This window comes from Sabulicella glaciei (assembly GCF_026183895.1).
Taxonomy (GTDB): Bacteria; Pseudomonadota; Alphaproteobacteria; order Acetobacterales; family Acetobacteraceae; genus Roseococcus; species Roseococcus glaciei.
In genome coordinates, this window is the sequence record NZ_JAPFQI010000005.1 from 108,680 (window position 1) to 163,537 (window position 54,858).

Sequence of the window (54,858 nt, forward strand, 5' to 3'; positions counted from 1 at the left end):
GGGCAAGGTCCTCGCCGGCCCCGGCAAGAAGCGGCACAACCTGTCCGCCCGCTCGCAGAAGGCCAAGCGGCAGAACCGCGGCTCCCAGGTCCTTACGGACATGGACGCCAAGACGGTGAAGCAGTGGCTGCCCTACGGCCTGCCCCGGTAAGCGAGAGGAGATAGAGACATGGCTCGTGTGAAGCGGGGCGTCACTGCCCATGCCCGCCACAAGAAGGTCCTGAACCTCGCCAAGGGGTATGTGGGCCGTTCCTCCACCACCTACCGCGCCGCGCTGCAGCGCGTCGAGAAGGCGCTGCAATACGCCTATCGCGACCGCCGCAACAAGAAGCGCGAATTCCGCGGCCTGTGGATCCAGCGCATCAACGCCGCGGTGCGCGAGCACGGCATGACCTACTCCACCTTCATCGCCGGGCTGAAGGCCGCGGGCGTGGAGATGGACCGCAAGGTGCTGGCCGCGATCGCCTACGAGGACGCGGCCGCCTTTGCCGCGATCGTCGAGCAGGCCAAGGCCGCGAAGCCCGCCGTCGCCGCTTGACGCGGTAGGGACGAACGCAGACCAAGGGGCCGCGGCGCGCGAGCGTTCGCGGCCCTTTTTCGTGATGTGAGCCGATGATGACCGACGACCTCGATGCCCTGCTGGCCCGCACCGAATCCGACCTCGCCGCCGCTCCCGACCTGCGCGGGCTGGACGCGGTTCGCGTGGCGGCGCTGGGCAAGTCCGGCGCGCTGACCACGCTGCTCAAGGGCCTCGGCGCTGTGCCGGCCGAGCAGCGCAAGGAGCGCGGCGCGGCGCTGAACGCGCTGAAGGGGCGCCTGGAAGCCGCGATCGAATCCCGCCGCGCGGTGCTGGAAAGCGCAGCGCTCGACGCGCGCCTCCTCGCCGAGCGGGTGGACGTGACGCTGCCGGCGCGACCCGCGCCCAGCGGCGCCATCCACCCCATCTCCCGCACGATCGAGGAGCTGACGGCGATCTTCGGCGCCATGGGCTTCCGCGTGGTGGAAGGGCCGGACATCGAGGGCGACTGGTACAATTTCGCCGCGCTCAACATCCCCGACCACCATCCGGCGCGGCAGGACCAGGACACCTTCTACCTGCCCGGAACGATCGAGGGGCGGCGCACCGTTCTGCGCACCCAGACCAGCCCCTTGCAGATCCGCACCATGATCTCGCAGGAGCCGCCGATCCGCGTCATCGCGCCGGGCCGCACCTATCGCTCCGACCATGACGCCACGCATTCGCCCATGTTCCATCAGGTGGAGGGGCTGGTGATCGACCGTGGCATCACGCTGGGCCACCTCAAGGGCTGCCTGACGGATTTCCTGCGCGCCTTCTTCGGCATCTCCGACCTGCCGGTGCGGTTCCGCTCCTCCTACTTCCCCTTCACCGAGCCCTCGATGGAGGTGGATATCGGCTGGAACCGCAAGACCGGCGAACTCGGCGGCGGCGGCGACTGGTTGGAGATCCTGGGCAGCGGCATGGTGCATCCGCGCGTGCTGGCGAATTGCGGCCTGGACGCGCGCGAGTGGCAGGGCTTCGCCTTCGGCATGGGCATCGAGCGCATCACCATGCTGAAGCACGGCATGGCCGATCTGCGCCCCTTCTTCGAGGGCGACGTGCGCTGGCTGAAGCATTACGGCTCGAACCCGCTGGCCCCCGCCACCCTGCACGAGGGCGTGTGACTCCATGAAGTTTTCTTTGAGCTGGCTGCGCGAGTTCCTCGACACCAGCGCGACCCTCGACGAGATCACCACCACGCTCTCCGCCATCGGCATCGAGGTGGAGGGTGTCACGAATCCGGCCGAGGCGTTGGGCGAGTTCCGCATCGCCCGCGTGGTCGAGGCGGTGCAGCACCCCAACGCCGACCGGCTGCGCGCCCTGCGCGTGGACCTTGGCGACGGGCGCGAGCTGTCCGTGGTCTGCGGCGCGCCCAATGCGCGCACCGGAATGGTCGGCGTCGCCGCCATGCCCGGCGCCTTCATCCCCGGCACCGGCATCACGCTGAAGCCCGGCGAAATCCGCGGCGTCAAGAGCGAGGCGATGATGCTCTCCTCGCGCGAGATGGGGCTGGGCGACGACCATTCGGGCATCGTCGAGCTTCCCGAGGATGCGCCGGTCGGCACGCGCTACGTGGACTATGCCGGCCTCGATGATCCCATCATCGAGGTGAAGGTGACGCCCAATCGCGGCGACGCGCTGTCCGTGCGCGGCGTGGCGCGCGACCTCGCCGCCGCCGGGCTCGGCACGCTGAAGCCCTGGCGCGCCGAGCCGGTCGAGCCGCGCTTCGAGACGCCTTTACGGTGGGAGATTGCGGACCCGCAGGCCTGCCTTTGGGCGCTGGGCCGCACGGTGCGCGGCGTGCGCAACGGCCCCTCGCCGCAATGGCTGCAGGACCGGCTGACCGCCGCCGGGCTGCGCCCGATCTCGGCGCTGGTGGACGTGACCAACTGGTTCACCCTCGCCCTCGGCCGCCCGCTGCACGTCTTCGACGTGGCCAAGGTGAAGGGCGAGGTGCTGACGATGCGCTTCGCCCGGCCGGGCGAGGAGCTCGTGGCGCTGAACGGCAAGACCTACGCGCTTGGGGAGGAGGACGGCATCATCGCCGACGCGGCCGGGGCGGAATCCCTCGGCGGCATCATCGGCGGCGAGCATTCGGGCTGCGACGAGACCACCACCGAGGTCTTCATCGAGTGCGCGCTGTTCGACCCGGTGCGGATCGCGCTGTCCGGCCGGCGGCACGGCATCTTCACCGATGCGCGTTCCCGCAACGAGCGCGGCCTCGACCCCGCCCTGATGCGCGAGGCGCTGGAAGGCGCGACGCGCATGATCCAGGAGCTTTGCGGCGGCGAGGCGAGCACGGTGACCGAGGCGGGCGCCGAGCCGGCGTGGCGCCGCGCCGCCACGCTGCGCTTCGAGCGCGTCGCGGGGCTGGGCGGCCTCGACCTGCCGGCGGACGAGGCGGTGTCGCGGCTGGAGCGGCTGGGCTTCGGCGTGGCGTCGCGCGACGCGGCGTCGGTGACGGTCCAGGTCCCCTCCTGGCGCAATGACATCGCCGCGCCGATCGTGCTCGACCAGGACCCCCAGCTGGACCCGGCGCGCGCGCGCAAGGCCGCCGAGGGCTGCGCCGCGGTGGAGGCGGAGTGCGACCTCGTGGAGGAGGTGCTGCGCCTGGGCGGGCTCGACGCCGTGCCTTACGTGTCGCTGCCCGTGTCTTCCGTGGTGCCCGCGCCGTCGCTGGACGCGAAGCAGGCGCGCGCCACCCTGGCGCGGCGCGTGCTGGCGTCGCGCGGCCTGCTGGAATGCGTCACCTACGGTTTCACGGCGCGTGACGTGGCTGCTCGCTTCGGCGAGGCGCCGGACGCGCTGCGGCTGGAGAATCCCATCGCCTCCGACCTCGACCAGATGCGACCCACGCCGCTGGCGACGCTGGCCCTGGCGGCGGCGGCCAATGCGGCGCGCGGCTTCCCCGACGTGGCGCTGGGCGAGCTGGGTGGCGGCTACCGCGACACGGGCCCGGCCGGGCAGCTTGCGATGGCCTGCGGGCTGCGCACCGGCCGCACCCCGGCCAGCTGGGCCTCCCCCGCCCGCCCGGTGGACGCGCTGGACAGCAAAGGCGACGCGATGGCGGTGCTGGAGGCGCTGAACGTGCCCACGGCCGCCCTGCAGGTGACCGCCGACGCGCCGGGCCACTACCATCCCGGCCGCTCCGGCGTGGTGCGCCAGGGGCCGAAGACCGTGCTGGCGCAGTTCGGCCAGCTGCACCCGCGCCTCTGCGCCGCGCTGGACCTGCCGGAAGGCGCCGTCGCCTTCGAGGTGTTCCTGGACGCGGTGCCCGAGCCGAAGCGCCGCCGCAAGGCCGCGCCGGAGCTGTCCACCTTCCAACCGGTGCGGCGCGACTTCGCCTTCCTGGTGGACGCTTCCGTCCCGGCGGAGAAGCTGCTGCGCGCCGCCCAGAACGCCGACAAGGCGCTGATCGCCGAGGTGGCGCTGTTCGATCGCTATGCCGGCGACAAGCTGCCGGAGGGCAAGGTGAGCCTCGCCATCCAGGTCGTGCTGCAGCCACGCGAGCGCACCCTGACCGATGCCGAGATCGAGGCGGCCGGGCAGAAGGTGGTGGCGGCGGTCGGCAAGGCGACGGGCGCGCAGCTTCGGGCATAGGCGGCGCCGAACTCCGCGATCGCGCCAGTCCATTGGCGCGGCGCGGCGGCGGGGCCTAGCGTCCTTTCCAGCGAAAGGAAGCCGTCATGATCCCGCGCATCGCCCTGGCCACCGCCATCCTCGCAGCCGCCGCCAGCCTGCCCGGCGCCCCCGCCCTGGCGCGCGACGCCGCGGTCGAGGAGCGTGACTGCGTGGCGGCCGGGTGCTTCGGCATCGCCGGCATCACCGCCAAGCAAGGCACGAACCCCGCCTGGCACTACGAGGTGCAGGTGGAAAACCGCGACCCGGACGTGGCGCGCCCCTTCCGCATCTCTTTCCGCGCGCCCGGCGCCACCTCCACGGCCAACCCGCGGGGCTACCTGCTGCGGGGCGGGCAGAGCTATTCCTTCCCCCTGGGGCATTCGGCGCATCGCATCCCGGATGAGGTGCTGCGCGCCTCGACGCAGATCCGCTGCCTGGCCTGAGCGATGCCGGGCAAGGCGCGCAGTCTGGCACTGCTGCTGCTGGGCATCACCCTGTCCCTCGCCGTGTGGTTCGCGGGGACGGCGGCGGTGCCCGCCCTGCTCGCCGCCGGCGCGGTGACGCGGGGCGAGGCGGGCTGGCTGGTCGCCGCCGTGCAGGGCGGCTTCGTGGCGGGGACGCTGGTTTCCGCCGTTCTGGCGGCGGCGGATCGCTTTCCCGCGCGTGCCCTGTTTCTGGGCTCAGCGACGCTCGCCGGGCTGGCGACCATGATGCAGGCCCTGGTCGAGCCGGCGGGGACGGGGGCCTATGCGTTGCGCTTCCTGGCCGGGACCTGCGTGGCCGGCATCTACCCGGTGGGGATGAAGCTCGCCTCCGGCTGGGCACGGGGCGATATCGGGCTGCTGATCGGCCTGGTGGTGGGGGCGGTGACGCTGGGCTCCGCCGCGCCGCATGCCGTGCCGGCGCTGCTGGGCACGCCCGAGTGGCACGTGGTCTACCTCGCCGCCGGGGCGGCCTCGCTGCTGGGGGGACTGTGCATCCTGCCCTTCCGCGAGGGGCCGCTCGTGGTGCGCCGCCCGCCCTTCGACCCGCGCCAGGCGCTGGAGGCGTGGCGCGACCGGCGGCTGCGCCTCGCCAATCTCGGCTACCTGGGACACATGTGGGAACTCTACGCCATGTGGGCCTGGGTCGGGCTGTTCCTCCTCGCGCGCGGCGCGGGGGAGGAGGCCGGGCTGCTCACCGCGCTGGTGGTGGGCAGCGGCGCGCTGGGCTGCGTCGGGCTGGGGCTGCTGGCCGACCGCTTCAACCGCGCGCGGGTGGCCGCCGCCGCCATGCTCGTCTCGGGCGGCTGCGCCATCGCCATCGGCTTCGCGCCGGACTGGCTGGTCTGGCCGCTGGCAGCGGTGTGGGGCGTTTCGGTGGTGGCGGATTCCGCGCAGTTCAGCGCCTGCACCACGCTCTGCGCGCGGCCGGACCTCGTGGGAACCATGCTGACGGTGCAGACGGCGATGGGCTTCCTGCTCACTGTGCCGGCCATCCAGCTCATGGCCTGGGCGGTGCCGGCGCTGGGCTGGGGACCGTCCTTCGCGCTGCTGGGCGTTGGGCCACTGTTGGGCGCATGGGCCATGTGGCGCCTGGCGCCGCTCCTGCCGCGCGCGCTTTGACTTCGCGGCCCCATGCCCTATGTCCCCCGGCAACCCCTTCCCCTGCCGGGCTTCCATGACCTCCGAAACGCCGCTCGACCTCATCCGCAACTTTTCCATCGTGGCGCATATCGACCACGGCAAGTCCACGCTCGCCGACCGCCTGATCCAGAGCACGGGGACGGTGGCCGACCGCGACATGAAGGAACAGCTGCTCGACAACATGGAGCTCGAGCGCGAGCGCGGCATCACCATCAAGGCGCAGACCGTCCGCATCCGCTACAAGGCGAAGGACGGCCAGACCTACACGCTGAACCTGATGGACACGCCGGGCCACGTGGACTTCGCCTACGAGGTGTCGCGCTCGCTCGCCGCCTGCGAGGGGTCGCTGCTGGTGGTGGATGCGTCCCAGGGGGTCGAGGCGCAGACGCTGGCGAATGTCTACCAGGCGATCGACGCGGGGCACGAGATCGTGCCGGTGCTGAACAAGATCGACCTGCCCGCGGCGGAGCCGGAGCGGGTGAAGAGCCAGATCGAGGACGTGATCGGCCTCGACACCTCCGATGCGGTGGAGATCAGCGCCAAGACCGGGCTGAACATCGAGGGCGTGCTGGAGGCCATCGTTTCCCGCCTGCCTGCGCCGAAGGGCGACGGCAAGGGCCCCACCAAGGCGCTGCTGGTGGATAGCTGGTACGACAGCTACCTGGGCGTGGTGATCCTAGTACGGGTGAAGGACGGCCACCTGCGCAAGGGCCAGAAGATCCGCATGATGAGCAACGGCGCCACCTACACGGTGGACCAGGTGGGCGTGTTCACGCCCAAGATGGTGCCGGTGGACAGCCTGGGCCCGGGCGAGATGGGCTACCTCACCGCCGCGATGAAGACCGTGGCCGACACCAGCGTCGGCGACACCATCACCGACGACCGCAACCCCGCGCCCGAGGCGCTGCCGGGCTTCAAGCCTTCCATCCCCGTGGTGTGGTGCGGCCTCTACCCGGTGGATGCCGATGATTTCGACAAGCTGCGCGACGCGCTGGGCAAGCTGCGGCTGAACGACAGCTCCTTCCACTTCGAGCAGGAAACGTCGCTGGCGCTGGGGCTCGGCTATCGCTGCGGCTTCCTCGGCCTGCTGCACCTGGAGATCATCCAGGAGCGGCTGTCGCGCGAGTTCAACCTCGACCTGATCGCGACCGCGCCGTCGGTCGTCTACAAGCTCGAGATGAATGACGGCACCGTCGAGGAGCTGCACAACCCCGCCGACATGCCGGACCCGACCAAGTTCCGCACCATCCAGGAGCCCTGGATCAAGGCGACGATCTTCGTGCCCGACGAGCATCTCGGCCCCATCCTGACCCTTTGCAACGAGCGGCGCGGCCAGCAGGTGGAGCTGACCTATGTCGGCAATCGCGCCATGGCCGTCTACCGCCTGCCGCTGAACGAGGTGGTGTTCGACTTCTACGACCGGCTGAAGAGCGTCAGCCGCGGCTATGCCTCCTTCGACTACAGCATGGATGGCTATGCCGAGAGCGATCTCGTCCGCATCTCCATCCTCGTGAACAACGAGCCGGTGGACGCGCTGGCCTTCATGGCGCACCGCTCGGCGGCGGAGAAGCGCGGGCGGCAGATCTGCGAGAAGCTGAAGGACCTGATCCCCCGGCAGCTTTTCCGCATCCCCATCCAGGCCGCGATCGGCGGGCGCGTCATCGCGCGCGAGACGATCTCGGCGCTCTCCAAGGATGTCACGGCCAAGTGCTATGGCGGTGACATTTCCCGCAAGCGAAAGCTTCTGGAGAAGCAGAAGGAGGGCAAGAAGAAGATGCGCCAGTTCGGGAAGGTCGAGATCCCGCAAAGCGCCTTCATCGCCGCCCTCAAGATGGATAGCTGACGCGCGGCTTCATGGCTGGGGCGCAGGGGGCCGATGCCACCCCGGCGCGCCTCGGGCGTTCGAGTCGCCATGCCCGACGAAAACTGCCTCAACATCCGCCTGAGCGAATACTTCCAGAGCCGCGACGAGACCCGTCGCCGCTCCGCCGAAGACGCGGCCCGGGACGAGCCGGACCACGAAGACGGCGAAGACGAGACGGACGAGCGGGGCTAGGCCCCGCGCGGCTCAGTACATGTGCTGACCGCCATTGATGCTCAGCGTGGAGCCGGTGATGAAATCCGCATCGTCGGCCGTCAGGAAGACCACGCCGCGCGCGATGTCCTCCGCCGTGCCCAGGCGGCCGCGCGGGATGCGGGCGATGATCTTTTCCAGCACGTCGGGCGGCACGGCGCGCACCATCTCCGTGTCCACGTAGCCTGGAGCAATGGCGTTGACGGTGATCTGGTTACGGGCGCCTTCCTGGGCCAGCGCCTTGGTGAAGCCGTGGATGCCCGACTTGGCGGCGGCGTAGTTCACCTGCCCGTACTGCCCCGCCTGCCCGTTGATGGAGCCGATATTGACGATCCGCCCGAACTTGCGCGCCGTCATGCCGTCCCACACAGCCTTGCAGGTGTTGTAGCAGGAGCCGAGATTGGTATCGATCACGTCGTCCCACATCTGCCTGGTCAGCTTGCGCATCACGGAGTCGCGCGTGATGCCGGCATTGTTCACCAGGATTTCAACCGGCCCGTGCTCCGCCTCCACCTTCTGCACGGCGGCGACGCAGGCCTCGTAGTCGGACACGTCGAACTTGATGCAAGGAATGCCCGTGCGCTCGGTGAAGGCCTGCGCGGCCGCGTCATTGCCGGCATAGCTGGCGACGACCGTTCGCCCCGCGGCCTTCAGGCCTTCGCTGATCGCAGCGCCGATGCCGCGCTGCCCGCCGGTGACGAGCGCCAAACGTGCCATTGCCGATTCCTCCCAGCCATTCCGAGGCCGTTGCGATTGCACCCCAAGCGGCTTGCCGAAATCAAGCCTTTGTCGTGCGCCGCGGAAAACGGCCCGCTATTTCCGCCGCAGCAGGAATAGCGCCTGCTCGCCGAAAAGGTTGGCAAGGCGCACGGATCGGCGCCACGGCGCGCGCGCTCCCTTCTCGTCCACCGCCAGCCAGCGCTCGATGACATAGCCGTCCAGCCCCGCCAGGGCGACGAAGTCTAGGATGGTGCAGGGATGGATGTTCGGCGTCTCGTACCAGGGGCGCGACCACGTCTCCGTGTCCGGCATGCGGCCGGTGGAAAGCAGCTTCCAGCGGACCTGCCAGTGGCCGAAATTCGGAAAGGACAGGATGGCGTGGCGGCCGATGCGCAGCATCTGGCGCAGCACCTCGCGCGGGCGCTCCACCGCCTGGAGGGTGCGCGACAGCACCACGTAGTCGAAGGCGCCATCCGGATAGAAGGCGAGGTCGTTGTCCGCGTCGCCATGGATCACGGAGAGGCCCTGCGCCACCGCGTCGGTCGCCGCCCCCATGTCGATCTCGATGCCGCGCGCATCGGCGCGCTTCTCCTCGACCAGATGCGCCATCAGCGAGCCGTCGCCGCAGCCGATGTCCAGCACCCGCGCGCCCTCGGGAATCATCTCCGCGATGAGGCGGAGGTCGAGGCGCATGTTCTTGGCGACGTAGCGGATATGGCCGTCGGGCATCAGCGGAAATCCCCGAACACCGTGTCCTCGCTCCAGCCGAGTTCCGCGAACTCCACAGCGCGCAGCGGCGCCTCGCCATGGCTGAAGAACTCGTCCAGCTGCGGCGGCTTGATGACGGTCCCGGACAGCATGGCGTGGGCCTGGCCGCGATGGTGGACCTGATGCTGGAAGACGTGCAGCAGCAGCCGGTCCGCCCGCTCCTCCTGCACGCGGGTGATGCGGTGGACGCGAATGACGCGGCCCAGCGCCGCATCGTCCAGTCCTTCGCAGAAGGCGACGAGGCGGCGATCCACCTCCGCCTGGGCGGGCTGCAACTCCGCCATCGTCCGGCACGGCTCCGGGTCCGCCCAGGCGGCAGGGCCGAGCGTGCCGCCCTCCATCGCATCCACGTAGAAGCGGTCGATGACGAGGATGTGGTTCAGCGTCGCGCGGAGGGAGGGAAAGAAGCCGGTGCGCGGGGCCTCGAACTCTTCCTGGCTCAGCTTCGCGCAGGCCTTGTGCAGGCGCAGATTCGCCCAGGCATTGTTGCGCGCCTGGGCGAGGAGCAGCGCCGCGCCGCTCACAGTCCGGCCTCGCGCGCCGCGCCGCGCAGGAAGCCGCCCAGGGCGCGATGGAAATCCGGCTCATCCAGGAGGAAGGCGTCGTGGCCCTTGTCGGTGGTGATCTCGACAAAGGAGGTCCGCGCGGCGGCCGCGTTCAGGGCGCGCACCAGGGCGCGGCTCTCGCTCGTCGGGAAAAGCCAGTCGCTGCTGAAGGAGGCGACGAAGAAGCGCGTCGGCGTGTTCTCGAAGGCGGCCGCGACGGAGCCGTGCTCCTGCGAGAGGTCGAAGTAGTCCATGGCGCGGGTGATGGTGAGGTAGGAATTCGCGTCGAAGCGCCGCACGAAGGTGGAGCCCTGGTGGCGCAGGTAGCTTTCCACCTGGAACACGTCCTCCAGGAAGGTCACGGCGCTGGCGCCCTGGAGGCGGCGGCCGAATTTCCGCATCAGCGCCTCCTCGCTCAGATAGGTGATGTGCGCGATCATGCGCGCCACGGACAGGCCCTGGGCCGGGATGCGTCCGTCCTCCCAGTAGCGGCCGCCCTTCCAGTCCGGGTCGGCGTGGATGGCGGCGCGCCCCACCTCGTGGAAGGCGATGTTCTGCGCGCTGTGGTGGGTGGCGCAGGCGACCGGCGCGGCGGCCAGCACGGAATCCGGATAGGTCGCGGCCCATTCCAGCACCTGCATGCCCCCCATGGAGCCGCCGATCACCGCCAGCAGCCGGGTGATGCCCAGGTGGTCCACCAGCTTCTTCTGGGTGCGGACCATGTCGCGGATCGTAACGGTGGGGAAATCCGTGCCCCAGGGCCGGCCCATCCCGCGCCCGTCCTCGTCCGTCATCTCCTCGCGCGGGCCGGTCGTGCCCATGCAGCCGCCCAGCACGTTGGCGCAGATGACAAAGAACCGGTCCGTGTCCACCGGCAGGCCGGGGCCGACCAGGTTGGACCACCAGCCGGGCTTGCCGGTGACGGGCTGCCGCTCGGCCACGTACTGGTCGCCGGTCAGGGCGTGGCAGATCAGGATGGCGTTGGAACGCGCGGCGTTGAGCGTGCCATAGGTGCGGAAGGCGACGGCAAGCGGCCGGATCGTGGCGCCGCAGTCGAGCGTCAGCCCCTCCTCCAGCACGACGCGCTGGTGCTCCACGACCGGAAAGGGGGCGAGCGTCCTCATCCTGGGACAGGAGATAGGGCCGGCCAAGCCCCGGGGCAACTTGGCTTGCGGCGGGGGGACCGCTATGCCGGGGAAAGAATGGCAGACACCGAGACACTGGCCGGAGTCCGCGCCGAGCTGGACGCGCTGGATGACGGGATGCACGCGCTGCTGATGCGGCGCGCCGACGCCGTGGCGCGCCTCGCCGCCAGCGCCGCCAAGCCCAGCGGAACCGTGCTGCGCCCGGGGCGGGAGGCTGCGATCCTGCGCCGTCTGCTCCGCCGGCACGAGGGGAGCCTGCCGCGCGCCGCCCTGGTCCGCATCTGGCGGGAGATCTTCGCCGCCTCCGTCGCCCAGCAGGGCGGCTTCTCCGTGGCCGTGCCGCCCGACCCCGCCCTCGCGCGCCTCGCCGCCGAGCATTTCGGCACCGGCACTGCCCTGCGGCCGCAGCCCAGCCTCGCCGCCGCGCTGAGCGCCGTGGCCGGGGGCGGGGCCGCCGCCGCCCTCCTCCCCTGGCCGCGCGACGGCGAGGCGGAGGAGGAGGCGTGGTGGACCCGCTTCGACGCGCAGCAGCTCCAGGTCATCGCGCGCCTGCCCTTCCTCCATCCCGGCGAGCCGCCGCTGGAGGCCGCGGTGGTGGCGCTGAACCCGGCCGATTCCTCCGGCGAGGACCGCGTGCTGTTCCGGCTGGAAGCGCCGGAGGAAAGCCGCGCCGCCCTCGCCGCGCGCCACCCCGGCGCCCGCGTCCTGATCGCCCGGCGCGAGGCGGGGAGAACCCGTGCCCTGCTGGAGGCCGAGACGGCGCCGCCCGGCGCCACCGTGCTCGGCCGCTACGCCCTTCCCGAACGAGGTGCCGCATGACCGCGCTGCTCCCCCGCCCCTCCATCCTCTCGATCGAGCCCTATGTCGGCGGCGAGTCGAAGCTGCCGGGGGTGAACCGGATCATCAAGCTCTCCTCCAACGAGGGCGCCTTCGGCCCGCCGCCCATGGCGGTGGAGGCGATCACGGCGATGGCGCGCGAGGCGCATCGCTACCCCGATGGCGGCGCGACGCGGCTGCGCGAGGCGATCGGCGCGCGCTTCGGCCTCGACCCCGCGCGCATCGTCTGCGGCAACGGCTCGGACGAGCTGATCGCCTACCTGATCCTCGCCTATGGCGGCGAGGGGACGGAGCTGATCATGCCCGCGCACGGCTTCGTGATGTACGACCTGACGGGCCGCTATGCCGGCTGCCGCGTCATCAAGGTGCCGGAGCGCAACCTCGTCGCCGACGTGGACGCGATGCTGGCGGCGGTGGGGCCGCGCACCAAGCTGGTCTGTCTGGTGAACCCCAACAACCCGACCGGGGCGCTGCTGCCGCGGAACGAGGTGGAGCGGCTGCGCGCCGGGCTGCGCGACGACATCCTGCTGATCCTCGACGCGGCCTATGCCGAATACGTCACCGACCCCGACTACGACCCCGGGCAGGCGCTGGTGGATGCCTCGGGCAACACGGTGATGACGCGCACCTTCAGCAAGATCTTCGGCCTGGGCGGGATGCGGCTGGGCTGGGCCTACATGCCGCCCAATGTGGCGGACGTGCTGGCGCGCATCCGCGGCCCCTTCAACGTGAACGCCGCCGCCATACAGGCCGGCATCGCCGCCCTGGCGGAGCCGGGCTGGATCGAGCGCAGCGTGGCGCACAACGAGGAATGGCGCGCGAAGCTCTCGGCGGGGCTGGAGGCGGCGGGCATCAAGGCCTGGCCGAGCGCGTGCAACTTCGTCCTCGCCGATTTCGGCACGGCGGAGGGGGCAGTGGCTGCCGACGCGGCGCTGCGCGCGCGCGGAGTCATCGCCCGCATGGTCGGCGGGTACGCCCTGCCTTCCTGCCTGCGCATCACCGTCGGCACCGCCGAGGAGTGCCAGATGGTGATCGACGCGCTCACGGAGTTCATGAGGACGAAGTCCTCGTGAATTCGTTGATTTCTCGCCCTCAGGCGCCGGGCGCGGCCTCCGGCTGCTTGGCTTGCGCGCCTCAGACGTGGAGCGCGGGTTGGGCGGTTCCGAGCCGCGCGCCGGCCGCCTTGCGGCCAGGATGCCGCCGGCGGGTGTCGCGGTGACCACCCCCGTCTTCCAGCGCCTTTGCCTGATCGGCGCGGGGCTGATCGGTTCCTCCATCGCGCGGCGCAACCGCGAGCGCGGCGACCTGGCCGGGGAGGTGGTGGTGACGGCGCGTTCCGCCGCCACGCTGGCGCGCGTGCGCGAGCTGGGCTTCGCCGACCGGGTGGAGGAGGATGCGGCCGAGGCGGTGAAGGACGCGGACGGCGTCATCTTCTGCGTGCCCGTCGGCGCCTATGCCGGGGTGATGCGGCACATCGCGCCGCATCTCGCCCCCGGCGCCATCCTGTCCGATGTCGGCTCCACCAAGGGCAGCGTCATCCGCGACCTCCTGCCCCTTTGCCCGCCCGGCGTGCGCCTCGTGCCCGCGCATCCCATGGCGGGCACGGAGCATAGCGGCCCCGATGCCGGCTTCCCGACGCTGTTCGAGGGGCGCTACTGCATCGTCACCCCGCTGCCGAACGGCGACCCCCAGGCGGTGGAAAAGGTGCGGGAGTTCTGGCGCCGCTGCGGCTCGGCCGTGGAAAGCATGGATGCGGCGACGCACGACAAGGTGGTGGCCATCGTTTCCCACCTGCCGCACCTCATCGCCTTCACCATCTGCGGCACGGCCGACGACCTCAGTGAGGAAACGCGCGAAAGCGTGCTGAAATTCGCCGCTTCCGGCTTCCGCGACTTCACCCGCATCGCTTCCAGCGACGTGGCGATGTGGCGCGACGTGTTCCTGAACAACCGCGAGGCGGTGCTGGAGATGCTGGCCCGCTTCACGGAGGACGCGCACGCCTTCGGCCGCGCCATACGCTGGGGGCAGGAGGAGTTCATCGTGGACCGCATCCAGCGGGGCCGGAAGATCCGCCGCTCGCTGATCGAGCGGAAGCAGGCATGACATGGACGCCGCGGCGTCCCGCCGTCTAGGCTTCCCCAAAACAATCAGGGAAGCCCGTCCATGATCCCCCGCCGTCCCCTGCTCCTCGCCGCCCTGGCCGCGCCGGCCCTGGCCCGCGCCCAGGGGGGCCAGCCCGGCGCCTACCCGACGCGGCCGATCAACTTCATCATCCCCTTCGCCCCCGGCGGCGGGACGGACATCATCGCCCGCGCCCTCCAGCCCACCCTGCAGGAGGAGCTCGGCCAGGCGATGGCGATCGAGAACCGGGCCGGCGCCTCGGGCACGCTGGGGATCGGGCAGGTCACGCGCGCGCGACCGGATGGCTACACCCTGGCGATGACGACGGTCAGCGCCTCCGCCGTGGTGCCGCCGCTGATGAACCCGCCGCCCTACGACATCCTGCGCGACCAGACGCCCGTGATCCTGGCCGGCACGGTGCCGCTCGTCGTGGTGGTGCCCAATGACAGCCCGGTGCGCGACTTTGCGGGTTTCCTGGCCCACGCCAAGGCCAATCCGGGCAAGCTGAACTACTCCTCCTCCGGCGTCGCGACGCAGCAGCATTTGGCGGCGGAGCTGCTTTCCGCCCAGGCCGGGCTGTCCATGGTGCACGTGCCGTTCCGCGGCACCGGCCAGGCGGTGACGGAGGTGCTGGCGGGGCGCATCGACGTGGCGATGGACACGCTGCCCACCTACCTGCCGCATATCCGCGCCGGGCGGGTGCGCGCCATCGCCGTCACCATGCTGCAGCGCGTGGAATGGCTGCCCGACCTGCCCACCGTGGCCGAGAGCGGCTTTCCCGGCTTCGACGCCAATGTCTGGTATATGATCATCGGCCCGGGCGGCCTGCCGGACCCCATCACCGAGCGCTGGGTCGCCGCCACCAACCGCGCCCTGGCCGAGCCGGCGGCCCGGGCGCGGCTACGCGAAAGCGGCTTCATCGTCGGCGGTGGCTCCTCGGCCGACGCGGCCGCGCTGCTGCGCCGCGACGCGGAGCGCTACGCGCGGGTGATCCGCGAGGCGCGCATCAGGCTGGACTGAACGCATGACACGAACCGCCCTCGTCCTCGGCGCCGGCATCATGGGGCTTTCCGCCGCATGGGGCCTCCATCGCGAGGGCTTTGCCGTTTCGGTGGTGGAGCAGGATGCGGTGCCCAATCCGCGCGGCTCCTCCGTGGACGACCACCGCCTGATCCGCCACGCCTATGGCGCGCAGCGCGGCTATATGCGGATGGTGGACGAGGCCTACGAGGCGTGGGACGCGCTGTGGCGCGACCTGGGCACGGTGCTGCACGTGCCGACCGGCGTGCTGGCGCTGGACGAGGGCGGCGGCGACTGGCTGCGCGACAGCCGAGCCGCGCTGCGCGAGGCCGGGCATGCGGTGCAGGACCTCGCGGCCGGCTCGGTGGAGGCGCGCTTCCCGCTGCTGCGCGGCGCCGGCATCGCCGACGCCTTCCACATGGAGGCGGGAGGCGTGCTGCTGGCGCAGCGCATCGTCGCCGCCTTCGCGGCGCATCTGCGCGCGAACGGCGTCGCCTTCCGCCAAGCCCGCGTGCGGGAGGTGGGCGAGGCGCTGACCCTGGAGGACGGGACGCGGCTTGCCGCCGACGCGCTGGTGGTGGCGGCGGGCCCGTGGGCCTCCCGCCTGCTGCCCGCCCTGCGCGGCCGGGTGACGCCCTCGGCGCAGGTGATCGTGCGGCTGCGCCCGCCCGATGCGGGGTGGTCGCGCATGCCCATGATCCTCGACCTGTCGCCAGCGGGCGGGTTCTACCTCGTCCCGCCCGTGGCCGGGACGCCGCTGAAGATCGGCGACCATTCCTTCTCGCTGCAAGGCGACCCGGACGACCCCGACCGCACGCCGGACCGGCGCGAGGTGGAGCGCATCCTGTCCCTCGCCGCGCGCCGGGTGCACGGCATCGAGGACTGGGCGCGGGAGGGCGAGGCGGTCTGCTTCTATGACGTGGAGCCGCGCGAGGCGTTCATCCTGGAACCCCTGGGCCGCCGCGCCTTTGTCATGTGCGGCTTCTCGGGCCACGGATTCAAGTTCGGCCCCGTGCTGGGGCTGCGCCTCGCCGCCACCCTGGCGGGGCGGGAGGAGACGGCGGCGCTGTCGCGCTGGGCCGCCGGAAGGGAGAGCGTCGCCGCATGAGCAGCCCCACGACCCAGACGGAGGACATCGCCTTCGCCCTCACGCGCCTATGCCCCGTGCCGGGCGAGCTGGCGCCGGAGGAGGTGGGGGCGCTGGTGGAGGAGATCGCGCGCTTCTGCCGCGAGGTGGTGGCGCCGCACCGCCTGGAGGCGGACCGGCAAGGCGCCACCTTCCGCGACGGGGCGGTGCAATGCCCGCCCGCCTATCGCGCGGCCTATTCGGCATGGCGCGAGGGGGGCTGGCAGTCGCTCTGCGCCGGCGCGGCGCATGGCGGGCAGGAACTGCCCTTCGCCCTTTGGGCCGCCTTGAAGGAATTGCTGGCGACGGCGGACATGGCCTTCTCGCTCTGCCCCACGCTGACCGCCGGCGCGGTCGAGTGCCTGGAGCGCTTCGCCTCGGAGGAGCAGGCTTCGCGCCTCCTGCCGCCCCTGGTCAGCGGCGCCTGGAACGGCACGATGAACCTGACGGAGCCGCAGGCGGGCTCCGATCTCGGCGCCATCCGCACGCGGGCGGAGCCGCTGGGCGACGGGCGCTACGCGCTGCACGGGCAGAAGATCTTCATCACCTATGGCGAGAACGACCTCGCGGAAAACACGCTCCACCTCGTGCTGGCGCGGCTGCCCGACGCGTCGCCTGGCTCACGCGGCATCTCGCTCTTCGCCTGCCCGAAGATCCTGCCCGACGGATCGCGCAACCCGGTGCGCTGCGGCGGCATCGAGCACAAGCTGGGCATCCACGCCTCTCCCACCTGCACCATGTATTTCGAGGGCGCGGTCGGCGAGATGATCGGGGAGGCGCATCGCGGCCTCCCCGCCATGTTCGCCATGATGAACAACGCCCGGCTCCAGGTCGGCATCGAAGGCGTGGCCGCCGGGGCGCGGGCGCTGGAGCTGGCGGAGGCCTATGCGGCGGGGCGCGAGCAGGGCGGGCGCCCCATCGCGCGCCACCCCGACGTGGCGCGGATGCTGGCCGAGATGCGCGCCACCACGCTGATGGGCCGCTTCCTGGCGCTGGAGGCGGCGGTCTGCGCCGACCGGGGGGACGAGCAGCGCCTCGCCCTGCTGACGCCCATCGTGAAGGCTTGGTGCACCGACCGAGGGGTCGAGGCCGCGAATCTCGGCGTGCAGGTGCATGGCGGCATGGGCTTCATCGAGGAGATGGGCGCGGCGCAGGTGCTGCGCGACAGCCGCATCGCCCCGATCTACGAGGGCACCAACGGCATCCAGGCCCTCGACCTCGTTTCCCGCAAGCTGGGACGCGACCAGGGGGCAGGGATGCGCGAGCTGATCGCGGAGGCGCGGGAAGCGGATGCGCGCCTCGTCCCCGCCGCCGGGGAGCTGGAGCGGGCGACCTCGCGCATGTGCACCGCTTCGCCCGAAGAGGCGTCTGCCTCCGCCGCCGCCTATCTGGAGGCGGCGGGCTGGGTGCTGGGCTCGGCGCGCCTGGCCCGCGCGGCGGCGCTGGATGCGCGCTACGCGCCGCTCGCGGATTTCGCCATGGCGCGGCTCCTCCCCCGGGCCCTGGCGCGGTGCGAGGAGGCGGCTGCGCCCGAGGCGGTGCTGGCGCTGCTCGTGTGACGGAAAAACCTTCCGCGCCCTTGCAGCCTTCCGCCCTGCCCGCATTTACACCAGGGACCACGACCGCAAGACCAGGCATGAACGCACCTCTCCCCGCCCCCGCGCTGCGACGGCAGCGACCTCATGTCGTCGTGGTCGGAGCGGGGCCGGGTGGCCTGGCCGCCGCCATGCAGCTGGCCGCCGGCGGGGCGCGCGTCACCCTGCTGGAGAAGGACGCCGTGGTCGGTGGCCGCACCCGCACGCTGGAATCCCCGGGCGGCTACCGCTTCGACCTGGGGCCGACCTTCTTCCTCTACCCGCGCATCCTCCAGGAAATCTTCGCCTCCTGCGGCGCCGACCTGGAGGAGGAGGTGGAGATGATCCGCCTCGACCCGCAATACCGCCTGGTCTTCGAGGGGGATGGAGGCAACGCGGTGCTGGACGCCACCCCTGACATGGACCGGATGGAGGCGGCGATCCGCGCCATCGCGCCGGGCGACGCCGCCGGGGTGCGGCGCTTCATGCGCGACAACCGCGAGAAGCTGGCCGCCTTCCGCCCGGCGCTGGAGCGCCCCTTCCTGGCGGCGCGGGCGATGATGGGGGCGGACATGCTGCGCTCCCTCAAGCACCTGCGCCCGCACAAGATGGTGGATGGCGATCTGCGCCGCTACTTCCGCGACCCGCGCATCCGCCTCGCCTTCTCGTTCCAGACCAAATACCTGGGCATGTCGCCCTTCCGCTGCCCGTCCATGTTCACCATCCTGAGCTTCCTGGAATACGAGTTCGGCGTGTTCCATCCGCGCGGCGGCTGCGGCGCGGTGAGCGAGGCGATGGCGCGCGTGGCGGAGCGCCTCGGCGTGGAGATCCGGCTGAACACGCCGGTGGACCGCGTGTCCTTCACCGGGCGCCGCGCCACGGGGGTGGAAGCGGCGGGTCAGCACATCGAGGCCGATGCGGTGGTGCTGAACGCCGACTTCGCCCATGCCGTGCCGCGCCTGATCCCCGACGCGCTGCGGCGCGATTGGAACGACCGCAAGATCGAGCGCGCGCGCTACTCCTGCTCCACCTTCATGCTCTATCTGGGCGTGGAGGGGCGCTTTCCGGAACTCGCACACCACACGATCCTGCTCAGCCGCGAATACCAGCGCAACATCGCGCAGATCGAGGCCGGCGTGCTGCCGAACGAGCCCTCGACCTATGTGCAGAACCCCGTCGCCAGCGACGCTTCCATGGCGCCGCCGGGCCATTCCTCGCTCTACGTGCTGGTGCCCGTGCCCAATCTCCGCTCCGGCCTCGACTGGGAAAGCGAGGCGCCGCGCTTCCGGCAGGCGGCGCTGGACCGGCTGAAGGCGCTGGGGCTGCACGACATCGAAAGCCGCATCCGGTACGAGCGCATGGTGACGCCGCAGGGCTGGCACGACGACTTCGCCGTGGGCTACGGCGCCACCTTCAACCTGTCGCACGACCTGCTGCAGATGCTCTCCTTCCGCCCGCGCAACCGCTTCAACGACACCGAGCGCCTCTACCTCGTCGGCGGGGGCACGCATCCGGGCTCCGGCCTGCCGGTGATCTACGAGGGCGCGCGCATCACCGCGAAGCTGGTGCAGCAGGACCTGCGGATTCCCGTGACGGTCGAGCCGAGCTTTGCCGCGCAGTGAGGACCACGCCATGACCTCTTCCCACGTCGTCGTGATCGGCGCCGGCCTCGGCGGCCTCGCCGCCGCCTGCACGGCCGCCGCGCGCGGCCACCGCGTCACCCTGCTGGACAAGAATCCCTGGCTGGGCGGCAAGGCGGCGCAGCTTTCCCTCGACGCGCCGGATGGCTCGGGCGCCTTCCGCTTCGACATGGGGCCGACCATCCTCACCGTGCCGCGCGTGCTGCGCCGCATCTTCGCCGAGGCGGGGCGCGACCAGGCGAAGGAGCTGCCGCTCATCCGCCTCGACCCGCAATGGCGCTGCTTCTTCGACGATGGCACCTGGATCGACCTGCGCGAGAACGTCGAGGCGATGGCGGCGGAGATGGACCGCTTCGCCCCCGGCAGCGGCGCGGGCGACGGCTACCGCAAGTTCCAGCGCGTGTCCCGCCACCTCCATGGCGTGTCGGAGAAGTTCTTCTTCTGGAAGTCGGTCGAAGGCATCGGCGACACGCTGAACATGCGCGCCAACATGCGCGCCGACACGCTGAAGGACGTGCTGGCGCTGCGGATGGGCCAGACCGTCGCCAAGGTGATCCGCGGGCACGTGCCGGATGAACGGCTGGCGCAGATGCTCGACCATTTCTGCCAGTATGTCGGCTCCAACCCCTATCTCGCCCCCGCCGTCCTCGCCTCCATCGGCGACATGCAGGCGAGCGAGGGTGTGTGGTACCCGGTGGGCGGCACCCGCGCCGTGGCCGAAGGCTTGGCGAAGCTGGCGGGCGAGCTGGGCGCCGATCTCCGTCCCTCCACCGACGCCACGCGCATCGAGGTGGAAAACGGCAAGGCCGTCGCGGTCCACACCGCGAGCGGCGAGCGCATCGCCTGCGACGCCGTGATCTCCAACATGGATGCGATCCGCACCTACACGGAACTCGTGGGTGGGGCGCCGGGCGAGACCTACGGCAAGAAGGGGTTCGAACCCGCCTGCTCCGGCGTCGTGCTGTATCTCGGGCTGAACCGCCGCTACGAGCACCTGGCGCATCACTGCTTCGTCTTCTCCCGCGATGCGGAGGAGGAGTTCGACAGCATCTACAAGCGGGGCGAGCCGGCGCCGGACCCGACCGCCTATCTTGCCGCCACCGCGACCACCGATCCGAACTCGGCGCCGCCGGGCGGCGAGGCGCTCTACGTGCTGGTGCACACGCCGCACCTGCGGCCGCACCATGACTGGGACAAGCTCTTTCCCGGCTACCGGCAGGTCATCCTGGACAAGCTGAAGCGCACCGCCGGCCTGGGCGACATCGAGGAGCGCATCGTGGTCGAGCGGCGCCTGACGCCGGTGGACATCCACGAGCGCTACCGCGTGCTGAACGGGGCGATCTACGGCCTCGCCAGCCATGGCTCCTTCCTGGGCGCCTTCAAGCCAGGCAACCGGTCCAAGCAGGTGAAGGGTCTCTACCTGGCCGGCGGGGCGGCGCATCCGGGGCCGGGCATGCCCATGGTGATGATGAGCGGCTGGATCGCCGCCGACAGCCTGGACGCCGATCTCGGCGGGCGCGGCATGAGCGAGAAGGCGCGCGAGGCCGGCCGGCGCGAGGCGGAGGCGGTGGGGTGAGCGCGAAGCGGGGCGACGATCCGGTTGCCCTGCGGGACGAGCGCTTCGTCCGCTTCTTCGACCGCGCCTTCTCGCGCTTCTTCGCGCGCCGGATGCGCGCCCTGCGTGTGGCGCGCTGGGGCATGCCGGAGGCGCCGGAGGGCGTGCCGCTGGTGATCTTCGCCAACCATCCCTCCTGGTGGGATGGCGTCTCCTTCCTGCTGCTGGCGCGGCGCCTGTTTCCCGGCCGCCAGGGCTTCGTGCCGATGGATGCGGCGGCCTTGGCCCGCTACGGCTTCATGCGGCGCATCGGCGTGTTCGGTATCGAGCGGAACAGCGCCCGCGGCGCCGCCGCCTTCCTGCGCACCGCGCGGACCGTGCTGGCCCACCCCTCCCACATGCTGTGGATGAACGCCCCCGGCCGTTTCAGCGACGCGCGGGAACGCCCCGTGCCCATCGCCCCCGGCCTGTCCCACCTGCCCGAGATCGCGCCCGGCGCGGTGTTCCTGCCCCTTGCCCTGGAATACCCGTTCTGGGGCGAGCGCGCGGCGGAGGCGCTGGCCGCCTTCGGTCCGCCCATCCCCGCCAGCGAACTCCTGGCGCTCGACCGCGCGGCGCGGGCGGAGCGGATGCGCGCGGCGCTGGAAGCGGCGATGGACCGGCTGGCCGAGGATGCGATCGGCCGCGACCCTGCGCGCTTTCGCGCATTGACCGAGGCGCAGGAAGGCATGGGCGGCATCTACGGGCTGTGGCAGCGCCTGCGCGCCCGCCTGCGCGGCGAGGCGTTCGACCCGCGACACGACACCGACGCACCGAGGGAAAGCTGATGGAATACGCGCACATCGCCTTGGCCCTGGCCCTGATGCCGGTGGTGTTCGGCACGGTGAACCTGCTCCGCATGGCGCGGCCGCGCGGCGCGGCGCCGGAGGGGACGCTGGTGTCCATCCTGATCCCGGCGCGCAACGAGGCGGCCAACATCGCCGCCTGCCTCGATGCCGCCCTCGCCTCCACCGGCTGCGCGGTGGAGGTGGTGGTGATGGATGACGGCTCCACCGACGACACCGCCGCGATCGTGTCCGGCTACGCCGCGCGCGACGCGCGGGTTCGCCTGGTCGAGGCCCCGTCTCTGCCGCCGGGCTGGACCGGCAAGGTGCATGCCTGCGCCCGGCTGGCCGAGGCGGCAGGGGGAACGCACCTGCTGTTCATCGACGCCGACGTGCGCCTCGCCCCCCACGCCGCCTGCGCCATGGCCGCGCACGCGGCGGCGAAGCGCATCGCAATGGTCTCGGGCGTGCCGCGCCAGATCATCGGCTCGCTCGGTGAAGCGCTGACCGTGCCCTTCATCAATTTCCTGCTGATCTGCTACCTGCCCTTCGGCGGGCGGGCGACCAGCCGTCAGCCGGGCCTCGCCGCCGCCTGCGGGCAGCTCATCCTGGTGGAGCGGCGCGCCTATGAGGCGATCGGCGGGCATGGCGCCATCAAGGGGGTGCTGCATGACGGCATCGCCCTGGCCCGGCTGTTCCGCAGCCGCGGCCACGACACGGAGATCGTGGACGGCGCGCCGCTCGCCACCTGCCGCATGTATGACGGGTTCGGCCCGTCCTGGGACGGCTTCATCAAGAATGCGCGCGAAGGGATGGCGACGCCGATCGGCCTGCCGATCTGGACCGTGCTGCTGGCCGGTGCCCATCTCTGGCCCTGGGCGCTGCTGCCGGATGCGGAGGCGCTGCTGACCATCGTCCTGATGTTCGCCCTGCGCGCCGCGGTGACGATCCGCACCGGCGAGCCGTGGTGGACCGTGCCGCTGCACCCGCTGACGGTGCTGGTCGCCCTGGCGATCCAGTGGGCGGCGCTGCTGCGCTCGGCGCTGGGGATCAAGGCGGGCTGGAAAGGCCGCGCATATCCCGCCACAAGGACGGCATGAAGGCCCCCGGCGCGCCCAACCGCACCCACGACACCGAGAACTTCCCCACCGCCTCGCTGCTTCTCGCGCCCGAGGCGCGGGCGCGGGTCATGGCCTTCTACCGCTTCGTCCGCATGGCGGACGACATCGCCGACAGCGCCGAACTCGCGCCCGAGGAGAAGCTGCGCCGCCTGGACGCGATGGAGGCGGCCCTCGACGACCCGGCGACCGATCTGCCCGAAGGGGCGGCGATGCACCGGCTGGCGGTCGGTACGGAGGAGGCGCGGCGCATGCTCTCCGCCTTCCGCCAGGATTCCACGATGGCGCGCTACCCGGACTGGGCGTCGCTGGAGGATTACTGCACCCGCTCCGCCGACCCGGTCGGGCGGATGCTGCTGCGCCTGCACGGCGACGCGACGCCGGAGGGCGAGGCGGCGGCGGACGGGCTGTGCACCGCGCTGCAGATCCTGAACCACCTCCAGGACGCGGCGGAGGACCGGAGGGAGATTGGCCGCGTTTACATCCCGCAGGACTGGCTCGCCCTGGCCGGTGGCGAGGATTCCTTTTTCGACCCCGCCAATGCCGCGCCGCGCCGCGCCGTGCTGGACGCGGCGCTGGACCGGGTGGAGGCCGCGCTGGACCGCGCCGCCGCCCTGCCCCGGCTGTGCCGCAACCGGCGCCTCGCCTGGCAATCCGCCATGACCATGGCCTGCGCGCGGCGCCTGCTGGCCAAGCTGCGCGCCGCGGATCCGGTGGCCGGGCGGGTGGCGCTGGGCAAGGCGGATTTCGCCAAGGCGCTGCTGACGGCGCCGCCCTCCGACGCCGCGCTGGTGGCGGCGCGGGTGCGGCGCGCCGGCTCCTCCTTCGCGCGCGGCATGTCCGTCCTGAAGGGCGAGCGGCGCCGCGCCCTTTGGGCCGTCTATGCCTTCTGCCGCGAGGTGGACGACATCGCCGACGGCGCCATGCCGGAGGCGGAGAAGCGCCGCCTCCTGCTCGCGTGGCGCGCCAAGCTGGACCGGCCGGATTGCGCCCTGTCGCGCGAACTGGCCTGGGCCTGCGGCGCCTTCGCGATTCCGCGCACGGAGTGCGAGGCGATGGTGGCGGGCATGGAGACGGATGCCGCCGACCGGCTGCGCCTGCCGGACGAGGCGGCGCTGGACCTCTACTGCCGCCGTGTCGCCGGCTCGGTCGGCGCGATGAGCGTGCGCATCTTCGGCGCACCCGAGGCCGAGCAATGGGGGCTGGCGCTGGGCCACACCTTCCAGCTCACGAACATCCTGCGCGATGTGGACGAGGATGCGCTGCGCGAGCGTGTCTACATCCCGCTCTCCCTGCTGCAAGCGGCGGGCATCCCGGACGGCCCGGCGCGCGAGATCGTTGCCCACCCCGCCTTTCCCGCGATCTGCGAGGCGCTGTCCGAGCGCGCCGTGCAGGGCTTCGCCGTGGCCGAGGCGGAGCTGGCGCGACACGACGCGGCGGCGCTGCGCCCGGCGCGGGTGATGATGTGGGGGTATCGCCGCCTCCTCGACCGGATGCGGGAGCGCGGCTGGGCGGGCGCACGGGTGCGCGCCCGGCTGTCGGGCGCGGAGAAGCTGCGCATGGCCGCCTTCGCGGTGACGGGGCGATGATCCATGTCGTCGGCGGCGGCGTCGCCGGCCTGGTCGCCGCGCACGCGCTGCTGAAGGCCGGGCGCCCAGTCACGCTGCACGAGGGCTCGCCCGGCGCGGGCGGGCGGGCGCGTGCCCTGCCCGATGGCACGGACAACGGCACCCACGCGCTGATCGGCGCCAACCGCGCCGCGCTGCGCTTCCTCCACGAGATCGGCGCGCGGGAAAGCTGGATCGAGCCGGAGCCGGACGGGCTGCCGGTGCTGGACCGCGCGGACGGGTCGCGGCGCCTCGTTTCCCTGTCGCCCTTCGGCTGGTGGCGACGCGACCGGCGCCCGGCCGGGGTTTCGGCCTGGGCGGTGGCGACCATGATGGCGATGGCCCTGCCGGGGCGCGACCGTACCGTGGCCGCGGCCATGGCGCGCCACCCGGATTTCCTGCGCGGCTTCGTGGACCCGCTCACCGTCGCGGCGCTCAACACCCCGGTCGGCGAGGCCGGGACGCGACGCCTGGCCCAGGTGCTGCGGCGCCTGGGCACCCCGGGGGCGACGCGCCTCCTCGTCGCGCGGCGCGGGCTGGGACCTGACCTGGTGGAGCCGGCCCTGGCGGCGATCCGGCGCCTGGGCGGCATGGTCGTGACCGAGGACCGGTTGCGGAAGCTGGACCGCGCGGGCGGGCGCGTCACGTCGCTGCACCTGCATTCCGGCACGGTGGCGCTGGGCGCGGAGGACAAGGTGGTGCTGTCCGTGCCGCCCTGGGAGGCGGTGCGCCTGCTCACCCATGTCCCGGTGCCCGAGCGCCACGCGCCGATCGTGAACTTGCACTTCGCCCACACCGGGCCGGGGCCGGTGCGCTTCGTCGGGATGGTGGGCGCGCTGTGCCAATGGGTGCTGGTGCGGCCCGAGGGCGTGTCCGTCACCGTCAGCGCCGGCGATGCCGAGGCGCGCGAGGAAGTGGACACGCTGGCCCCCCGCGCCTGGGCGGAGATCCGTGAGGCCGCCGCCGCCTTTGCCCTGCCCGGCGAATGGCCGGAGGAAACGCCCCCCTGCCGCGTGGTGAAGGAGCGTCGCGCCACGCCGCGCCACGGGCCCGGCGCCATTCCCAAGCCGCCGCGCCGCCCCCTCGCAAATCTCGTCCTGGCCGGCGACTGGACCTGGCCCGGCCTGCCCGCGACCATCGAGGCCGCGACCCTGTCAGGCCTCGCCGCGGCGGAGGCGCTGCGGTGACGCCGGCCGAAGCGCTGGCGGCGCTGCGCGCGGCGGAGGCGCAGGAGGGCGCGCCGGATCTCGCCGCCCGCCGCGCCGCGCTGGAAAAGCTGCGCGCGGTCGTGCTGCGCCGTGCGGAGGAGGTGGTGGCGGCCGTCGATGCGGATTTCGGCGGGCGCGCGGCGGAGGACACGCTGCTGGCCGACGTGCTGGTGGTGGCGGAAGCCGCGCGCTACGCCGCGCGCCGCCTGCATCGTTGGGCCAGGCCGCGCCGCGTTTCCGTCCCCCTTCCCTTCCTGCCTTCGCGCGCCTGGGTGGAGCACGTGCCCAAGGGCGTGGTGGGGGTGATGGCGCCCTGGAACTACCCGCTGCAGCTGGCCCTGGTGCCGGCGCTGGAAGCCCTGGCGGCAGGGAACCGCGTCTGCCTCAAGCCCTCCGAGGCCACGCCGCGCGTCGCCGCGCTGCTGGAGGAGATCGTGGCCGAGGCATGGGGGCCGCGTCTGGCGCTTGTGGTGCAGGGCGGCGTCGAGGTGGCGCGCGATTTCGCCGCGCAGCCCTGGGACCATCTGGTCTTCACCGGCGGCACGGAAACGGGACGGCGCGTGATGGCGGCGGCGGCCGAGAACCTCACGCCCCTGACGCTGGAACTGGGCGGCAAGTGCCCCGCCCTGGTGCTGCCGGGCGCCGATCTGCGCAAGGCGGCGCGGGCCATCCTGGCGGCCAAGGCGGTGAATGCGGGCCAGACCTGCATCGCGCCGGACACGGTGCTGCTGGTGAGCCATCGCGCGGCGGAGTTCCACGCCGCCTGCCGCGCGACCGGCATCGGCGCGGCGGAAACGGCGGTGATCAACCCGGTGCAGGCGGGGAGGCTGGATCGCATCGCAGGCGGCGCGACGGAAGCGCTCGGCGATGGGCCGACGCCGCTGCGCCTCGCCCCCGCGCGCGGCGCGCTGGCGGCGGAGGAGATCTTCGGCCCCGTCCTGGCGGTGGAGGAATGCGCCGACCTCGGTGCCGCGCTGCGCTGGATCGCCGCGCGGGGGCATCCGCTCGCCATCGCGCTGTTCGGCGCGACACGGGCGGAGGAGGAAGCGGTGGCGGCCGGCACCAAGTCTGGCGCGCTGGTGGTGGGCCGCGCCATGGAGCATGCGGCCATGCCCGGCTTGCCCTTTGGCGGGGTCGGCGCCTCGGGCTTCGGGCGTCGCGGCGGCGAGGCGGGGTTCCGCGAGTTCTCGAACCCGCGCGCTCGGGTGCGGCACGGGCGCTTCGCCCTTGCGCGGCTGCTGGATCCGCCGCGCGGCGACTTCGCGCGCAAGCTGGCGCGGCGGCTGGTGGGGCTGAAGCCCTAGGCCGCCGCGCCTGTGGGCCTCACCAGTTCTGCACGGTCCGCGCCGCGAAGGCGGCCTGGAAGACCAGCTGCGCAAAATCCGTGGCGATCTGGAACAGCTTGGGATCCAGGCGCGGCAGGGCAATCAGCTCGTCGCCCGGACGCGGCCCTTCGCGCGGGTCCAGCACCAGCTCGCCGGAGGCGCGGCGGATCATCAGGTTGCGGGAGGATCCGCGCTGCGTGTAGCCGCCCGCCTGCTCGACATAGCCGTTGATGCTCATGTCCCGGTTCCACACCACGGCGCGCGGCGCCGTCACCTCGCCGGAAACCAGCACGGTGGAGGAACGCTCGGGAATCACGATCACGTCCTCGTTCTCCAAGCGGACCGGGGAGCAGCGGCCATTGGAATCGAACACCACCACCCGCCCCTCGGGCTGGGTGCGGCGCGCGCGCTGAAGGTAGGAGGCGACCAGATTCGCCTCCTGCGAGCGGATGTTGGCGACGCCGGTGGTGGCGGAAACGGCGGTGAAGAGCTGCCGCTCCAGCCGCTCGATCGCCTCCTCCATCGAGCGGCGCTGCTGCTGTGCGACGCGCGGCCGCAGCAGGTAGATGCTGTTGGTGTCGGCCAGGCCCGGATCCACCGCGATGTGGTCCAGCGCCTGGCACAGCGTGATGCTGCGGTCCGCCACCAGCACGGAGGGGCCGATGCGGCTGCCTTCCACGGTGACGCGCACGGTCTGGGCCGGGCGGTCGGTGATGAAGGTCACCACGTCCTGGTCCGAGAGCGGGATGGAGGACAGCTCCGCCAGCGTGGCGTAGCGCGAGAAGGGGCGCCCGTCGCGGTTGCCGGTGATGATGGCGTTGGTGGCCGAGGGCAGCGGGCGCGCATAGTCGACCAGCTCGCGCCCCGACATGGTGCGGCCCGGCACTTCGAACAGGAAGTTGTTGCGCACTGCGCCGTCCGCGCCGACCAGGGCGCGCTGGCGGCCCACCAGCAGCGTGTCGCCCTCCTGCAGCCGCACCGTCGGCAGGCGCCCCTCGAGCAGGAAGCGGTAGAGATCGACGTTGGCGATGCTGCGCCCGCCGCGCATGATGGAGATGTCGCGGAAGGAGCCGCGCGTCGGGTCCACCCCGCCCGCGCGCTGGAGGAAGTCGATCACGGAATCCGCGGCCGAGCCGCCGAAGCGGCCGGGCGTGCGGACGAAGCCGGTGACGAAGACGCCGATGCGCTGCGTGGACAGCAGCACCGCATAGACCTGCACCTGCTGGGTGTAGATGCGGCGGACCTCCCCCTCCACCACGCGCTGCACGTCGCCGGCGCGGGTACCGACGAGGCGCACGGGGCCGATATTGGGAAGGAAGATGTTGCCCGCGGAATCCACGGGCATGATGCCTTCCGCGTCCACCGCGCCCCAGACGCGTACGGAAACGCGGTCCCCGGGCTGGACGATGTAGTTGGGGTTGGGCGCGTCGGAGGCGGCCGTCGCCTCGCGCGTGAAGATGCCCGCGCCGAACACGGCGGTGGGGCCGCCCGAGTTGCGCGGCGCCTCGCCCAGGGCCGGGGCGGCCGTGACACCGGCCTCGGCCTCGGTGGTCTGGCCGGCGCGGGCAACGCTGGGGGCGCCGGGCGGCTGGCCGAGCAATGCCTGCCCTTGCTGAAATTGCTGCAGCTGCTGGGCCTGCTGCGGCGTCAGCAGCGGCAGCAGGTTCTGCGCCGCCGCCCCGCCGGCGAGCGCGAGCCCGGCCAGGGCGGCCAGCGTGGCGCGCGTCACGAAATGCTTCATTGAAATCCCCCGGGTCACGCGGCGTGTTCCTTCACCCCGGCGACCAGCAACCAGCCCAGACCATAAAGCAGCGAAAGCCCCCCGAACACGTAGAGCGTGCCGAGGAAGGGGCGCGGGAAGAGCGAACGCTCGGCGAGGTTCGGCTCCACCACCCGCACCAGGAAAAGCTGCTGGCGCTGCGCATCCACCATCGCGCGCTCCAGCTGCATCGTCGCGGAGGCGAGGGCGCGGGCCGCGAACTCCCCTTCCAGTCGCAGCCGCTCATAGGCGGCCAATTGTTCCGTCAGGCCGGTGCCGGCGGCGGCAAGGCGGGTCCGCTCCTCCGCCAGCTGCTGCTCCGCCCCCTGGATGCGGCTGCGCAGGCTCTGGATCTGCGGCGCGTTGGGGCGGGCGAAGGACTGGGCCTGCTGCAGTTCCGTGCGCAGCCGCGTCACCTCGCCCTCCAGCCGTCCCAGCGCCTCCACGTTGATGGCGATGGAGCGCGACGGGTCGAGCGACTGTTCCCGCTGGCGGAAGGCGGTCAGCGCGGCGCCTGTGTCCTTCGCGCGCTCCTCCGCCCGCTCCAGCTCGAGCCGCGCGGCGCGCACGGAATCGTCGAGCAGGCGGCGGTTCATCTCGTTCACCCGGTCCTCGCCGAGGGAAAGCAGGAGGCGCGACACCTCCAGGCTGTCCGCCGGGCGGAAGGAGCGGACCTGCAGCGTGGTGACGCCGCTGTTCTGGTCGATCTCCGCCTTCACCTGGCGGCGGAAATACCAAAGCAGGCGCTCCGCCTCCGGCTCCTCCCACCACAGCCGCGCCAGCGGGTCGGCCTCGGGGCGGCGGAAGACGGAAACGAGGTCGAGCCTTTCGCGCAGGAGGCGCACGGCGTCGTGCGACAGGAGGAAGTCGCGCAGCGCCGTCGCATCTTCCGTCGCGGCGCGGAACCCGGCCTGGTTCAGCGCCTCGCCGAGCAGGGAGGAGGCGCTGCGCTGCTGACCGCGCAGGGTGATGCGCGACTCGCTGATGTATTGCGGCGCCGCCACGGCGAAGAGGTAGAGCGCCGCGAGCAGCGTCGGCAGGAGGACGGCGAAGGTGAAGGGAAAGCGCCGCACGGGTCCGAAGATCCCGCGCCGCGGCCGGGGCTGCGGCGGCAGCCGGCCGATCTGGATCGACGCGGCGGCGGGCGGCGGCGCCTCGCGCCGCAGCGTGGGCGGAGGCGCGCCGATGACCCTCTCAGAGGGCGCGATAGGCGGCGAAAGCCTGGTCCAGATCTTCATGGAAGTGCAGCTTCCCGTCTTGCAGCACGGCGGCGCTGGTGCAGAAATTCCTCACCAACTCCTCCGAATGGGAAACGAGGATGAGGGCGGCGCGGCCGCGGCGGGCCATCAGCTCCTCCCGCCCGCGCCCGGCGAAGCGGGCATCGCCCGCCGCCACCATCTCGTCCACCAGGTAGCAGTCGAAATCCACCGCGAGCGACAGCGCCAGCGCCAGGCGCGACTGCATGCCCGAGGAGTAGGTGCGGACCGGCATGCGCATGTGCTCGCCGAGTTCGGCGAACTCCTCGCAGAAGCCGAGCGTCCAGTCCACCGGGCGACCGTAGATGCGCGCCACGAAGCGCACATTGTCCGCCCCGGACAGGTTGCTGTGCAGCGCCCCGCCATAGCCCAGCGGCCAGGAGATGCTCATCTCCCGATGGATGCGGCCCGCATTGGGATGCTCGACGCCGGCGATGAGGCGCATCAGCGTGGACTTGCCGGCGCCGTTGCGGCCGAGGATGCCGATGGCATCGCCCTTCCGCACCGTCGCGTCCACCCCGCGCAGCACCTCCTTGTCGCGCCCCCGCACCCGGTAGCTTTTCCAGACTCCGTCCAGGCGCAGCATGGCTCACGTCTCGAGATGCGGGCGCGCCGCGCGCAGGGCGACGAGGCCGAGCGTGTTGGTGACCAGGATCCAGGCGCCGAGATAGAGGAGGTCGTAGTGGAAGGGCACCACGTCGCCGTAATAGGAATGGCGCACGAACTCGTAGATGTGGACGGTGGGGATCCAGAGGATCATCTGCTGCATCTCGGCCGGGAACCACCAGACCATGAAGAAGGCGCCCGAGGCCGGCAGGGACAGGTAGGTGGCGGGGTGCACGATGCGGTCCACGTTGTGGGCCCCCAGCACCCCCAGCGAGGCGACGAGCAGCGCGATGCCGTGCATCAGCAGCGCCATCAGGACGAGGCCCATCGCGATGCCCAGCGGGTCGCGCGGCCAGTTGCCGGTGACGATGCCGACGCCCGTCAGGAAGATGGACAGCGCCACCAGCACGGCGGCGCATTCCAGTATGGTGCGCGCCATCAGGACGTCATGCAGCCGAACCCGCGCATGGTAGAAGAGCGGCGCATTCGCCTCTAGCGCCGTGGAGGCGCGCGTCACGATGGAGCGCAGCAGGTAGTAGGGCGTGTAGGACAGCACGTAGAAGGGGAAGGGCGCGAGCCCGCCTGGCAGCCCGTGCCCCGCGATGTGGTGCAGCGTGGCGACGCAGCCGGCCAGGATCATCGGCTCCACGAAGAGCCAGACATAGCCGAGATTTTCCCGCCCGAAGCGCGCATGCATCTCCCGCATGATCAGCGCGCCCAGCACGTTGAACTGCACGCGCAGGGAGCGGGACAGGCTGGGCTCGGGAAGGATGGGGCCCGGGCGCATGGCGAGGCTCAGCGCGGCGCGCCCTGCAGGAGCGGCCGGGCGCTGCGGAAGGCGCCGTCCGGGTCCTGGCAGACGATCTGCGCACGCTCGTTGAAGCCCGCGCCCAGGATCACCTCGCGGCACTGCCGCCCGCTCGCCGCGTGGAAGACCCGGGCGAGGCGCGCCGGCTGGCCCCCTGCGGCGCCCGACTGGCCGGGTGCCGCGGAGGCAGCGAAGGCGGCGACCGGGTCGCTGGCCGACGAGGCCGCGGAGGCGGCCGGCAGGGGCAGCGGCGCGGCGGAGAGGGTGCGGCCCGGATCGGGCTGGAAGGCGGCCGACACGTCGGAGAAGCTGGGGAGCGACGAACAGGCGGACACGCCCAGCAAGAGGGGTAGAAGCAAGAACCGGCGCAGCACCATCATCAACCTTCCCGGGGTAGGCGGGCTTCGGCGGCCCTCCTCTTCAACCTATACGGGCTGAGCCCGATCAACAATTCGCGGAGGAGTCCGGAGATGGCGGCAGGATGCGTGCTGATCACCGGCGCCTCGCGCGGGTTGGGCGCGGCGCTGGCGCGGCACGTCGCGGCGCCGGGGATGGTGCTGCGCCTCGTCGCGCGGGATGCGGCGTCGCTGGAGGCAGTGGCGGCGGAATGCCGGGCGCGCGGTGCGGCGGTGGAGACCGCGCCTCTGGACGTGCGCGACGCGGCAGCGATGGCGGAACGCCTCCTCGCCTGGGATGGGGCGCAACCCTTCACCCATCTGGTCGCGGCGGCCGGGATTTCCTCGGGCACGCCGCCAGAGGGCGGGCTGGAGGGGCCGGAACTGGCGGCGCGGACGGTGGCTGTGAACCTCGGGGGCGCGATGAACACGGTGGCGCCGCTGCTGCCCCGCCTCATCGCGCGCCGGGCCGGGCGGGTGGTGCTGGTGGGCTCCGTCGCCGGGTTCCTGGGCCTGCCGGACAGCCCGGCCTATTGCGCCAGCAAAGCCGGGCTCTGGGCCTGGGGCGAGGCGCTGCGGGCGAAGCTGGCGCCCGAGGGGGTGGGGGTGACGGTGGCCGCGCCCGGCTTCTTCCGCAGCGCGATGAGCGCGCGCTATGCCGGGCCCCACCCCGGCGAGATCAGTGCTGAGGCGATGGCCCGCCGCATCTGGCGGGCCGCCGAGCGTGGGCGCGGGCGCGTTGCGGTGCCCGCCGCGCTGGGGTGGCTGCTTCGCCTGCTGCCGCTGCTGCCCGCGCCGCTCGCCGACCGGGCGGCGCGGCTGCACCGCTTCACCATCACCCCAGAAGCTGCCCCCCATCCACCACCACCGTGTGCCCCGTGACCCAGGAGGCGAGCGGCGAGGACAGGAACAGCACCACGTTGGCCACTTCCTCCGGCGTGCCGAGGCGGCCGAAGGGGATGGATTTGAGGATGCGGCCGTACAGCGCCGGGTCCTCCGACTTGCGCTTCTCCCAGGAACCGCCCGGGAACTCGATGGAGCCGGGGGCGACGCCGTTCACCCGGATGCCATCCGGGGCGAACATCGCCGCCTGGGACTGGGTGTAGTTGATCAGCAGCGCCTTCACCGCCGCATAGGCCGGCGTCCGCAGCGACGGGCCGAAGCCGGAGATGGAGGACAAGTTGACGATGGAGCCGCGCGAGGCCTTCAGCGCCGGCAGCGCCGCCCGGCTGGCGCGGAAGGTGGCCAGCACGTCCACGTTCAGGCTGGCCGCCCAGCCTTCCTCCGTGTCCGCCGCGCCGAAGCCGGAGGCGTTGTTCACCAGCACGTCGATGCCGCCCAGCGCCCCTTCCGCCTCGGCAACGTAGCGGCGCACCGCCTCGCCATCCGACAGGTCGCAGGAGGCGGCGTGGGCGTTCGCGCCCAGCTCGGCACGGGTGCGCTCGAGCGCCTCGGCGCCGCGGGCGCAGATGGAAACCGCGGCGCCGGCCTGGGCAAAGCCCAGCGCGACCGAGCGGCCGATTCCCTTGGAGCCGCCACACACCACGACGCGCTTGCCGTTGAAGTCGAACATGCTGTCCTGTCCCTCTGCGTTTCCGGCGATGGAAGGCCGGGGCGGCGCGGCGCGCAAGCCTTGACGGGCACGGCCCCGCGCCCCAATCGCGGCCCATGGCCGCGCCCCCCGTTCTTCTCCTCGACAGCATCCGCTTCACCCTGGGCGGCAAGCCGCTGCTGGAAGGCGCCTCCCTCGCCGTCACGCCCGGGGAGCGGCTGGCGCTGGTGGGGCGCAACGGCAGCGGCAAGTCCACCCTCCTGCGCATCGCGGCGGGCGAGTTGGAGGCGGAAAGCGGCACGCGCTTCGTCCAGCCCGGCACCACCATGCGCTACCTGCCGCAGGAGCCGGACCTGTCGGGCCACGCGACGGTGCTGGATTACGCCCTGGCCGGGCTCGGCCCCGCCGACGACCCGTACCGCGCCCGGCACCTGCTGGAGGCGCTCGGCCTTTCCGGAGAGGAGGACCCCGCGCGGCTGTCGGGCGGCGAGGCGCGGCGGGCGGCGCTGGCCCGCGCCCTGGCGCCGGAACCGGACATCCTCCTGCTGGACGAGCCGACCAACCACCTCGACCTGCCGGCCATCGAATGGCTGGAGGAGGAGCTGGCCGCGATGCGCGGCGCGCTGGTGCTGATCTCGCACGACCGGCGCTTCCTGGGCCGGCTGTCGCGCGCGACGCTGTGGCTGGATCGCGGCGCGACACGGCGTCTCGATCGCCCCTTCTCCGCCTTCGAGGAATGGCGCGAGACGGTGCTGGCCGAGGAGGAGCAGGCGGCGCACAAGCTCGGCCGGCAGATCGCGCGGGAGGAGCACTGGCTGCGCCACGGCGTGTCCGCCCGGCGCAAGCGCAACATGCGCCGCGTCGGCGAGCTGCACGCGCTGCGCCAGGCGCGGCGGGACCGCGTGAAGCCGCAGGGCACGGTGAAGCTGGAGGCGGCGGAGGCTGCGCCCTCCGGCGCGCTGGTGGCCGCGGCGGAAGGCATCACGAAATCCTTCGGCGGCGCGCCGGTGGTGCGCGACTTTTCCACGCGCATCCTGAAGGGCGACCGCGTCGGTCTGGTGGGGCGCAACGGCGCGGGCAAGACCACGCTGCTGCGGATGCTGACCGGCGCGCTGCCGCCCGATTCCGGTTCGGTGCGGCTCGGCACGAACCTCCTCATGGCGACGCTGGACCAGATGCGCGCCGCGCTCGACCCCAATGTGACGCTGGCGGACACGCTGACCGAGGGGCGCGGCGACCAAGTCTGGGTGAACAACCAGCCGCGCCACGTCATCGGCTACATGGGCGACTTCCTGTTCGGGCCGGAGCAGGCGCGCACTCCGGTCGGCAAGCTTTCGGGCGGGGAGCGCGGGCGGCTGCTGCTGGCCCGCGCGCTGGCCGCGCCCTCCAACCTGCTGGTGCTGGACGAGCCGACCAACGACCTCGACCTGGAAACCCTGGACCTGCTGGAGGAGATGCTGGCCGATTACGGCGGCACGGTGCTGGTGGTGAGCCATGACCGCGACTTCCTGGACCGCGTCTGCACCTCGGTGATCTTCGCAGAAGGCGAAGGGCGGTGGGTGGAATACGCGGGCGGCTATTCCGACCTCTTGGCGCAGCGCGGCGCGGGGGTGGAGGCGGCCAGGGCGCCGCGTGCGGCCGCACCCGCCGCAAAGCCGGCCGCTGCGCCCGCCCCCGCCCCTTCGCGCCCCAAGCTCAGCTTCAAGGACCGTCACGCGTTGGAGACCTTGCCGGCCACGATGGAGCGGCTGGGCAAGGAGATCGCACTCTTGCGCGAATGGCTGTCCGATCCGGGGCTTTATGCCCGCGACCCCAAGGGGTTCGAGACGCGCACCAAGGGCCTTGCGGAGCGCGAGGCGTCGCTGGCCGCGGCCGAGGAAGAATGGCTGCGCCTGGAGATGCTGCGCGAGGAGCTGGAGGGGTGATCGGCCTCCTCCTCCGGCTGCGGCGCTTGCCCGGGCTGCTGGCGGTGCTGTGGACGGCGCTGCGCGACCCGCGCACGCCGATCCGCGCCAAGGCGGTGGCGGTGCTGGCCGCCGCCTATGCCGTGTGGCCGATCGACCTTCTGCCCGACGTTGTGCCCTTCGCCGGCTGGCTGGATGATCTGGTCATGGTGCCGCTGCTGCTCGGCCTGGCGGCGAAGATGGTGCCGGCGCCGGTGATGGAGCAGGTGATCGCGCATCGCGGTGGGCGCCCGGTCGTGTCGCGCCCGGGCGAGGCGGCGCAGCCGCCGCCCTCCCCGCTCTGGCCCTGGGTGGCGGCGGGGCTGGCGCTGCTGGTGCTCGTGGGCTGGGCGCTGGTGGGGCGCTGATCAGCCCGGGCCGCGCCGTTCCTCCAGCAGCGTCTCCACCAGCTTGATGAGGCGCAGCATCTCCACCTCCCGCAGCGCGTCCACCTTGGCGTGCAGCGCCTCGATCTCCAGCTCCGCCTTCACGTTCACCGCGTAGTCGTGATGCGCGTGCTCGCGGTCGATCTCGGCCTGCCGGTTCTGGCTCATCATGATGATGGGCGCCGTGTAGGCGGCCTGGAAGGACAGGACGAGGTTGAGCAGGATGAAGGGGTAGGGGTCCCAGGCCCGGTTCCAGGCGAGGATGTTGGCTACGATCCACAGCACCAGGATCACGCTCTGCGCGATGATGAAGCGCCAGGAGCCGACGAGCCCGGTGACGCGGTCGGCCACGCGGTCGCCCCAGCCCATGGCCGGATGCGGCCGGTGGGCGGGGCGAGCGCGGCGCAGGGCGTGCAGCCGGGCCGTGTCGTCGGGATGGGCGGGGGCGGTCATGCAAGGCTCCGGGGCCGGAATAACCGGAGGCTACTCCCCTCGCCGCATGGCGGAAGCGGGGGTCAGCGCCCTTCCCACACCGCCGGGCGCCGCGCCAGGAAGCTTTCCACCCCTTCCGCGAAATCGCGCGAGGTGAAGCACATCGCCACCAGGTCGTCGCCGTGGATGGCGCGGCTCGCCTCGCGCAGGCGGCGCAGCGCCTGCTTGGTGGCGCGCAGCGTCAGCGGCGCGTGGCCCGCGACGGTCTGCGCCAGCTCCCAGGCGCGGGATTGCAGCGCCGCGTGGTCGGGCAGGATCTCGGAAAGCAGGCCCGCCTGCTTCATCTCCTCCGCCTCCATCAGCCGCGCGGTGAAGACGAGGTCGGTGACGCGCGCCGGGCCGATCAGGGCCGCCATGCGCGCGTGGTTCACCATGGAGAGCGTGTTGCCGAGCGTCCGCGCGATGGGGAAGCCGAAGCGCGCATTCGCGGCACCGATGCGGAGGTCGCACACCGCGGCGATGGCGGCACCGCCCCCGGTGCAGGCGCCGGCGATGGCGGCGATGGTCGGCTTGGTGCAATCCTCCAGAGCCGAAAGGATGCGGTCGATCTTGCTCTCGTAGCCGATCGCGTCCTCGGCGGTGCGGAAGTTGCGGAACTCCGAGATGTCGGTGCCGGCGGCGAAGGCCTTCTCGCCCGCGCCCGTCAGGATCACCGCCTTCACGGAATCATCCGCGCTCGCCTCGGCGGCCAGCTTCGCCAGGCCCTCGTACATGCCGAAGGTGAGGGCGTTGCGCGCCTGGGGGCGGTTGAGCGTGACATGGACGACGCCCTCGCGGCGCTCGACCAGAAGTTCCTCGGACATGCGGTTCCCCTTTCGGCGGCCAGGGTTGCAGCCTTCGGCGCGCGGTGGAAGATGCGGGCCGGAACAGGAGACGCCCCGCCCATGATGCCCCTCAGCCGCTTCACCGTGCTCGACCTGACCCGCGTCCGCTCCGGGCCGACCTGCGTGCGCCAGCTGGCCGACTGGGGGGCCAACGTCATCAAGGTCGAGGCGCCGGACGAGGTGGACACGGGCAAGGGGCTGGGCGGCGAGCGCCACGGGCCGGACTTCCAGCACGTCCACCGCAACAAGCGCGGCATCACGGTCAACCTGAAGACCGAGGCTGGGCGCAAGCTGTTCCACCGCCTGGTGGAGAAGGCCGACGTGGTGGTGGAGAACTACCGCCCCGACGTGAAGCACCGGCTGAGCGTGGATTACGACACGCTGGCCGCGATCAACCCGCGCATCGTGCTCGGCTCCATCTCCGGCTTCGGGCAGGACGGGCCCTATGCCAAGCGGCCCGGCTTCGACCAGATCGCCCAGGGCATGGGCGGGCTGATGAGCGTGACCGGCCTGCCGGGCCAGGGTCCGGTGCGCGCCGGCATCCCGGTCGCGGACCTGACGGCTGGGCTCTACTGCGCCCTCGGCATCATGGTCGCGCTGCTGGAGCGGGAAAGCACCGGGGTGGGGCGCTGGGTGCATGTCTCCCTGCTGGAGGCGATGATCGCCATGATGGACTTCCAGGCCACGCGCTGGACCATGAAGGGCGAGGTGCCGAAGCAGGCCGGCAACGACCACCCCACCACCATCCCGACCGGGCTGTTCCAGACGAAGGACGGCGTGGTGAACATCGCGGGCGGCGGCGGCGAGATGTGGAAGCGCATCGTCGCCGTGCTGGGGATGGAGGAGGAGGCGAAGGATCCAGACCTCGCTACCGACAAGCTGCGCTCGCAGAACCGCGCCAAGACCAACGCCCTGATCCAGAAGCGCATGGAGACGCGCACCACGGCGGAATGGGTGGACGCGTTCAACGAGGCGGGCGTGCCCTGCGGCCCGGTCTATTCCATGGACCAGGTCTTCGCCGACGAGCAGGTGAAGCACCTGGGCCTGGCGATGCCGGTGCAGCACCCCCAGCTCGGCGAGATCGCGCTGGTGCGCGCGCCCATGCAGATCGCGGGCGTCGAGTGCGCCCACAACCCCACCCCCGAGCGCGGCCAGCACACGGACGAGGTGCTGCGCGAGTTCGGCCTTTCGGCCGAGGAGATCGCCGCGCTGCGCAACGAGAAGGCCATTTGAGCGTCCCGGGGAACGCCGGCTACGCGGAGGAGGCGGACGCGCTCGCCCGGGTCTATGAGAGCGTCCCCTTCGCCCGCGCCCAGACCCATCTGCTCCCCTTCCTGCCGCCCGCGCGGGCCACCGTGCTCGACATCGGCGCCGGCACGGGGCGGGACGCGGCCGGGCTTGCGGCCCTGGGCCACCGCGTCACGGCGGTGGAGCCGACGGCGGAGCTGCGGCGCCGCGCGGTGGCGCTGCATCCGGACCCGGGCATCGAATGGGTGGACGATTCCCTGCCGGACCTCGCCCGCCTGCCTCACACTTCGTCCTTTGACGCCATCCTGGCCACGGCGGTCTGGATGCATCTCGACGCCGCGGAACGCGCACGCGCCATGTCGCGCGTAGCGGCGCTGCTGCGTCCGGGCGGCGTGCTGGCCCTCACGCTGCGCCACGGCCCCGTCCCGCCCGGCCGGCGCATGTTCGCGGTGACGGCGGCGGAGACGGTCGCGCTGGCGGAAGCGGCGAGTCTCGCCTGCCTGCATCGCGCCGAGGCGAAGGATGGGCTGCTGCGCGCCGACGTGACCTGGGACCGGCTGGTCTTCCGCAAGGGCGCCGCCCTTGCCGGTGGCGCCGGGGGAGCGCAGAACCCGCCCAGCCAGACATGAGGGTCCCGTGAAGATCACCAGCATCCGGCAGGGCGTGGTGCCCATCAGCAGCGCCATCGCCAATGCCTATATCGACTTCAGCAAGATGACGGCGAGCGTCGTCGCCATCACGGTGGAAAGCGGCGACGGACGCAGCGCCACCGGATACGGCTTCAACAGCAACGGCCGCTACGCCCAGACCGGCCTGCTGACGGAGCGCTTTGTCCCGCGCCTGGAGGAAGCCGGCGAGTTGCCGGCCCATGAAGATGGCGGCTTCGACCCCGTCCCGGCCTGGACGGCGATGATGCGCAACGAGAAGCCGGGCGGCCATGGCGAGCGCAGCGTCGCGGTGGGCGTGCTGGACATGGCGCTGTGGGACGCGGCGGCCAAGCTGGCCGGCGTGCCGCTGTGGAAGCTGCTGGCCAATCGCTACAACAAGGGCCAGGCGGACGAGCAGGCCTGGATCTATGCCGCCGGAGGCTACTACCACCCCGGCAAGGACGTGGACGCGCTGGTCGAGGAGATGAAGCGCTATCTCGGCCTCGGCTATTCCGTGGTGAAGATGAAGATCGGCGGCTCGCCGGGCATGCCGCTGCGCGAGGCGCTGCTGCTGGACCTAAGCCGCATCGAGGCGGTGCTGAAGCTGCTGGACGGGCAGGGGCACCGGCTCTGCGTGGACGTGAACGGGCGCTTTGGCCTCCACGCCGCGCTCTCCTACGCCGCCAGCATCGAGGGCTTCGGCCTGCGCTGGTACGAGGAACCGCTGGACCCGCTGGACTATTCCACCCACGCCACGCTGGCCGAGCACTACCTGCCGCCCATCGCCACCGGCGAGAACCTGTTCTCCATGCAGGATGCGCGCAACCTGATCCGCCATGGCGGGCTACGCCCGGACCGCGACGTGCTGCAATTCGATCCGGCCCTGTCCTACGGCCTCGTCGAGTATCTCCGCACGCTGGAGATGCTGCGCGCCCATGGCTGGAGCCCGCGCCGCTGCGTGCCGCATGGCGGGCACCAGTTCGCGCTGAACATCGCGGTGGGGCTGGGGCTGGGCGGCAACGAAAGCTATCCGGAGGTCTTCGCGCCCTTTGGCGGCTTCGCGGATGCCACGCCCGTCGAGAACAGCCGCATCCGCATGCCGGACGTGCCGGGCATCGGCTTCGAGGCGAAGAACGACCTCTACGCGGTGCTGAAGGATTTGTGAGGCGGAAGGGGGCCTTCGCGGCCCCCTCCCCGGCGCGTCAGCCGCGCGCGATCTTCACCGCGGACTTCGCGGCGTTCACCATCAGCCCGACATCGTTCAGGATGGTGACGAGCTTGAAGCCCATCTTGATCATCTTGTTCGCGTATTCGGGCGTGCCGTTGTGCAGGCCCGCCGCGATGCCGCGCTTGTCCGTCTCCTTCAGCAGGCGCTCGTAGATCTTCATGATCTCCGGCTCCTCACGGTCCAGCTTCGGCTCCATGCCGAGCGAAAGGCCGAGGTCGGAGGGGCCCACGTAGATCGCGTCGATGCCCTCGACGTCGAGGATGGCTTCCAGGTTGTCGAGCGCGGTCTGCGTCTCGATCATCGGGATGACGAGCACGTCGTCATTCGCGGTCTTCTGGTAGGTGCCGCCCGAGCCGTAGGAGCCGGCGCGGATCGGGCCGTTGGAGCGCGTGCCCTTGGGCGGATACTTCGCGTACTGCACCAGGGCGCGGGCCTCGGCCTCGGTGTTCACCATCGGGCAGATCACGCCATAGGCGCCGGCATCCAGCACCTTGCCGACGATGCCCGGCTCATTCCACGGCACGCGCACCATGGGCAGCACGCCGTGCGGCTGCATGCCCTGGAAGCAGGCCACGCAGGACAGGTAGTCCTGGACGCCGTGCTGCATGTCGACCGTCACGCTGTCCCAGCCGCACTGGGCATACATCTCGGCGCTGAAGGCATTGGGGATGGCAAGCCACCCGTTCACCACCGCCTTGCCGCTCTTCCAGGCTTCCTTGACCTTGTTCGCCACGCGCTTCCTCCTCGGGGATAGTGGCGGGAGGCTAGATCGGTTCTTCCCATGGGGGAACCCGCCCGCCCCGGCGCGCGGCGCCCAGATTCGCCTTCATCCGCGCCAGCACCCGCCCGGCCAGGGCCAGCTCCTCGGGCGGGATTCCCGCGGTCATGGCGGCGTTCAGCCCCTCCCCCAGCCCGATCATCTCCGCCTGGAGGCGCCGCCCCGCCTCGGTCAGGGCAAGGCGCCGGACGCGGCGGTCGGAGGCGTCTCCCTCGCGGCGCAGGAGCCCCGCCGCCTCCAGCCGGGCGATCGTGGCGCCCGCCGACACCTTGCCGACGCCGATCAGCCGCGCGAGGTCGGATTGCGCCATCGCCCCGTCGGCGGAGCGCGACAGCTGCACCAGCATCCACCATTGCGCGCGGGTGAGGCCGTGCGGCCGCATGCCGCCGTCGAACAGCGCCTGGCGCAGCCGCGACACGTCGTGCACCAGGAAGCCGATGCGGAACCCCGCCCCCGCTTCCTCCGTCATGGCGCCTCAGCCGTCCGCCCGCAGCCCCATGCGGTCCACCAGCGCGGTCCACCAGCGCAGGTACTGCTCCATGTCGGCGCGGAACTCCTCGGGGCCGAGCCATTGCGGGATCGTGTCCATCTCGCGCAGCCGGTTCACCACCTCGGGCCGCGCCATCGCCTTGCGGTAGCTTTCGGCGAGGCGGGCATGGATGGGCTGCGGCAGCCGCGCCGGGCCGAGCATTCCGAGGAAGCCGGTCTGCGCGAAATCCTCCATCATGCCGAGCTCGATCAGGGTCGGGATCTGCGGCAGCGAGGGGATGCGGTCGCGCCCCAGCACGGCGAGGGGGCGGATGCGCCCGGCGCGGATGTGCTCGCCCGCGCCGGTCATGGAATGGAAGGCGCAGGGGATGCGCCCGCCCAGCACGTCGGCCAGCAGCGGCGCCTCGCCCCGGTAATGCACAGGCGACATGTCGAGCCGGTGCGTGTCGGACAGGAGCTGCGCCATGGCGTGGCCGGTGGAGCCGGGCGAGTAGGTGCCGTAGTTCAGCGACTTGCCGCGCGCGAAGCTGATGAACTCCTCCATGCTGCGCGGCGGCTGGTTCGCGCCGACGCAGAAGACCAGCGAGGTGGTGCCCATCTTGCCGATCGGCGCGAAGTCCGAAAGCCGGTAGGGGTCACGACGCAAGACCACCGGGCTCTGGAAGGAGGAGGAGATGGTGAAGAGTAGCGTGTAGCCATCGGGCGCGGCGCGGGCCACGGCCTCCGTGCCGATCATCGCGCCGGCGCCGCCGCGATTGTCGATCACGATGGGCTGACCGAGATCGGCGGCCATGGGCTCGGTCACCAGCCGCGCCCAGATGTCGGTCGCGCCGCCCGCCGGGAAGGGGACGATCACGCGGATCGGCCGGTCGGGATACTGACTCTGCGCGAAGGCCGGCGTGGCAAGCGGCAGCGCGGCGAGGGCGGCGAGTTGACGGCGCTTCAGCATGGTCCTGGCGTCTCCTGGCGTTTTCGGGCGGGCAGAACCCGCGTCCCGCCGCGCCGCGGGCGCGCCGGGTCCTCCCTGGTTGTCGTTGCGGATACCGTAAGCGGGCGTACGACCGGGCGGCAAGCGAAACCCGGCCCGTCGCCACGCGGCGCGTTCGGGGGCATGATGCGGCCCCGGAAGGACGCCATGACCCAGATCTCCCAGTCCCCGGCGGAAGCCGTCATCGCCGCGCTGCGCCCTATCCTGGGCGAGCGTCTCAGCGTGAACGACGCGATCCGCCAGCAGCACGCGCGCGGCGAGGACACCACCGCCCCCACCACCCCCGACGCCGTGATCTTCGCCGAGACCACGGAGGAGGTGAGCCGCATCCTCGCGCTGTGCCATCAGCATGGCGTGCCGGTCACGCCCTTTGGCGCCGGAACCTCGCTGGAAGGCCACGTGAACCCGGTGCGCGGCGGCATCTCGCTCGACCTGTCGCGCATGGACGCGATCGAGGAGGTGAGCGCGGAGGACATGGACTGCCTGATCGGCCCCGGCGTCACGCGGCAGCTTCTGAACGACCACCTGCGCGACCAAGGGCTTTTCTTTCCGGTGGACCCAGGCAGCCATTGCACCATCGGCGGCATGTGCGCCACGCGCGCCAGCGGCACCAATGCCGTGCGCTACGGCACGATCCGCGAGAACGTGCTCCAGCTCGAGGTGGTGCTGGCGGATGGGCGGGTGATCTGGACCGGCTCGCGCGCGCGCAAGGCGGCGAATGGCTACGATCTCACGCGCCTCGTCATCGGCTCGGAAGGGACGCTCGGCGTCATCACGAAGATCCGGCTGCGGCTGCACGGCGTCCCGGAGGCGATGAGCGCGGCGATCTGCCAGTTTCCTACCCTGGCGGACGCGGTGAACACCGTCATCACCACCCTGCAGGCGGGCGTGCCCGTGGCGCGGATGGAGCTGCTGGACGAGGTGCAGATGGAAGCCTGCATCCGCTTCTCCAAGCTGGAAGGCCTTGCCGCCGCGCCGACGCTGTTCCTGGAGTTCCACGGCTCCGAGGCGGGCGTGGCGGAGCAGGCGGAAACGGTGCAGGGCATTGCCGCCGACCACGCCGGCAGCAACTTCGCCTGGGCGCGGGAGGCGGAGGCGCGCAACCGGCTGTGGAAGGCGCGGCACGACGCCTACTGGGCATGCATCGCGCTGAAGCCCAACCATCGCGGCATCGCCACCGATGTGTGCGTGCCCATCTCGCGCCTCGCCGAGGCGCTGCTGGGCGCGAAAGAGGACATCGAGGCGAGCGGCCTCACGGCGCCCATCGTCGGCCATGTGGGGGACGGCAACTTCCACACCGTGATCCTGGTGGACCAGGCGGACCCGACGGCGCTGGACCGCGCCTGGGCGCTGGATCGCCAGATCGTCCACCGCGCCCTGGCGCTGGGCGGAACCTGCTCCGGCGAGCATGGGGTGGGCATCGGCAAGCGCGAATTCCTGGAGGCAGAGCACGGTCCGGAGGCGCTGGCGGTGATGCGCAGCGTGAAGCAGGCGCTGGACCCGAAGGGCATCCTGAACCCGGGCAAGATCTTCCGGAACTGAGCGTGTTCGTCCTGCCGCTGCTGGCGCTGACGCTCGGCCACGTCTTCTCCAACGCCATCCGCACCCTGCCTGCCGTGGCGGCGGACGTGCTGTCGCGCGACCTGGGCGTTTCCGCGCAGGAACTCGCCGCCATCACCGGGGCGTTCCCTGCCGCCTTCGCGCTCGCGATGATCCCGGTCGGCGTGGCGCTGGACCGCTACGGGGTGCGGCCGGTGGCGCTGATCCTGCTCGCGATCGCGGCGCTGGGGGCCGGGCTGGCGGCGCTGGCCCCTTCCGCCCCGGCCATGGTGCTGGCGCAGGTGGTGCTGGGGGTCGGCTGCTCGGGCATGCTGATGTGCCCGATGACCTTTGCCGCCCGCGCGCTGGACGCGCCGCGTTTCGGCCTGTGGTCGGGCCTGGTCCAGGCCATCGGCAACAGCGGCATGGTGCTGACGGCGAGCCCGCTCGCCTGGCTGATCGAGGTGGAGGGCTGGCGCGCCGGCTACTGGGCCTGCCTCGCCCTCGCCGCGCTGGCGGCGGGCGCGGTGGCCACGACGGTCCCGTCCTGGACGCCGGCCGCTGCCACGCGCTCGGTCCTGGGCGATGCGCGGGAGGTGCTGCGCATCGCCGCCTCGCCCCGGCTGCGCGGGCTGATGGCCATGGCCTTCGTGTCCTTCGGGGCGGTGCTGGGGGTGCGGGGCCTGTGGGGCGGGCCCTGGCTGATGGAGGTGCGGGGCCTGCCGCGCATCGAGGCAGGGCACCTGCTGCTCGGCTGCACCCTTGCGCTGGTGGCCGGCCCGGCGATCGCAGGCTGGGTGGTGTCGCGCTTCGGGCAGGTGAAGCGGCTGATCGTGCTGGGCCATGCCGTGGCGGCGCTGCTGGTGCTGGGGTTGTTCCTGCGCGGGCCGGTGTGGCTGGACGCGGCGCTGCTGGTGGGGTTCGGCCTCGCCATCTCCTTCCAGGTGCTGTGCTTTTCCCTGCTGCGCGGGCTGGTGCGGCAGGAGGAGGCGGGGCGGGCGCTGTCCGCCATGAACATGTTCTTCTTCGGCGGCGCGGCCGTGCTGCAATGGCTGTCGGGCGCGGCGGCCTGGATGGGCGGCGCCGGGGCTGCGCTGCTAACCTTTGTCGCGGCTTTGCTGCTCGGTTGCCTGCTTTTCGTGCGCTGGCAACAAGACTGAGTCCACAGCTCGGATTTTTTTGCGCCGCAGCACGGCAAAGGGGTTCCCCTTTGGGCATGCCTCGGCCCATATGCGCGCCCGGACGACAAGCCCGGAGAGATCGCGCCATGGACGGCACCGCCCCCGCTTCCCGCACCAAGGTCACCGCCATTCCCGGTGACGGCATCGGACCCGAGGTGATGCGCGCCACGCGACAGGTGCTGGAAGCCGCCGGCGCCCGCATCGAGTGGGAGGAGGCGATGGCCGGCGCCGAGGCCTTCCGCAAGGGCATCGGCTCCGGCGCGCCGCGCGAGACGCTGGACAGCATCGCCTGCAACGGCGTGGCGCTGAAGGGCCCGCTGGAGACCCCCGTGGGCCACGGCGAGAAGAGCGCCAACGTCACGCTCCGCAAGGTCTTCGAGATGTACGGCAACATCCGCCCGGTGCGGGAGATCCCGGGCATCCGCACCCCCTTCGCCGGGCGCGGCATCGACTTCGTCGTGGTGCGCGAGAATGTCGAGGACCTGTACGCCGGCGTGGAGCACATGCAGACGCCCGGCGTCGCGCAGTGCCTGAAGCTGATCACCGAAGTGGGGTGCGAACGCATCGTCCGCCTCGCCGCCTGCCTCGCGGAGGCCGAGGGGCGCTCCAAGGTGACGGTGGCCACCAAGGCCAACATCATGAAGCTCACTGAGGGCATGATGAAGCGCGTGGGCGAGGCGGTGCTGAAGGAGCACGCGAACCTGCAGCACGAGCACATGATCGTGGACAATTGCGCGCACCAGATGGTGATCCGGCCCGAGCAGTTCGACGTGGTCGTGATGACCAACATGAACGGCGACATCCTGTCCGACTTGGCGGCCGGGCTGGTGGGCGGGCTGGGCGTCGCCCCTTCCGCCAATCTCGGCGACGGGGTGGCGATGTTCGAGGCGGTGCACGGCTCGGCGCCGCAGATCGCCGGCAAGGGGCTGGCCAACCCGACGGCGCTGCTGCTTTCCGCCGTGATGATGCTGCGCCACATCGGCGACTTCGAGACGGCGGCGAAGGTGGAGCACGCGCTCTACGTCACGCTGGAGGAAGGCAGGGACCTCACCGGCGACATCGCGCCGGAGGGCGAGGGCGTCGGCACCGACGCCTACGTGGCGCGGCTGATCGGCAATCTGGGCCGCCAGTCCGACAAGGTGCCGACGCGCGAGTACCGCCCGATCGCGCTGAAGAAGTGGCCCGCCATCACCTGGTACAAGGCGGCGACGACGCGCGAGCTGGTGGGGGTAGACGTGTTCGTAGAAAGCGAGCGCGACCCGAAGGCCATCGGCATCACCCTGCAGGCGGCCGCGGAAGGCAGCGCCTTCGACCTGAAGATGATCTCCTCGCGCGGGGCGCAGGTCTGGCCGGAGATGGGCGGCAACACTTTCCTGGTGGACCATTTCCGCGCCCGCTTCGTGTTCCGCGAGCCGCCCAAGGGCGATGCGGTGGCGGAGATCACCGACCTCCTGTCCCGCATCGGCCGGCAGCATCGCTGGATGCACATCGAGAAGCTGCAGCGCTTCGACGGCGCCGACGCCTTCACCCGGGCGCAGGGGGAAGGGTAGGCGGCAGCGGGACCGGCCTCAGTTCAGCCGGTTCCGCAGCTCGTCGATCAGGGCGCGGGTGCGGTGCGCCGCCTCGCCCCGGGGCTCCAACTCCAGGGCGCGTTCCAGGCTTTGCAGCGCGGCGCCGATGCGTTCCAGCCGGTGCTGCATCAGCCCCGCCTCGCGCCACAGCCCGGCATGGTCAGGGGCGAGGCGCAGCATGTCCTCCGTGCAACGCAGCGCGCCGTCCACCTCGCCGGCGCGCAGGCGGCGCAGCTTGATGTTGTTCTGCAGGCGCAGCAGCACCGCCCGCTTGCTCATCGCCACCAGCAGGCCGGGGCGCAGCTCCGCCTTCGGTCCCTCGATGCGCTTGATCAGGGCGCGCAGCTCCGGCGCGGCGAGCACCGCGCCGCCGCCGAACACGTCCAGGATCACCTGACCGCGCGGGTGGCCGAGCGCCAGCAGGAAATGGCCGGGGAAATCCACCCCGTGCGCCGCCCAGCCCGCCGCCTCCGCCGCGTGCAGCCACAGGATGCCGAGCGCCACGGGCAGGCCGCGCCGCCGCTCCAGCACCGCGACGAGGTTGGCGTTGCGCAGGTCGTCATAGGTCTCGGCATCGCCGCCGAAGCCGAACTCGCCATGCAGCAGCCGGGACAGGAGGGCGGCGCGGCGCGTGGTGTCGCCCGCATCGGCGCGCGGGTCGGCGGCCGCCTCCTCCACCGCGCGGCGGGCGATGCGGGACAGGAGGTCGCGCGCCGCGCGCCAGTCGGCATCGGGCGTGTCCACCCGGGCGAATTGCAGCGCGACTTCGGCGAGGTCGAGTTCGGCATCCGGCAATTGTCCGGCGGCCGAAAGCGCGGCCCGCGCCTCCTCGCTCATTCGCGCGGCATCATGCGGCCCAGCCGCCTGCCGCCGAAGAGGTGGACGTGGAAATGCGGCACTTCCTGCCCGCCATCCGGCCCCATGTTGGACAGGATGCGGTAGCCGCTCCCTTCCAGCCCCAGATCCCTCGCCACCTTCCCCACCGCGCGCCAGAACCCGGCAATGGCCGCATCGTCGGCGCTGCCGTGGAAGTCGGCGGCGGAGACATATTCCCCCTTGGGGATCACCAGCACGTGCGTGGGGGTGAGCGGGTTGATGTCGTGGAAGGCAAGGGCGAATTCGTCCTCGTGGACGCGCTTGCACGGGATCTCGCCGCGCAGGATGCGCGCGAAGATGTTCTGCGGGTCGTAGGGGGGCAGGCCGGAGACGCTCATGGAGGCGCAGGGTAATCCGGTTCGCGCGCCTCTGTGAACGGGTCGGCGCGGCGCGCCTGGCCGGTGGGGCAGATATCCAGCAGCACGCAGCGCCCGCAGGCGGGGGCGCGGAAATGGCAGGTCTTCTGGCCATGGCGCATCAGCACCTGGTGGTGGTCGTACACCTCCTGCGCGCCCCATTCCGCCGGCAGCATCGCCTCCATGACGCGGTGCGAGGGGCCGACGGCCATGCGCGGCGGGATGACGCCCAGCCGCTGCGCGACGCGGTGGTGGTGGCTGTCCACCGGCAGGGCGCGGCCGCGCATGGTGGAGAAGGACAGCACGGCCGCCGCCGTCTTGGGCCCGACGCCGGGCAGGGATTGGAGCCAGTCCCGCGCCGCGTCCGCGTCCATCGCAGCGAGGTGCGACAGGTCCAGCGCGCCGCGTCGCTCCGTCAGGGCGCGCAGGGTGCGCTGCAGGGCGGGCGCCTTGGCCTCGGGCCAGGTGCAGGGGGCGATGGCCTCCTCCACCTCCGCCACCGGGGCGTCGCGCACCGTCTCCCAATCGGGGAAGCGTTCGCGCAGGTTGCGGAAGGCGCGGGCGCTGTCGGCGTTGCGGGTGCGGTGCGACAGCAGGGAGGAAACCAGTTCGTCCAGCGGGTCGAGGGCATGGAAATAGGAGAGCGGGCAGCCGAACTCCGCGCAGAGGCGGCGATGCGCTTCCAGCAATCGGGCGGCGGGGTCGGTCACGGCGCGTTTCCTCCGAAGAGCGGGAAACGCGCCGGGGCCGGATCAGGCTGCGGAACGCAGGCCCATGACTCAGGCCGCGGAACGCAGCCGGGCGCGCCGCATCGTTTCCAGCCGGCGCACGCCGATCACCTGGGACAAACTGCCCTCCACGAGGTGAAGCTCGTGCGCCGGCATGGCGTCCATGCCCAGTTCCACCAGCAGCACCTCGCCCGCGCGGCGCGAGCGCACCTGGTCGGGAACGAGGTCGCGCTTGGCGAAGGGTTGGAGCAGGCGCGGCAGCATGCCGGGCGCGGCTTCCGCCTGAAGGGTGAAAAGCACAGAAACCGTGTCGGGAGCGGGTTCGGTCATGGAAATGTCCTGGGATGCGGGCTGCGAAGGGAAAGACCCGGACGGCGCGGACGCGCCGTGTCGCGGCGCGGTTTCAGCCGGCCGGGCGGGTAATTCGCAGCGTGTTCCGCAGGGTGGACATGCCGCTAGCGTAGCAGCACCGGAAGGATCGAGTCCAGCCTCGCGCGCCCTTCCGGCGTGGCGCGCAGCCGCCCGCCTTCCCATTCGAGCCAGGATTCCTCCGTGAGGGCCACGAGCATGGCGGGGTCCACCACCTCGGCGAAGGGGAGGCCAGCGCGCCGCTCGACCCGCGCTGGGTCCACGCCCTCGGCGAGGCGCAGCCCCATCAGCATCGCCTCGCGGCCGCGTTCCTGCGGGGACAGGGCGGTATCCTCCACCGCCGCATGCCCGTCGCGCTCGACGCGCGCCGCCCATTCCTCCGGCGCGCGATGGCGGCGCGTGGCAAGCATGGCGCCGTCCAGGAGCAGGCGCTGATGGGCCCCCGCGCCGATACCGAGATAGTCGCCGTAGCGCCAATAGGCGAGGTTGTGGCGGCTTTGCGCGCCGGGGACGGCATAGTTGCTGATCTCGTAAGCGTGGAGGCCGAAGCGCGCGGCCTCCTCCGCCGTCGCCTCGTACATCCGGGCGGCGTCGTCATCCTCCGGCAGGCTGAAGGCGCCGCGCGCGTGCTCCGTATGGAAGCGCGTCCCGGGCTCGATCGTCAGCTGGTAGAGGGACAGGTGGTCGGCAGCGAGCGCCAGCGCCTTGCGGAGTTCGGCGCGCCACGCCGCCTCGCCCTGGCCGGGGCGGGCATAGATCAGGTCGAAGGACAGGCGCGGGAAAAGGGCGCGTGCCGTTTCCAGCGCCGCCACCGCCTCGGTCGCGTCGTGGCGGCGGCCGAGGAAGCGCAGTGCCTCCTCGTCCAGGCTTTGCACGCCGAGGGACAGCCGGTTCACCCCCGCCTCGCGGAAGCCGCGCAGCTTGCCGGCTTCCACGCTGGTGGGGTTGGCTTCCAGCGTCACCTCCCAGTCGGGCGCGGCGTCGAAATGCGTCCGCGCCGCCTCCAGCAGCGCTGCCACGGTTTCCGGCTCCATCAGCGAGGGCGTGCCGCCGCCGAAGAACACGGAAGCCAGGGGCCGCCGACCCACCCGCGCCGCCTCGTGCGCCAGCTCGCGCAGCAGCGCCGCGCGGAAGCGCGCGTGGTCGGGGCCGGCTTCGCGCACATGCGAGTTGAAGTCGCAATATGGGCACTTGGCGGCGCAGAAGGGCCAGTGGAGGTAGAGGGCGAGGGGTTCGTTCACCCCCGCGATGTAGCGCCGATCAGCTTCCGGCGCAGCCGGGCGGAAAGCCAGTCCATCGCCGCCACCGTCACCACCATGAGAAGGATGATGAAGGCCACCTCGTCCCAATGGCGGACGCGGATGCGCTCGGCGATCTGCAAGCCGATGCCGCCCGCCCCCACCACGCCGAGGATGGTGGCGGAGCGCGTGTTGCTTTCCAGGAAGTAGAGGGCGTGGCCCAGCATTACCGGCAGAACCTGCGGCAGGAGGCCGAAGCGCACCACCAGCGTCGAGGAAGCGCCAGCGGCGGCGATGCCCTCGGCCTGGCGGCGTTCCGCGTTCTCGATCGCCTCGGCGTAGAGCTTGGCGAGGACGGCGATGTCGGCGGTGGCGATGGCCAGAACGCCCGCCAGCGGGCCGAGCCCGACGGCGCGCACATAGGCCAGCGCCCAGATCAGCTGATCCACGCCGCGGAACCCGTCCAGCACGCGGCGGAGCGAGAAGCGGAACAGCGCGTTCGTCACCACGTTGCACGCGCCCATCAGGCCGAGCGGCACGGCGAGGATCGCGGCGATCAGCGTGCCGAGAAAGGCCATGGCGAGGCTTTCGCCGAGGCCCTTCAGGATCTCCAGCCACAGCTCGCCGGGCGCGGGCGGGATCATCAGCCGCAGGATGGTGAGCATCCCGCCCAGCCCGTTCCACAGGCGCTGCGGCGTTGCGTCGAACCACCACAGGGCGAAGCCGAGCCAGAGGGCGAAGCCCACCCAGGCGAGGAGGCGAAGCGGGCGCGCGCGCGGAAAGGCATCGGGGACGCGCTCCCGCCAGGCGGCGACGAGATCCGCGCTCATGCGCCGATCACCCGGCGACGCAGGCGCTCGCTCAGGAGGTCGCAGGCGACGACGGCAAGGATGATGAGCAGCACGATCGCGCTCACCTCCTCGTAGTGGTTGAAGGAGATCACCTGGTAGAGTTCCTCGCCGATACCGCCGGCGCCGACGAAGCCGATGACGCTGGCGGAGCGGATATTGACCTCGAAGCGCAGGATGGCGTGGCTGAGCAGGTCCGGCGCGGCGGCGGGCAGGACGGCGTAGCGGCACGCCTCGGCCCAGGTGCCGCCGGAGGCGCGCACGCCTTCCCAGGGGCGCATCGGCACGTTCTCGATCGCATCCGCGAAGAGCCGCCCCAGCGCCCCCGCCGTGTGCAGCGCGATGGCGAGGATGCCCGGCAGCGCGCCGACACCGAAGGCCCAGATCAGGATCAGCGCGAAGACGATCTCCGGCACGGTGCGCCCGGCTTCCAGGAAGCGCCGCGCGAGGAAGCGCGCAGGCGGCGGAGCGCCGAGGTTGCGCGCGGCGACAAAGGAAAGCGGCAGCACCGCGGCGGCGCCGAGCAGCGTCGCCAGCGCCGCCATCTGCGCGGTTTCCAGCAGCAGGAGCGACCAGCGATCCAGCCGGTAGAACCAGAAGGCGAGGGAGCCTTCCGTCTCGGAATCGCTCAGCAGCGACGCCCAGCGCAGGTCAGGGGCGATGCGGAGGAAATACTCGCCGATGCGCGGCAGGCCGGCCAGCAGCGTGTCTGGATGGAACTCCGCCATGCGCGCGGCGGCGAGCGTGCAGGCGAGCAGCACGGCCCCGCCCAGCAGGGCGGAGGCCTGGCGGCGGCGGCGCCTTTCGTGGAACGCGGCCTCGGCGGCCCGCAGCGCGACCGACATCAGGAGCGGCGGCGCCGTGCCGCCGCTTCCTCGCGGCGCATCTCCACGAAGATCTCGTAATCGGCGTGGCGCACCTCGCGGAAACCCAGCCCCTCGCCGCGCGCGATCTGGCGGAAGATCTCCGGCCGCTCGCGCGGGAGGGCGAGGTAGAAGGCAGCGATGTCCTCGCGGAACTCGGCCGGCAGGTCGGCGCGGATCGTGAGCGGACCATTCTGGATCGGCCGGCTCTGCCACACCACGCGAAAGGAGCCGGGGCGCAGCAGGCCCTTGTCCACCATGGCGCGGAGGTTGCCGCGGGTGAAGCCTTCCGTCGCGTCGCCGATGCCCGAGCCCCAGGTGACGGCGGCGTCGTACTGCCCCTGCATCATCGCCACCATCGCCTGCTCGTGCCCGCCGCCGAAGCCGGTGCGGCCGAAGAACTGCCCCGATTCCACGCCGATGCCGGCGCGGCGCAGCTCGAACCGCGGAATCAGGTAGCCGGACGTGGAGTTCGGGTCGGCCCAGGCGAGGGAGCGGCCGCGCAGGTCTTCCAGCGCGCGCACGGGGCTGTCGGCGCGCACCGCGATGACGGAGTGATAGGACACCGAGCCGTCCACCTGCTCAAAGGTGACAAGCGGCAGGATGCCGCCATCCGTGTCCAGCCACGCGCCTGCATAGGCGGAGGAGCCGAGGGTGGAGAACTCCACCTGCCGTGCGGCGAGGGCCTGGAGAACCCCGGCATAGTCGCTGGCGGGGTAGAGCCGCGCCGGAACCTCGAAGCGCTCCTCCAGTAGCGCGCGCAGCCCGTCGAAGCGGGCGAGGCGATCGGCTTCGTTCTCGCCGCCCATCAACCCGACGCGGATCTGCGGCACCTGCGCGGCCCAGGGACGACGCCCCGGTTCGGGCAGGCGGTGCTCGCCCTCGGTGGAACGGCGCGGGCGCCACTCCGTCGCGCGCGCCACGGCCGGAGCGGCGAGGGCGCCGAGAAGCAGCGCGCGTCGCGACGTGACCGGACGGGTCATGACCGGCGCCGGCGCTCGGCCATTTCCTCGCGGCGCATCTCCACGAGGAAGGCGAATTGCTCGTGCGTCACGGTGCGGTAGCCTGTGCCCGAACCGCGCTCGATCTGCGCGTAGATCTGCGGATGCGTCTTGGGCAGGGCGAGGTGGAATTTGGCGAGGTCGTCCTTGAAGCCCTGCGGCAGGTCGCGCCGCACGGTGAGCGGGCCGTTGATGATCGGGTCGGACTGCCAGACGATGCGCAGGTCGCGCATGTTCAGCATGTTCTTCTCCACCATGGCGCGGAGGTTGCCGCGCGTGTGGCCCTGGTCGATGTCGCCCTGGCCGGAGGTCCAGGTGACGGCGGCGTCGTACTGGCGCTGCAGCACCGCGACCACCGCCTGCTCATGCCCGCCGCCGAAGCCGGTGCGGGAGAAATACTGGCCGCTTTCCACCGGGATGCCGGCGCGGCGCAGCGCGAAGCGCGGCACGAGGTAGCCGGAGGTGGAATTGGCGTCCGCCCAGGCGAGCGACCGGCCGCGCATCCCCGCGAGGTCGGTGATGCCGCTATCGGCTCGCGTCACCATGACCGCTACATAGGAGATGGAGCCGTCGCGCTCCTCCGCCACCAGCAGCGGCTCGACGCCGCCATTGGTGTCCAGCCAGGCGCCCGCATAGCCGGAGGGGCCGAGCGAGGCGCTCTCGATCTGCCGGGCGGAAAAGGCCTGGAGCACGCCGGCATAGTCGCTGGCCGGGAAGAGGCGCACGGGAACGCCGAAGCTCTGCTCCAGCAGTTCGCGATAGGCGCCGTAGCGGCCCAGGCGGTCGGCCTCGTTCTCGCCGCCCATCAGGCCGATGCGGATCTGCGGAACCTGCGCGGCCCAGGGGCGGCGGCCCGGGGCGGGCATGGGGACGTCCGCATCCAGGGAACGGCGCGCGGGCAAGGCGGCCTGGGCGCGCAGCGCGGCGGGGGTCATCGGGGCGCCCAGCACCAGGGCGCCGAGGTAGCGGCGGTTGATCATGCTCTGTGCTTCCTTGCGGAGAGTGTCAGGCAGCTGCCCAGCGGGCGGCGAGGATGGCGCGATCGGCCTCGGCCGCCGTGGCGGCGTGGCGCGTGGCGGGCGGGCCGTAGATGCGCTCGGCGGCGGCTTCGGTGAGTTGTTCCGGTGCGCCGTCGAAGACCACGCGCCCGGCCTGCATGCCGACGATGCGGCCGCAGAACTCGCGCGCCGCGTCGAGGTGATGGAGGTTCACCACCACGGTGATGCCGTCGCGCCGGTTCACCGCGCGCAGCGCCTCCATCACCGTGCGCGCGTTGCGCGGATCGAGGCTGGCGATGGGCTCGTCGGCCAGGATGGTATGCGGCCCCTGCAGGAGGGCGCGGCAGATGGCGACGCGCTGCTGCTGCCCGCCGGAAAGCGTTTCCGCGCGCTGGAGCGCGGTGGGGAGGAGGTCGAAGCGCTCCAGCGCCGCCAGCGCCAGGGCGCGGTCCTCATCCGGGAAGCGGCCCAGCAGGGCGTTGACGCGCGCAGCCAGGCCGCGCCGCCGGTTCAGCCGGCCGATCATGACGTTGGTGAGCACGTCGAGGCGCTGCACCAGGTTGAATTGCTGGAAGATCATGGCGCAGCCGGTGCGCCAGTCCCGCAGCGCCTGGCCGCGCAGCGACGTCACTTCCTGCCTGCCCCACACGATGCGACCCGCATCCGACTCCGCCATGCGGTTGATCATCCGCAGCAGCGTGGATTTTCCGGCGCCGGAACGTCCGATGATGCCCACCATCTGCCCGGCGGGAATGGAAAGGCTCACCGCGTCCAGCGCCGCGGTGTTGCCGAAGCGGCGGGACAGGCCCTGGATTTCCAGCGTCGCGTTCATGCGGCGCGACATAGGCGCGCCCTGTTACGTCCCGATGACGGTTGCGC

The 54,858-nt window shown here is 71.9% G+C and carries 55 protein-coding genes (1 of these 55 running past the window's edge); 30 read left to right on the top strand and 25 right to left on the bottom strand.

Annotated features, from left to right (window positions below; all coding sequences use genetic code 11):
- From rpmI to OF850_RS09475, 8 genes are all read left to right on the top strand, one after another.
- On the top strand, positions 1-151 hold the 3' portion of the coding sequence (gene rpmI / locus OF850_RS09440; RefSeq protein ID WP_207539063.1) for a 50S ribosomal protein L35. It extends 56 nt beyond the left edge of the window; the window shows 151 of its 207 coding nt (coding positions 57-207); the start codon falls outside the window, past its left edge; the stop codon is at positions 149-151.
- An 18-nt stretch (positions 152-169) separates the two neighbouring features.
- Positions 170-538, top strand: a complete 369-nt coding sequence (rplT, locus tag OF850_RS09445) for a 50S ribosomal protein L20 (RefSeq protein ID WP_301589796.1) — start codon at positions 170-172, stop codon at positions 536-538.
- Between the two features lie 77 nt (positions 539-615).
- The gene (gene pheS, locus OF850_RS09450; RefSeq protein WP_301589890.1) at positions 616-1,683 is read left to right on the top strand and encodes a phenylalanine--tRNA ligase subunit alpha; all 1,068 of its coding nucleotides are present in this window, start codon (positions 616-618) and stop codon (positions 1,681-1,683) included.
- Between the two features lie 4 nt (positions 1,684-1,687).
- The gene (pheT, locus tag OF850_RS09455; protein ID WP_301589797.1) at positions 1,688-4,159 is read left to right on the top strand and encodes a phenylalanine--tRNA ligase subunit beta; all 2,472 of its coding nucleotides are present in this window, start codon (positions 1,688-1,690) and stop codon (positions 4,157-4,159) included.
- Positions 4,160-4,245: 86 nt separating this feature from the next.
- A complete protein-coding gene (locus tag OF850_RS09460; protein ID WP_301589798.1) occupies positions 4,246-4,623 on the top strand; it encodes a hypothetical protein in 378 nt (125 codons plus the stop codon).
- A 3-nt stretch (positions 4,624-4,626) separates the two neighbouring features.
- Positions 4,627-5,784 carry an MFS transporter gene (locus tag OF850_RS09465; RefSeq protein WP_301589799.1) on the top strand — a complete coding sequence of 386 codons (1,158 nt, stop codon included), beginning with the start codon at positions 4,627-4,629 and terminating at the stop codon, positions 5,782-5,784.
- 55 nt (positions 5,785-5,839) lie between these two features.
- Positions 5,840-7,648 (top strand): translation elongation factor 4, encoded by a 1,809-nt coding sequence (gene lepA / locus OF850_RS09470; RefSeq protein WP_301589800.1) that lies wholly within the window; start codon positions 5,840-5,842, stop codon positions 7,646-7,648.
- A gap of 69 nt (positions 7,649-7,717) precedes the next feature.
- Positions 7,718-7,861 (top strand): hypothetical protein, encoded by a 144-nt coding sequence (locus OF850_RS09475; RefSeq protein ID WP_301589801.1) that lies wholly within the window; start codon positions 7,718-7,720, stop codon positions 7,859-7,861.
- Between the two features lie 12 nt (positions 7,862-7,873).
- Here OF850_RS09475 and phbB read toward each other — a convergent pair whose 3' ends face one another.
- From phbB to metX, 4 genes are all read right to left on the bottom strand, one after another.
- A complete protein-coding gene (phbB, locus tag OF850_RS09480; RefSeq protein ID WP_301589802.1) occupies positions 7,874-8,596 on the bottom strand; it encodes an acetoacetyl-CoA reductase in 723 nt (240 codons plus the stop codon).
- Positions 8,597-8,692: 96 nt separating this feature from the next.
- Positions 8,693-9,292 (bottom strand): methionine biosynthesis protein MetW, encoded by a 600-nt coding sequence (gene metW, locus OF850_RS09485; protein ID WP_301589891.1) that lies wholly within the window; start codon positions 9,290-9,292, stop codon positions 8,693-8,695.
- A gap of 35 nt (positions 9,293-9,327) precedes the next feature.
- Positions 9,328-9,891 carry a DinB family protein gene (locus OF850_RS09490; protein WP_301589803.1) on the bottom strand — a complete coding sequence of 188 codons (564 nt, stop codon included), beginning with the start codon at positions 9,889-9,891 and terminating at the stop codon, positions 9,328-9,330.
- Positions 9,888-11,036 (bottom strand): homoserine O-acetyltransferase MetX, encoded by a 1,149-nt coding sequence (gene metX, locus OF850_RS09495; RefSeq protein WP_301589804.1) that lies wholly within the window; start codon positions 11,034-11,036, stop codon positions 9,888-9,890. Before metX ends, OF850_RS09490 begins: the two co-directional genes overlap by 4 nt.
- A gap of 78 nt (positions 11,037-11,114) precedes the next feature.
- On the opposite strand from metX, the gene OF850_RS09500 reads away from it, so the two are divergent.
- The 13 genes from OF850_RS09500 to OF850_RS09560 all read left to right on the top strand — a co-directional run bounded on the left by OF850_RS09500 (position 11,115) and on the right by OF850_RS09560 (position 26,991).
- Positions 11,115-11,876 carry a chorismate mutase gene (locus tag OF850_RS09500; RefSeq protein ID WP_301589805.1) on the top strand — a complete coding sequence of 254 codons (762 nt, stop codon included), beginning with the start codon at positions 11,115-11,117 and terminating at the stop codon, positions 11,874-11,876.
- Positions 11,873-12,967: a histidinol-phosphate transaminase gene (hisC, locus tag OF850_RS09505; RefSeq protein ID WP_301589806.1), complete on the top strand. Its 1,095-nt coding sequence runs from the start codon at positions 11,873-11,875 to the stop codon at positions 12,965-12,967. Before OF850_RS09500 ends, hisC begins: the two co-directional genes overlap by 4 nt.
- Positions 12,968-13,109: 142 nt before the next feature.
- The gene (locus OF850_RS09510) at positions 13,110-13,997 is read left to right on the top strand and encodes a prephenate/arogenate dehydrogenase family protein (protein ID WP_301589807.1); all 888 of its coding nucleotides are present in this window, start codon (positions 13,110-13,112) and stop codon (positions 13,995-13,997) included.
- Positions 13,998-14,057: 60 nt separating this feature from the next.
- Entirely contained in the window at positions 14,058-15,035 is a 978-nt protein-coding gene (locus OF850_RS09515; RefSeq protein ID WP_301589809.1) for a Bug family tripartite tricarboxylate transporter substrate binding protein, read from the top strand.
- 4 nt (positions 15,036-15,039) lie between these two features.
- Positions 15,040-16,143, top strand: a complete 1,104-nt coding sequence (locus OF850_RS09520) for an NAD(P)/FAD-dependent oxidoreductase (protein WP_301589810.1) — start codon at positions 15,040-15,042, stop codon at positions 16,141-16,143.
- Positions 16,140-17,720: an acyl-CoA dehydrogenase family protein gene (locus OF850_RS09525; protein ID WP_301589811.1), complete on the top strand. Its 1,581-nt coding sequence runs from the start codon at positions 16,140-16,142 to the stop codon at positions 17,718-17,720. The genes OF850_RS09520 and OF850_RS09525 overlap by 4 nt, the downstream gene beginning before the upstream one ends.
- A gap of 77 nt (positions 17,721-17,797) precedes the next feature.
- A complete protein-coding gene (gene crtI, locus OF850_RS09530) occupies positions 17,798-19,357 on the top strand; it encodes a phytoene desaturase family protein (RefSeq protein WP_301589812.1) in 1,560 nt (519 codons plus the stop codon).
- Positions 19,358-19,367: 10 nt separating this feature from the next.
- Entirely contained in the window at positions 19,368-20,951 is a 1,584-nt protein-coding gene (locus tag OF850_RS09535; RefSeq protein WP_301589813.1) for a phytoene desaturase family protein, read from the top strand.
- The gene (locus OF850_RS09540) at positions 20,948-21,757 is read left to right on the top strand and encodes a lysophospholipid acyltransferase family protein (RefSeq protein WP_301589814.1); all 810 of its coding nucleotides are present in this window, start codon (positions 20,948-20,950) and stop codon (positions 21,755-21,757) included. Before OF850_RS09535 ends, OF850_RS09540 begins: the two co-directional genes overlap by 4 nt.
- Entirely contained in the window at positions 21,757-22,854 is a 1,098-nt protein-coding gene (locus OF850_RS09545; protein ID WP_301589815.1) for a glycosyltransferase, read from the top strand. The genes OF850_RS09540 and OF850_RS09545 overlap by 1 nt, the downstream gene beginning before the upstream one ends.
- Entirely contained in the window at positions 22,851-24,461 is a 1,611-nt protein-coding gene (locus OF850_RS09550; protein ID WP_301589816.1) for a squalene/phytoene synthase family protein, read from the top strand. The genes OF850_RS09545 and OF850_RS09550 overlap by 4 nt, the downstream gene beginning before the upstream one ends.
- Positions 24,458-25,666, top strand: a complete 1,209-nt coding sequence (locus OF850_RS09555; RefSeq protein ID WP_301589817.1) for a hydroxysqualene dehydroxylase — start codon at positions 24,458-24,460, stop codon at positions 25,664-25,666. Before OF850_RS09550 ends, OF850_RS09555 begins: the two co-directional genes overlap by 4 nt.
- Positions 25,663-26,991 carry an aldehyde dehydrogenase family protein gene (locus OF850_RS09560; protein ID WP_301589818.1) on the top strand — a complete coding sequence of 443 codons (1,329 nt, stop codon included), beginning with the start codon at positions 25,663-25,665 and terminating at the stop codon, positions 26,989-26,991. The genes OF850_RS09555 and OF850_RS09560 overlap by 4 nt, the downstream gene beginning before the upstream one ends.
- A gap of 19 nt (positions 26,992-27,010) precedes the next feature.
- Here the strand turns inward: OF850_RS09560 and OF850_RS09565 are convergent, their stop codons facing one another.
- Genes OF850_RS09565 through OF850_RS09585 form a run of 5 tightly spaced genes read right to left on the bottom strand, consistent with a single transcriptional unit; the run spans position 27,011 to position 31,821 of the window.
- On the bottom strand, positions 27,011-28,741 hold the full coding sequence (locus OF850_RS09565; RefSeq protein ID WP_301589819.1) for a polysaccharide biosynthesis/export family protein: 1,731 nt from the start codon (positions 28,739-28,741) through the stop codon (positions 27,011-27,013).
- Positions 28,742-28,767: 26 nt separating this feature from the next.
- Positions 28,768-30,009, bottom strand: a complete 1,242-nt coding sequence (locus OF850_RS09570; protein WP_301589820.1) for a capsule biosynthesis protein — start codon at positions 30,007-30,009, stop codon at positions 28,768-28,770.
- Positions 29,966-30,613: an ABC transporter ATP-binding protein gene (locus OF850_RS09575; RefSeq protein WP_301589821.1), complete on the bottom strand. Its 648-nt coding sequence runs from the start codon at positions 30,611-30,613 to the stop codon at positions 29,966-29,968. The genes OF850_RS09570 and OF850_RS09575 overlap by 44 nt, the downstream gene beginning before the upstream one ends.
- Positions 30,614-30,616: 3 nt before the next feature.
- Positions 30,617-31,420, bottom strand: coding sequence for an ABC transporter permease (locus OF850_RS09580; protein ID WP_301589822.1), 804 nt, complete (start codon positions 31,418-31,420; stop codon positions 30,617-30,619).
- An 8-nt stretch (positions 31,421-31,428) separates the two neighbouring features.
- Positions 31,429-31,821, bottom strand: a complete 393-nt coding sequence (locus OF850_RS09585; protein WP_301589823.1) for a hypothetical protein — start codon at positions 31,819-31,821, stop codon at positions 31,429-31,431.
- Between the two features lie 90 nt (positions 31,822-31,911).
- On the opposite strand from OF850_RS09585, the gene OF850_RS09590 reads away from it, so the two are divergent.
- Positions 31,912-32,718, top strand: coding sequence for an SDR family NAD(P)-dependent oxidoreductase (locus OF850_RS09590; RefSeq protein WP_301589824.1), 807 nt, complete (start codon positions 31,912-31,914; stop codon positions 32,716-32,718).
- Here OF850_RS09590 and OF850_RS09595 read toward each other — a convergent pair.
- Positions 32,672-33,409 carry an SDR family NAD(P)-dependent oxidoreductase gene (locus tag OF850_RS09595; RefSeq protein ID WP_301589825.1) on the bottom strand — a complete coding sequence of 246 codons (738 nt, stop codon included), beginning with the start codon at positions 33,407-33,409 and terminating at the stop codon, positions 32,672-32,674. The two genes, OF850_RS09590 and OF850_RS09595, sit on opposite strands and share 47 nt — an antisense overlap.
- Positions 33,410-33,504: 95 nt before the next feature.
- On the opposite strand from OF850_RS09595, the gene OF850_RS09600 reads away from it, so the two are divergent.
- Both OF850_RS09600 and OF850_RS09605 read left to right on the top strand, forming a co-directional pair.
- Positions 33,505-35,313 (top strand): ABC-F family ATP-binding cassette domain-containing protein, encoded by a 1,809-nt coding sequence (locus OF850_RS09600; RefSeq protein ID WP_301589826.1) that lies wholly within the window; start codon positions 33,505-33,507, stop codon positions 35,311-35,313.
- Positions 35,310-35,699, top strand: a complete 390-nt coding sequence (locus OF850_RS09605; RefSeq protein WP_301589827.1) for a YkvA family protein — start codon at positions 35,310-35,312, stop codon at positions 35,697-35,699. Before OF850_RS09600 ends, OF850_RS09605 begins: the two co-directional genes overlap by 4 nt.
- On the opposite strand, the gene OF850_RS09610 is transcribed toward OF850_RS09605, so the two are convergent.
- Both OF850_RS09610 and OF850_RS09615 read right to left on the bottom strand, forming a co-directional pair.
- Positions 35,700-36,170, bottom strand: a complete 471-nt coding sequence (locus OF850_RS09610; RefSeq protein WP_301589828.1) for a DUF1003 domain-containing protein — start codon at positions 36,168-36,170, stop codon at positions 35,700-35,702.
- Positions 36,171-36,232: 62 nt separating this feature from the next.
- Positions 36,233-37,012, bottom strand: a complete 780-nt coding sequence (locus OF850_RS09615; RefSeq protein ID WP_301589829.1) for an enoyl-CoA hydratase — start codon at positions 37,010-37,012, stop codon at positions 36,233-36,235.
- An 81-nt stretch (positions 37,013-37,093) separates the two neighbouring features.
- Between OF850_RS09615 and OF850_RS09620 the strand changes: the two genes are divergently transcribed.
- From OF850_RS09620 to OF850_RS09630, 3 genes are read left to right on the top strand one after another with little or no spacing between them, the layout of a single operon-like run.
- On the top strand, positions 37,094-38,266 hold the full coding sequence (locus OF850_RS09620) for a CaiB/BaiF CoA transferase family protein (RefSeq protein WP_301589830.1): 1,173 nt from the start codon (positions 37,094-37,096) through the stop codon (positions 38,264-38,266).
- Positions 38,263-38,910 (top strand): class I SAM-dependent methyltransferase, encoded by a 648-nt coding sequence (locus tag OF850_RS09625; RefSeq protein ID WP_301589831.1) that lies wholly within the window; start codon positions 38,263-38,265, stop codon positions 38,908-38,910. Before OF850_RS09620 ends, OF850_RS09625 begins: the two co-directional genes overlap by 4 nt.
- Before the next feature lie 7 nt (positions 38,911-38,917).
- Positions 38,918-40,093 (top strand): enolase C-terminal domain-like protein, encoded by a 1,176-nt coding sequence (locus tag OF850_RS09630; protein ID WP_408906465.1) that lies wholly within the window; start codon positions 38,918-38,920, stop codon positions 40,091-40,093.
- A 37-nt stretch (positions 40,094-40,130) separates the two neighbouring features.
- Here OF850_RS09630 and OF850_RS09635 read toward each other — a convergent pair whose 3' ends face one another.
- The 3 genes from OF850_RS09635 to OF850_RS09645 are packed head-to-tail and all read right to left on the bottom strand — an operon-like array spanning position 40,131 to position 42,372.
- Positions 40,131-40,889 (bottom strand): HpcH/HpaI aldolase family protein, encoded by a 759-nt coding sequence (locus tag OF850_RS09635; RefSeq protein ID WP_301589833.1) that lies wholly within the window; start codon positions 40,887-40,889, stop codon positions 40,131-40,133.
- Positions 40,890-40,920: 31 nt separating this feature from the next.
- The gene (locus tag OF850_RS09640) at positions 40,921-41,403 is read right to left on the bottom strand and encodes a MarR family winged helix-turn-helix transcriptional regulator (protein WP_301589834.1); all 483 of its coding nucleotides are present in this window, start codon (positions 41,401-41,403) and stop codon (positions 40,921-40,923) included.
- A 6-nt stretch (positions 41,404-41,409) separates the two neighbouring features.
- A complete protein-coding gene (locus OF850_RS09645; protein WP_301589835.1) occupies positions 41,410-42,372 on the bottom strand; it encodes a tripartite tricarboxylate transporter substrate binding protein in 963 nt (320 codons plus the stop codon).
- A 186-nt stretch (positions 42,373-42,558) separates the two neighbouring features.
- Between OF850_RS09645 and OF850_RS09650 the strand changes: the two genes are divergently transcribed.
- The 3 genes from OF850_RS09650 to OF850_RS09660 all read left to right on the top strand — a co-directional run bounded on the left by OF850_RS09650 (position 42,559) and on the right by OF850_RS09660 (position 46,681).
- On the top strand, positions 42,559-43,953 hold the full coding sequence (locus OF850_RS09650; protein ID WP_301589837.1) for an FAD-binding oxidoreductase: 1,395 nt from the start codon (positions 42,559-42,561) through the stop codon (positions 43,951-43,953).
- A 2-nt stretch (positions 43,954-43,955) separates the two neighbouring features.
- Positions 43,956-45,110, top strand: a complete 1,155-nt coding sequence (locus OF850_RS09655; protein ID WP_301589838.1) for an MFS transporter — start codon at positions 43,956-43,958, stop codon at positions 45,108-45,110.
- Between the two features lie 107 nt (positions 45,111-45,217).
- On the top strand, positions 45,218-46,681 hold the full coding sequence (locus OF850_RS09660) for an NADP-dependent isocitrate dehydrogenase (protein ID WP_301589839.1): 1,464 nt from the start codon (positions 45,218-45,220) through the stop codon (positions 46,679-46,681).
- 18 nt (positions 46,682-46,699) lie between these two features.
- Here OF850_RS09660 and OF850_RS09665 read toward each other — a convergent pair whose 3' ends face one another.
- From OF850_RS09665 to phnC, 10 genes are all read right to left on the bottom strand, one after another.
- Positions 46,700-47,539 carry a SirB1 family protein gene (locus OF850_RS09665; protein ID WP_301589840.1) on the bottom strand — a complete coding sequence of 280 codons (840 nt, stop codon included), beginning with the start codon at positions 47,537-47,539 and terminating at the stop codon, positions 46,700-46,702.
- Positions 47,536-47,916, bottom strand: coding sequence for a histidine triad nucleotide-binding protein (locus OF850_RS09670; protein WP_301589841.1), 381 nt, complete (start codon positions 47,914-47,916; stop codon positions 47,536-47,538). The genes OF850_RS09665 and OF850_RS09670 overlap by 4 nt, the downstream gene beginning before the upstream one ends.
- Positions 47,913-48,644 carry an endonuclease III domain-containing protein gene (locus tag OF850_RS09675; protein WP_301589842.1) on the bottom strand — a complete coding sequence of 244 codons (732 nt, stop codon included), beginning with the start codon at positions 48,642-48,644 and terminating at the stop codon, positions 47,913-47,915. Before OF850_RS09675 ends, OF850_RS09670 begins: the two co-directional genes overlap by 4 nt.
- A 69-nt stretch (positions 48,645-48,713) precedes the next feature.
- Positions 48,714-48,992 carry a hypothetical protein gene (locus tag OF850_RS09680; RefSeq protein WP_301589843.1) on the bottom strand — a complete coding sequence of 93 codons (279 nt, stop codon included), beginning with the start codon at positions 48,990-48,992 and terminating at the stop codon, positions 48,714-48,716.
- Between the two features lie 125 nt (positions 48,993-49,117).
- Positions 49,118-50,272 carry a radical SAM family heme chaperone HemW gene (hemW, locus tag OF850_RS09685; protein WP_301589844.1) on the bottom strand — a complete coding sequence of 385 codons (1,155 nt, stop codon included), beginning with the start codon at positions 50,270-50,272 and terminating at the stop codon, positions 49,118-49,120.
- Positions 50,269-51,099: a phosphonate ABC transporter, permease protein PhnE gene (gene phnE / locus OF850_RS09690; RefSeq protein ID WP_301589845.1), complete on the bottom strand. Its 831-nt coding sequence runs from the start codon at positions 51,097-51,099 to the stop codon at positions 50,269-50,271. The genes hemW and phnE (OF850_RS09690) overlap by 4 nt, the downstream gene beginning before the upstream one ends.
- Positions 51,096-51,962 carry a phosphonate ABC transporter, permease protein PhnE gene (gene phnE / locus OF850_RS09695; protein WP_301589846.1) on the bottom strand — a complete coding sequence of 289 codons (867 nt, stop codon included), beginning with the start codon at positions 51,960-51,962 and terminating at the stop codon, positions 51,096-51,098. The genes phnE (OF850_RS09690) and phnE (OF850_RS09695) overlap by 4 nt, the downstream gene beginning before the upstream one ends.
- A complete protein-coding gene (phnD, locus tag OF850_RS09700) occupies positions 51,962-52,963 on the bottom strand; it encodes a phosphate/phosphite/phosphonate ABC transporter substrate-binding protein (protein WP_301589847.1) in 1,002 nt (333 codons plus the stop codon). The genes phnE (OF850_RS09695) and phnD (OF850_RS09700) overlap by 1 nt, the downstream gene beginning before the upstream one ends.
- Complete coding sequence (phnD, locus tag OF850_RS09705; RefSeq protein WP_301589848.1) at positions 52,960-53,961, bottom strand: phosphate/phosphite/phosphonate ABC transporter substrate-binding protein; 1,002 nt, start codon at positions 53,959-53,961, stop codon at positions 52,960-52,962. The genes phnD (OF850_RS09700) and phnD (OF850_RS09705) overlap by 4 nt, the downstream gene beginning before the upstream one ends.
- Before the next feature lie 25 nt (positions 53,962-53,986).
- Complete coding sequence (gene phnC / locus OF850_RS09710; RefSeq protein WP_301589850.1) at positions 53,987-54,823, bottom strand: phosphonate ABC transporter ATP-binding protein; 837 nt, start codon at positions 54,821-54,823, stop codon at positions 53,987-53,989.
- Positions 54,824-54,858 lie beyond the last annotated feature (35 nt).

Coding starts and splice junctions, on each gene's coding strand:
- rplT (WP_301589796.1), top strand. CDS start 170: ATGGCTCGTGTGAAGCGGGGCGTCACTGCCCATGCCCGCCACAAGAAG.
- pheS (WP_301589890.1), top strand. CDS start 616: ATGACCGACGACCTCGATGCCCTGCTGGCCCGCACCGAATCCGACCTC.
- pheT (WP_301589797.1), top strand. CDS start 1,688: ATGAAGTTTTCTTTGAGCTGGCTGCGCGAGTTCCTCGACACCAGCGCG.
- OF850_RS09460 (WP_301589798.1), top strand. CDS start 4,246: ATGATCCCGCGCATCGCCCTGGCCACCGCCATCCTCGCAGCCGCCGCC.
- OF850_RS09465 (WP_301589799.1), top strand. CDS start 4,627: ATGCCGGGCAAGGCGCGCAGTCTGGCACTGCTGCTGCTGGGCATCACC.
- lepA (WP_301589800.1), top strand. CDS start 5,840: ATGACCTCCGAAACGCCGCTCGACCTCATCCGCAACTTTTCCATCGTG.
- OF850_RS09475 (WP_301589801.1), top strand. CDS start 7,718: ATGCCCGACGAAAACTGCCTCAACATCCGCCTGAGCGAATACTTCCAG.
- phbB (WP_301589802.1), bottom strand. CDS start 8,596: ATGGCACGTTTGGCGCTCGTCACCGGCGGGCAGCGCGGCATCGGCGCT.
- metW (WP_301589891.1), bottom strand. CDS start 9,292: ATGCGCCTCGACCTCCGCCTCATCGCGGAGATGATTCCCGAGGGCGCG.
- metX (WP_301589804.1), bottom strand. CDS start 11,036: ATGAGGACGCTCGCCCCCTTTCCGGTCGTGGAGCACCAGCGCGTCGTG.
- OF850_RS09500 (WP_301589805.1), top strand. CDS start 11,115: ATGGCAGACACCGAGACACTGGCCGGAGTCCGCGCCGAGCTGGACGCG.
- hisC (WP_301589806.1), top strand. CDS start 11,873: ATGACCGCGCTGCTCCCCCGCCCCTCCATCCTCTCGATCGAGCCCTAT.
- OF850_RS09515 (WP_301589809.1), top strand. CDS start 14,058: ATGATCCCCCGCCGTCCCCTGCTCCTCGCCGCCCTGGCCGCGCCGGCC.
- OF850_RS09520 (WP_301589810.1), top strand. CDS start 15,040: ATGACACGAACCGCCCTCGTCCTCGGCGCCGGCATCATGGGGCTTTCC.
- OF850_RS09525 (WP_301589811.1), top strand. CDS start 16,140: ATGAGCAGCCCCACGACCCAGACGGAGGACATCGCCTTCGCCCTCACG.
- crtI (WP_301589812.1), top strand. CDS start 17,798: ATGAACGCACCTCTCCCCGCCCCCGCGCTGCGACGGCAGCGACCTCAT.
- OF850_RS09535 (WP_301589813.1), top strand. CDS start 19,368: ATGACCTCTTCCCACGTCGTCGTGATCGGCGCCGGCCTCGGCGGCCTC.
- OF850_RS09545 (WP_301589815.1), top strand. CDS start 21,757: ATGGAATACGCGCACATCGCCTTGGCCCTGGCCCTGATGCCGGTGGTG.
- OF850_RS09550 (WP_301589816.1), top strand. CDS start 22,851: ATGAAGGCCCCCGGCGCGCCCAACCGCACCCACGACACCGAGAACTTC.
- OF850_RS09555 (WP_301589817.1), top strand. CDS start 24,458: ATGATCCATGTCGTCGGCGGCGGCGTCGCCGGCCTGGTCGCCGCGCAC.
- OF850_RS09570 (WP_301589820.1), bottom strand. CDS start 30,009: ATGAAGATCTGGACCAGGCTTTCGCCGCCTATCGCGCCCTCTGAGAGG.
- OF850_RS09575 (WP_301589821.1), bottom strand. CDS start 30,613: ATGCTGCGCCTGGACGGAGTCTGGAAAAGCTACCGGGTGCGGGGGCGC.
- OF850_RS09580 (WP_301589822.1), bottom strand. CDS start 31,420: ATGCGCCCGGGCCCCATCCTTCCCGAGCCCAGCCTGTCCCGCTCCCTG.
- OF850_RS09585 (WP_301589823.1), bottom strand. CDS start 31,821: ATGATGGTGCTGCGCCGGTTCTTGCTTCTACCCCTCTTGCTGGGCGTG.
- OF850_RS09590 (WP_301589824.1), top strand. CDS start 31,912: ATGGCGGCAGGATGCGTGCTGATCACCGGCGCCTCGCGCGGGTTGGGC.
- OF850_RS09595 (WP_301589825.1), bottom strand. CDS start 33,409: ATGTTCGACTTCAACGGCAAGCGCGTCGTGGTGTGTGGCGGCTCCAAG.
- OF850_RS09600 (WP_301589826.1), top strand. CDS start 33,505: ATGGCCGCGCCCCCCGTTCTTCTCCTCGACAGCATCCGCTTCACCCTG.
- OF850_RS09610 (WP_301589828.1), bottom strand. CDS start 36,170: ATGACCGCCCCCGCCCATCCCGACGACACGGCCCGGCTGCACGCCCTG.
- OF850_RS09615 (WP_301589829.1), bottom strand. CDS start 37,012: ATGTCCGAGGAACTTCTGGTCGAGCGCCGCGAGGGCGTCGTCCATGTC.
- OF850_RS09620 (WP_301589830.1), top strand. CDS start 37,094: ATGATGCCCCTCAGCCGCTTCACCGTGCTCGACCTGACCCGCGTCCGC.
- OF850_RS09640 (WP_301589834.1), bottom strand. CDS start 41,403: ATGACGGAGGAAGCGGGGGCGGGGTTCCGCATCGGCTTCCTGGTGCAC.
- OF850_RS09645 (WP_301589835.1), bottom strand. CDS start 42,372: ATGCTGAAGCGCCGTCAACTCGCCGCCCTCGCCGCGCTGCCGCTTGCC.
- OF850_RS09650 (WP_301589837.1), top strand. CDS start 42,559: ATGACCCAGATCTCCCAGTCCCCGGCGGAAGCCGTCATCGCCGCGCTG.
- OF850_RS09660 (WP_301589839.1), top strand. CDS start 45,218: ATGGACGGCACCGCCCCCGCTTCCCGCACCAAGGTCACCGCCATTCCC.
- OF850_RS09665 (WP_301589840.1), bottom strand. CDS start 47,539: ATGAGCGAGGAGGCGCGGGCCGCGCTTTCGGCCGCCGGACAATTGCCG.
- OF850_RS09670 (WP_301589841.1), bottom strand. CDS start 47,916: ATGAGCGTCTCCGGCCTGCCCCCCTACGACCCGCAGAACATCTTCGCG.
- OF850_RS09680 (WP_301589843.1), bottom strand. CDS start 48,992: ATGACCGAACCCGCTCCCGACACGGTTTCTGTGCTTTTCACCCTTCAG.
- phnE (WP_301589845.1), bottom strand. CDS start 51,099: ATGAGCGCGGATCTCGTCGCCGCCTGGCGGGAGCGCGTCCCCGATGCC.
- phnE (WP_301589846.1), bottom strand. CDS start 51,962: ATGTCGGTCGCGCTGCGGGCCGCCGAGGCCGCGTTCCACGAAAGGCGC.
- phnD (WP_301589847.1), bottom strand. CDS start 52,963: ATGACCCGTCCGGTCACGTCGCGACGCGCGCTGCTTCTCGGCGCCCTC.
- phnD (WP_301589848.1), bottom strand. CDS start 53,961: ATGATCAACCGCCGCTACCTCGGCGCCCTGGTGCTGGGCGCCCCGATG.
- phnC (WP_301589850.1), bottom strand. CDS start 54,823: ATGTCGCGCCGCATGAACGCGACGCTGGAAATCCAGGGCCTGTCCCGC.